43 protein-coding genes and 1 tRNA gene (1 of these 44 only partly in view) are annotated in these 57,671 nt (G+C 45.8%); 34 read left to right on the top strand and 10 right to left on the bottom strand.

Annotated features, from left to right (window positions below):
- From MKY14_RS15875 to MKY14_RS15860, 4 genes are all read left to right on the top strand, one after another.
- Positions 1-165: the final stretch of a carbohydrate ABC transporter permease gene (locus MKY14_RS15875; RefSeq protein ID WP_081382489.1), read on the top strand. It extends 711 nt beyond the left edge of the window; only the last 165 of its 876 coding nucleotides appear in the window; the start codon falls outside the window, past its left edge; the stop codon is at positions 163-165.
- Between the two features lie 3 nt (positions 166-168).
- Complete coding sequence (locus MKY14_RS15870) at positions 169-1,161, top strand: carbohydrate ABC transporter permease (RefSeq protein ID WP_051491074.1); 993 nt, start codon at positions 169-171, stop codon at positions 1,159-1,161.
- 199 nt (positions 1,162-1,360) lie between these two features.
- Positions 1,361-2,449, top strand: coding sequence for a low temperature requirement protein A (locus tag MKY14_RS15865; protein WP_340977058.1), 1,089 nt, complete (start codon positions 1,361-1,363; stop codon positions 2,447-2,449).
- A 131-nt stretch (positions 2,450-2,580) separates the two neighbouring features.
- Positions 2,581-3,357 (top strand): Cof-type HAD-IIB family hydrolase, encoded by a 777-nt coding sequence (locus tag MKY14_RS15860; protein WP_076310370.1) that lies wholly within the window; start codon positions 2,581-2,583, stop codon positions 3,355-3,357.
- Positions 3,358-3,505: 148 nt separating this feature from the next.
- On the opposite strand, the gene MKY14_RS15855 is transcribed toward MKY14_RS15860, so the two are convergent.
- Positions 3,506-4,453, bottom strand: a complete 948-nt coding sequence (locus MKY14_RS15855) for a serine hydrolase domain-containing protein (RefSeq protein WP_445669873.1) — start codon at positions 4,451-4,453, stop codon at positions 3,506-3,508.
- A 161-nt stretch (positions 4,454-4,614) separates the two neighbouring features.
- Between MKY14_RS15855 and MKY14_RS15850 the strand changes: the two genes are divergently transcribed.
- From MKY14_RS15850 to MKY14_RS15825, 6 genes are all read left to right on the top strand, one after another.
- Positions 4,615-6,987, top strand: coding sequence for a YcdB/YcdC domain-containing protein (locus MKY14_RS15850; protein WP_340976826.1), 2,373 nt, complete (start codon positions 4,615-4,617; stop codon positions 6,985-6,987).
- 732 nt (positions 6,988-7,719) lie between these two features.
- On the top strand, positions 7,720-9,372 hold the full coding sequence (locus MKY14_RS15845; protein WP_076194604.1) for an extracellular solute-binding protein: 1,653 nt from the start codon (positions 7,720-7,722) through the stop codon (positions 9,370-9,372).
- A 183-nt stretch (positions 9,373-9,555) separates the two neighbouring features.
- Complete coding sequence (locus MKY14_RS15840) at positions 9,556-10,461, top strand: ABC transporter permease (protein WP_036679607.1); 906 nt, start codon at positions 9,556-9,558, stop codon at positions 10,459-10,461.
- A gap of 19 nt (positions 10,462-10,480) precedes the next feature.
- Positions 10,481-11,368, top strand: coding sequence for a carbohydrate ABC transporter permease (locus MKY14_RS15835; protein ID WP_038573097.1), 888 nt, complete (start codon positions 10,481-10,483; stop codon positions 11,366-11,368).
- Between the two features lie 83 nt (positions 11,369-11,451).
- Positions 11,452-13,215, top strand: coding sequence for a sensor histidine kinase (locus MKY14_RS15830; RefSeq protein ID WP_076129182.1), 1,764 nt, complete (start codon positions 11,452-11,454; stop codon positions 13,213-13,215).
- Positions 13,193-14,854: a response regulator transcription factor gene (locus tag MKY14_RS15825; protein WP_340976825.1), complete on the top strand. Its 1,662-nt coding sequence runs from the start codon at positions 13,193-13,195 to the stop codon at positions 14,852-14,854. The genes MKY14_RS15830 and MKY14_RS15825 overlap by 23 nt, the downstream gene beginning before the upstream one ends.
- 77 nt (positions 14,855-14,931) lie before the next feature.
- Here MKY14_RS15825 and MKY14_RS15820 read toward each other — a convergent pair whose 3' ends face one another.
- The gene (locus MKY14_RS15820) at positions 14,932-15,759 is read right to left on the bottom strand and encodes a TerC family protein (protein ID WP_036679597.1); all 828 of its coding nucleotides are present in this window, start codon (positions 15,757-15,759) and stop codon (positions 14,932-14,934) included.
- A gap of 662 nt (positions 15,760-16,421) precedes the next feature.
- Here MKY14_RS15820 and nifB point away from each other — a divergent pair.
- From nifB to MKY14_RS15770, 10 genes are all read left to right on the top strand, one after another.
- A complete protein-coding gene (gene nifB / locus MKY14_RS15815) occupies positions 16,422-17,798 on the top strand; it encodes a nitrogenase cofactor biosynthesis protein NifB (RefSeq protein WP_340976823.1) in 1,377 nt (458 codons plus the stop codon).
- Positions 17,799-17,801: 3 nt separating this feature from the next.
- The gene (gene nifH, locus MKY14_RS15810; RefSeq protein WP_235219430.1) at positions 17,802-18,671 is read left to right on the top strand and encodes a nitrogenase iron protein; all 870 of its coding nucleotides are present in this window, start codon (positions 17,802-17,804) and stop codon (positions 18,669-18,671) included.
- A gap of 75 nt (positions 18,672-18,746) precedes the next feature.
- Positions 18,747-20,210, top strand: a complete 1,464-nt coding sequence (gene nifD / locus MKY14_RS15805; protein ID WP_076129186.1) for a nitrogenase molybdenum-iron protein alpha chain — start codon at positions 18,747-18,749, stop codon at positions 20,208-20,210.
- On the top strand, positions 20,207-21,748 hold the full coding sequence (gene nifK / locus MKY14_RS15800; RefSeq protein WP_076308822.1) for a nitrogenase molybdenum-iron protein subunit beta: 1,542 nt from the start codon (positions 20,207-20,209) through the stop codon (positions 21,746-21,748). Before nifD ends, nifK begins: the two co-directional genes overlap by 4 nt.
- Before the next feature lie 161 nt (positions 21,749-21,909).
- Positions 21,910-23,274 (top strand): nitrogenase iron-molybdenum cofactor biosynthesis protein NifE, encoded by a 1,365-nt coding sequence (nifE, locus tag MKY14_RS15795; RefSeq protein WP_340976821.1) that lies wholly within the window; start codon positions 21,910-21,912, stop codon positions 23,272-23,274.
- Positions 23,264-24,601 carry a nitrogenase iron-molybdenum cofactor biosynthesis protein NifN gene (nifN, locus tag MKY14_RS15790; protein WP_340976820.1) on the top strand — a complete coding sequence of 446 codons (1,338 nt, stop codon included), beginning with the start codon at positions 23,264-23,266 and terminating at the stop codon, positions 24,599-24,601. The genes nifE and nifN overlap by 11 nt, the downstream gene beginning before the upstream one ends.
- Positions 24,567-24,971, top strand: coding sequence for a NifB/NifX family molybdenum-iron cluster-binding protein (locus tag MKY14_RS15785; RefSeq protein WP_076186358.1), 405 nt, complete (start codon positions 24,567-24,569; stop codon positions 24,969-24,971). The genes nifN and MKY14_RS15785 overlap by 35 nt, the downstream gene beginning before the upstream one ends.
- Complete coding sequence (locus tag MKY14_RS15780; protein ID WP_340976819.1) at positions 24,955-25,521, top strand: DUF269 domain-containing protein; 567 nt, start codon at positions 24,955-24,957, stop codon at positions 25,519-25,521. The genes MKY14_RS15785 and MKY14_RS15780 overlap by 17 nt, the downstream gene beginning before the upstream one ends.
- Before the next feature lie 38 nt (positions 25,522-25,559).
- Positions 25,560-26,312: a HesA/MoeB/ThiF family protein gene (locus MKY14_RS15775; protein ID WP_340976818.1), complete on the top strand. Its 753-nt coding sequence runs from the start codon at positions 25,560-25,562 to the stop codon at positions 26,310-26,312.
- Complete coding sequence (locus MKY14_RS15770; RefSeq protein WP_340976816.1) at positions 26,309-27,439, top strand: homocitrate synthase/isopropylmalate synthase family protein; 1,131 nt, start codon at positions 26,309-26,311, stop codon at positions 27,437-27,439. The genes MKY14_RS15775 and MKY14_RS15770 overlap by 4 nt, the downstream gene beginning before the upstream one ends.
- A 92-nt stretch (positions 27,440-27,531) precedes the next feature.
- Here MKY14_RS15770 and MKY14_RS15765 read toward each other — a convergent pair whose 3' ends face one another.
- From MKY14_RS15765 to MKY14_RS15755, 3 genes are all read right to left on the bottom strand, one after another.
- Positions 27,532-28,422 (bottom strand): carbohydrate ABC transporter permease, encoded by an 891-nt coding sequence (locus tag MKY14_RS15765; RefSeq protein WP_036679567.1) that lies wholly within the window; start codon positions 28,420-28,422, stop codon positions 27,532-27,534.
- A 27-nt stretch (positions 28,423-28,449) separates the two neighbouring features.
- Positions 28,450-29,334 carry a carbohydrate ABC transporter permease gene (locus MKY14_RS15760; protein ID WP_036679565.1) on the bottom strand — a complete coding sequence of 295 codons (885 nt, stop codon included), beginning with the start codon at positions 29,332-29,334 and terminating at the stop codon, positions 28,450-28,452.
- Between the two features lie 207 nt (positions 29,335-29,541).
- A complete protein-coding gene (locus MKY14_RS15755; RefSeq protein ID WP_248549547.1) occupies positions 29,542-30,918 on the bottom strand; it encodes an ABC transporter substrate-binding protein in 1,377 nt (458 codons plus the stop codon).
- Positions 30,919-31,156: 238 nt separating this feature from the next.
- Here MKY14_RS15755 and MKY14_RS15750 point away from each other — a divergent pair, with 238 nt between their 5' ends.
- The 5 genes from MKY14_RS15750 to MKY14_RS15730 all read left to right on the top strand — a co-directional run bounded on the left by MKY14_RS15750 (position 31,157) and on the right by MKY14_RS15730 (position 38,332).
- On the top strand, positions 31,157-32,977 hold the full coding sequence (locus tag MKY14_RS15750; protein WP_076186346.1) for a sensor histidine kinase: 1,821 nt from the start codon (positions 31,157-31,159) through the stop codon (positions 32,975-32,977).
- Positions 32,978-34,633: a response regulator gene (locus MKY14_RS15745; protein WP_038573084.1), complete on the top strand. Its 1,656-nt coding sequence runs from the start codon at positions 32,978-32,980 to the stop codon at positions 34,631-34,633.
- A 71-nt stretch (positions 34,634-34,704) separates the two neighbouring features.
- Positions 34,705-36,396, top strand: coding sequence for a glycoside hydrolase family 13 protein (locus MKY14_RS15740; RefSeq protein WP_076129196.1), 1,692 nt, complete (start codon positions 34,705-34,707; stop codon positions 36,394-36,396).
- A gap of 152 nt (positions 36,397-36,548) precedes the next feature.
- Positions 36,549-37,283 carry a class I SAM-dependent methyltransferase gene (locus MKY14_RS15735; protein ID WP_076279956.1) on the top strand — a complete coding sequence of 245 codons (735 nt, stop codon included), beginning with the start codon at positions 36,549-36,551 and terminating at the stop codon, positions 37,281-37,283.
- Positions 37,284-37,321: 38 nt separating this feature from the next.
- The gene (locus MKY14_RS15730; RefSeq protein ID WP_340976814.1) at positions 37,322-38,332 is read left to right on the top strand and encodes an MBL fold metallo-hydrolase; all 1,011 of its coding nucleotides are present in this window, start codon (positions 37,322-37,324) and stop codon (positions 38,330-38,332) included.
- 1,784 nt (positions 38,333-40,116) lie between these two features.
- Here MKY14_RS15730 and MKY14_RS15725 read toward each other — a convergent pair.
- Positions 40,117-40,725: a phosphatidylglycerophosphatase A family protein gene (locus MKY14_RS15725; protein WP_076129198.1), complete on the bottom strand. Its 609-nt coding sequence runs from the start codon at positions 40,723-40,725 to the stop codon at positions 40,117-40,119.
- Positions 40,726-40,994: 269 nt separating this feature from the next.
- On the opposite strand from MKY14_RS15725, the gene MKY14_RS15720 reads away from it, so the two are divergent.
- The 3 genes from MKY14_RS15720 to MKY14_RS15710 all read left to right on the top strand — a co-directional run bounded on the left by MKY14_RS15720 (position 40,995) and on the right by MKY14_RS15710 (position 43,708).
- Positions 40,995-42,128, top strand: a complete 1,134-nt coding sequence (locus MKY14_RS15720; protein WP_175620010.1) for a GerMN domain-containing protein — start codon at positions 40,995-40,997, stop codon at positions 42,126-42,128.
- A 163-nt stretch (positions 42,129-42,291) separates the two neighbouring features.
- Positions 42,292-43,050, top strand: a complete 759-nt coding sequence (gene rph, locus MKY14_RS15715) for a ribonuclease PH (RefSeq protein WP_036686952.1) — start codon at positions 42,292-42,294, stop codon at positions 43,048-43,050.
- A 1-nt stretch (position 43,051) separates the two neighbouring features.
- Positions 43,052-43,708 (top strand): XTP/dITP diphosphatase, encoded by a 657-nt coding sequence (locus MKY14_RS15710; RefSeq protein ID WP_076129200.1) that lies wholly within the window; start codon positions 43,052-43,054, stop codon positions 43,706-43,708.
- Between the two features lie 393 nt (positions 43,709-44,101).
- Here MKY14_RS15710 and MKY14_RS15705 read toward each other — a convergent pair whose 3' ends face one another.
- Positions 44,102-46,546 (bottom strand): glycosyl hydrolase family 18 protein, encoded by a 2,445-nt coding sequence (locus MKY14_RS15705; protein WP_340976813.1) that lies wholly within the window; start codon positions 46,544-46,546, stop codon positions 44,102-44,104.
- 60 nt (positions 46,547-46,606) lie between these two features.
- Entirely contained in the window at positions 46,607-48,568 is a 1,962-nt protein-coding gene (locus tag MKY14_RS15700) for a glycosyl hydrolase family 18 protein (protein WP_340976812.1), read from the bottom strand.
- A 601-nt stretch (positions 48,569-49,169) separates the two neighbouring features.
- Here MKY14_RS15700 and MKY14_RS15695 point away from each other — a divergent pair.
- The 4 genes from MKY14_RS15695 (at position 49,170) to MKY14_RS15680 (ending at position 52,089) form a co-directional block, all read left to right on the top strand.
- Entirely contained in the window at positions 49,170-49,604 is a 435-nt protein-coding gene (locus tag MKY14_RS15695; RefSeq protein ID WP_076129202.1) for an NfeD family protein, read from the top strand.
- Positions 49,604-50,539: an SPFH domain-containing protein gene (locus tag MKY14_RS15690; RefSeq protein WP_076129203.1), complete on the top strand. Its 936-nt coding sequence runs from the start codon at positions 49,604-49,606 to the stop codon at positions 50,537-50,539. Before MKY14_RS15695 ends, MKY14_RS15690 begins: the two co-directional genes overlap by 1 nt.
- A gap of 102 nt (positions 50,540-50,641) precedes the next feature.
- Positions 50,642-51,097 carry a cupin domain-containing protein gene (locus MKY14_RS15685; RefSeq protein ID WP_036686965.1) on the top strand — a complete coding sequence of 152 codons (456 nt, stop codon included), beginning with the start codon at positions 50,642-50,644 and terminating at the stop codon, positions 51,095-51,097.
- Positions 51,098-51,252: 155 nt separating this feature from the next.
- A complete protein-coding gene (locus tag MKY14_RS15680; protein ID WP_076146344.1) occupies positions 51,253-52,089 on the top strand; it encodes an aldo/keto reductase in 837 nt (278 codons plus the stop codon).
- 99 nt (positions 52,090-52,188) lie between these two features.
- Here the strand turns inward: MKY14_RS15680 and asnB are convergent, their stop codons facing one another.
- Entirely contained in the window at positions 52,189-54,033 is a 1,845-nt protein-coding gene (gene asnB / locus MKY14_RS15675) for an asparagine synthase (glutamine-hydrolyzing) (RefSeq protein ID WP_076129204.1), read from the bottom strand.
- Between the two features lie 144 nt (positions 54,034-54,177).
- Here asnB and MKY14_RS15670 point away from each other — a divergent pair, with 144 nt between their 5' ends.
- Complete coding sequence (locus tag MKY14_RS15670; protein ID WP_076305144.1) at positions 54,178-54,534, top strand: hypothetical protein; 357 nt, start codon at positions 54,178-54,180, stop codon at positions 54,532-54,534.
- A gap of 209 nt (positions 54,535-54,743) precedes the next feature.
- Positions 54,744-54,817 (top strand) — tRNA-Arg (locus MKY14_RS15665).
- A gap of 1,854 nt (positions 54,818-56,671) precedes the next feature.
- Here the strand turns inward: MKY14_RS15665 and MKY14_RS15660 are convergent.
- On the bottom strand, positions 56,672-57,580 hold the full coding sequence (locus tag MKY14_RS15660) for a serine hydrolase domain-containing protein (RefSeq protein WP_076281899.1): 909 nt from the start codon (positions 57,578-57,580) through the stop codon (positions 56,672-56,674).
- Positions 57,581-57,671 lie beyond the last annotated feature (91 nt).

Genomic DNA, 57,671 nt, shown 5'->3' with positions numbered 1-57,671 from the left:
GATAATCAAATCATGAGTCATATTTTGAATGTCGTCTTTAAGAATAATGATTTTGGATATGGCTCAGCGATGGGCTGGATTTATTTTGTGTTTATTTTCTTGGTTCTGGGTTTGGTCTTCCTGTTATTCAGCAAGTCGCTCGGTGCCACCGAAGGGAGGAAGTAGAAGATGTTGAAGGAATCCGTAAAGCAGGTTCGGACAACGAACATGGAACATCTGACAACTCGTCTAAAAGCAAGCGGCAAGCTGGACAGGGTCGTGAAACGTTCGCTTCAGGTGCTGAATATCGCTTTTTATTACTTGGTTATTCTCAGCTTAACATTCGTATTCCTATATCCCTTGTTATACATGGTATCCAAATCCATGATGCAAGTAACAGACGTGGCCGATGCCACAGTGCAATGGCTTCCGAAAAAGATAAGTTTTGGCAACTATTTTCTGGCATGGGATTCGCTTAAATTCTGGGCCGGGTTCGCAAATAGTGCGATTATTTCCTTCGGGAGTGCGGTTCTGCAAATCTTAAGCTGTTCCTTAATCGGTTATGGTTTTGCCAGATACCGTTTTCCAGGCTACGCAGTGTGTTTCGTTCTGCTGCTGTTTACTTTTCTAGTTCCACCGCAGACGATTGTTGTGCCACTGTATTTGTTCTTTAGTGACTTGGGGTGGATTAATACACATTTGCCGTTTGTGGTTCCTTCTATGTTTGGGCACGGGTTGAAGGGGGCATTATTCGTACTGATCTTTATTCAGTTCTATCGCGGAATGCCTAAAGTGTTGGAGGAAGCAGCACGTATCGACGGTGCAGGCGCATTCAGAACGTACTGGAAAATCATGTTTCCTATCGCCAAGCCGGCAATGCTGATCGTATTCTTGTTCTCTGTGGTATGGCACTGGAATGACAGCTTTGAACCGAATACGTATTTAACAACACCGGATTTCTATAATCTGTCGCAGCGATTAGCGATGTTTTATGGTTCCAATAATCAGGCAGCGGAGACGATGTCGCAAATGACTTCGGGTTCTATTGGGATGGCCCCAACTGGACTGAATCAGGTTATGGCGGCGTGTATTCTAACCATTCTGCCAATTCTGATTCTGTATTTGTTCGTACAGCGTCATTTTGTAGAAAGTGTGGAACGCTCCGGTATTGCCGGGGAATAACTTTATTTACTAAAAACCAGCAAGCTCCCTGTGTGGAGGCTTGCTGGTTTTATTTTTAGGTAAAGGGTCTTCAAATTAGTATATCAATTCGGTTAAGATGGATAAGTATCCGATAAACTGTATTAGAAATACACATCCAAACCAAGGGAGTCAGACGATGAATAAACGCACATCGGGATTTGAGCACAGTACAGTATCCATTGCTGAGAAGAAAGTTACTTGGCTGGAGCTATTTTATGATCTGCTTTTTGTAGCAGCAGTTTCAAAAGCGAGCCATGTCCTATTGCATGTAGAGGCGGGTACAATTCCACTTGAATACTTATCCAAATTTATCTTAATATTTATTCCGATCTGGTGGGCTTGGGTAGGGCAATCGCTTTTTGTGAATCGGTTTGGGCAAGATATCTTTTCACATCGGATATTCTTGATTCTACAATTATTTTTTGTATTAATAATGACGGCGAGCTTATCGGTTAACTTTGATCAATATTATATGCCATTCTTAATAGGTTATGTTGGTTTAAGAGCTATGACAGCCATTCAATATCTTACGATAAATAAGAATGAAGCGGCTGATAGAAAGGGCACTGCCCGGTATTTGGGAAGCAGATTTTGGATTGGATTAGTGATCTCTTCTTTATCACTTTTCTTTGACTCTTGGATGCGTTATGTAGTTTTGTATGCGGGAATTACTGTAGACATTCTGCTTCCATTAGTAGGCCGGAAATACTTGGTGAAAAGTCCGATCAATACTCATCATTTATTGGAACGCTTTTCGTTGTTTACGCTTATTCTGCTTGGGGAATCAGTGGTCAGTATCCTTGCGGTTTTACAGTCTAGTCACTGGACGTGGCAATCTATTGTATTTGCATTATTAACTTTTCTATTAATTATAGCTATGTGGTGGCAATATTTTGATAATGTTGAAAAGAAAGTGGATAAGACTATAGAGACTGCCGGGCAAACCATAATTTACGGGCATTTATTTATTTATGTATCCTTGAGTATGATTGCAGCTTCGATCCAACTGCTATTTTTAGATCAATTAAATTATACATTTATGGTGTGTTTTATTTTTGGATCGGTCCTGCTCTACTTCTTCTCTACCTCACTGGTCTTCCATAAATATAGACGTATACAGCAACGGTTAGGGATATTCCATTTGACGTTATTATTAGGTTTACTTGGTGTTTTTTTCGCAGTAGATTTGTTGTTCCTTATACCTAATTACCTGATCATTGGTGAAATGATGTTATTTTTTGTGGTATATGCAAAATTAACGACGTAAGCTTGTTGTGCCGAAGCTGAATAAGAAAACAAGAAGGAAGCTGATCCGTGTGATCGGCTTCCTTCTTGTTTTAGATCCCATGAAATATAATCTATCTAGTTACGATCGAACGGGGAGGCTTATTTCATAATATGTATAAGATTGTATTTTTTGATGTGGACGGTACTCTAGTGAGTGAAATTGATAGAAGTATCCCACTTAGCACGATAGAAGCAATTGAGAAGTTGATAGAGAAAGGAATTAAAGTCGTAGTTGCAACAGGGAGACCACATAACTTATGTGAAGAGTTCAAGTCTATGGGCATTGATACCTTTATTTCTGCTAACGGTGCGCTTGTCAAATGTAAGGATAACGTTATCTATAAATCAACGCTTTCAACAGAAACCGTGCGGGAACTCTCGGCTTTTGCTGAGTTGAACGGACATGGCATGTCCTTTTTCACCGAACTTTTAACCATGAACGGAATGGGTTCCGAGGATGAGCGCGTTATGAAGGCATTAAAGGAGACTTTGAGTCTTACACAATATCCCGAAAAAATGAGCGCTCTGCCAGAGGAGGTTTACTGTATATGCTTGTATGCGGACGAAAATGAAGCGCAAAAATTCCAAGATAGATTTCCTGAATTATGGTTCGAACGTTTTCACGGATACGTTATGAATGTGCTTGAAGAAACAAAAGTTTCTAAATCAACGGCGATTAAACAGGTGCTGGATTATCTGAATATTTGCAAGTCAGAGGCTATCGCGTTTGGTGACGGTGGGAATGATATCGACATGTTGGAGTATGTGGGATTGGGCATTGCGATGGGAAACGGTGCGGAACAGTTAAAACAAAAAGCCGATTTTGTTACAAAAAAAGCAAGTGAAGGCGGGATAGCCTACGCATTAAAGAAATTTGGTGTCATTTAAGCTTGCAGCAAACGAGTTGAAGAAAAATTAATAGCGATCATTTGTACAAAACTAACAGCGACAGCCCAAGACTTTATCAGTCTATGGCTGCGGCTGCTTTATGGATTGTGGGGTATCCACACATAGAACTGCATGTGATTTCTGGTTCTTACTGCCCTAGAAGAGCCGGCACAATAAATCGGCCGAAAACATTTGCAGGAGAGCCTTTTTTGTACTTATCCGCGGTGATAACGGCAACCAGCTCGTAAGCAGGAACTACAATGATATGCTGCCCTTTAAAGCCGAGTGCAAAATAATAAGGGATCTCGTTCGGCTGTTGCTCTGAACCTGCATTGAATTGGGATACCCACCAATGCCAGCCGTAGAATCCTTTTTGCGGATGATTGGCTTCAACGTAAGGGCGAGTAGATTGCTGAATTGTATCTGGAAAAAGGATCTGCTGATCCTTCCAGCGTCCCTCTTGCAAATAAAGTAAGCCGAATTTCAGCATATCCTCCGGCTTCAGATGAAGTCCGAACCCACCGGTATGTATGCCTTGCGGATCGCTCTCCCAGTGATAGCTTTGAATGCCAAGTGGTTGAAACAGCTGGTCTTCGGCAAATTCTGCAACCGCCTGTCCAGCACAATCACGCAGGATTGCGGACAAGAGCTGAGAGGAGCCTGAGTTATAAGTCATCACGGTTCCTGGTGTATGAGCTAATGGCTGTGCAAGCACAAATTTTATCCAGTCTGCGGTTTTAGTCATGGCCGGAAAAGAATTCTGCCCACCAAACTCTGTCCAGTTAAAGCCTCCGGTCATCGTTAATAAGTGTTCGATAGTGATCTCACTTTTACGTGGGTCACGATCTTCTTTTAATGAAGGAAAAAATAAAGAAATAGGTGTGTCTGGAGGTGGAATCATTTGTTTATCTATGGCTATGCAAACTAAGGCGGAGAGTACGCTTTTGGTGCACGAGTTGATTTTGCCAAGCTCTTCAGCGATTTGTGGATCGCGGTAATGCTCCAGTATGGGTTCTCCATTTTGAACGATTAGACAACTGCGAATGTCTAGGTTAGTAATACCGTCAATAAGCGGCTGAAGGTTCCAGTCAGTAATGTCGGTGACCCCCTTTCTAGATGAATTATAGCTGCAACTGTTTACCATTATAGCTCACATCACAAAAATGTCGTAATTTCCTGTCGTTAAATAATTATGGAAAATACAAGAAAATATCTGTATAATAATATGAATCACGTGTTAGAGGAGGATGAATTCTTTTGAAAAGCAATAGTACTCTTTTTGTTCATCAAACAGCTAAAACGGTATTAATCACTTCCGTTGCACTCGCGTTACTCTTACCCCCTGGCTTAGCCGCAGCCGATTCTATATCTGTTAGCAGCAACACTTCCGTAACGCAGGTTAGTACGCAATCAGCGGCTCCAGCTACGACTACGAAATCTGAGGCTGATCCTGCAAAAGTGAAATTCACGCAGGAGCAAGCCATTGCAAAGTTAAAAGAACTATTCCCATCTCTAAAAGATGCAACTGTAAACAATGTTCAACTGGGATCTAACCAAAGCTACCCAGCTCCAGCAAATCAAATGATCTGGCATATTCAGTGGCAGGTTCAAGAAGGGAATATAGGATATGGTTTTAGCAGTGAGGTAGACGCCATTAATGGTGATATCATCAACACCTATCTCTCATTCTCCCAGGAGAAGAACGAATCCTATTATCCACCGAAAGTATCGCAGACTCAGGCATTGGAGATCGCCAAGACTTTTGTGGCTAAGGCAGCCTCATCGGTTAAGAGCAGTGAGCTGCAATTAAATGAGAATGTTGGTTATAGTTATTTTTCGGAATCATTATTCGGTCCTGTTCAATATGGATATAACTTCAGTATTCTGAAAAATGGTATTCCTTCTGGATCGGACAGCATTAACATAGTTGTGGATGGTAACGGAACTGTAACGCAATTCTCTAAGTCTTCTCAAGGGCTTGAGTACCCGTCTGCACAGCCCAAGATTACCTTGGAGCAAGCACAGAAGCAATTTGCGGAACAGTTTGATGTGGGCCTATTTTACATTCCTATTTATAAGAACGGAAAACCTAACAACTGGATCCTAGGCTGGCGTCCAATAGATCAGTCTCTATATCCTATCGATGCATTAACGGGCAAGCGGATAGATTATGAAGGAAAAGAATCCGTATCCACCTCAGTCGTGTATTCAGAAGTAGCGAAGAGCAAGGATGTTTTTCAGGCAAGAAGTTCTAGTACAGAGCTTTCTGCAAAAGAAGCAGCACAGCTTGTAGAGAAGGTTGCTTATATCCCGGCAGATCGTAAATTGATCTCGCAAACCTTGAGAAATGACTATCAGGATTCAGATCGAAAAATCTGGCAGCTATACTGGGGCAGTAATGGAAATGATCGTTACATTGGTGCTGGCTTTCCAGAACAATCCTCTGCTGAGATCGATGCAAAGACCGGTGAAGTATTGCAGTACCAGGTTCAAGCTTATGGTGCTATTCAGGATAAGAAGAAGGAAGAGCCGGCACCTGCTGGAGGTAAGAAGCTTAGTGAGGCTGAAGCGAAGGTGAAAGCGCTTAGTATAATTAATAGTCTATATCCTCAGGCGAGCCAGAAGCTAAAGCTGGTAGAATACGGGGATAATTCGAGTTTGACTTCAGACGGATCAGGATATGGATACCAGTTTATTAGATATCATCAAGGAATTCCTGTGAGTGACAGCACCATTACGGTAAGTTTGGATCTTTACGGCAGACTGACTTCTTACATGGGGAATCGGATAAGCGGTATCGATGGAATCACATTATCGCCTGATGCAACAATTTCCAAGAAAGAAGCGCTCGAAAGTTATAAGCCTAAATATCAGACTAAGCTGAAATATACTCAGGTTGGTGGATACAATACTTATAGTAACTATGTCGCACCGAAGGTGAAGCTGGTATATGATACAACCTTTGATGAATCTAACGGATTGAATCAGGTTTTGGATGCAGCCACTGGAAAATGGGTTGCGGTGTATGATTACCTCGGTCAGCAGGATGCTCAACTATCTGCAACGGATATCAAAGGTCATGCAGCAGAGCGGGAATTATCAGAATTGGTAAACCACCATGTGATTACACCGGATGCCGATGGCAAAGTGAACCCGGATCAAGAAATAACTGTCGGTGATTGGTTATCCTATCTTGCCAAAGCTTCTAGTCCGAATTTCACCAATTATTATAATAATAATGAACGAAAAACTGTGGCAGGCGTGAAGCCAGAGAATTCATATTATGATGCAGTTATTTTTGCAGCAGATCGTAAATGGATCAGTAAGGATGAAAGCCTGCAAGTAGAGAGTAAGTTAACCCGGGAACAGCTTGCTGTTCATCTGGCTAATTTCTTGAAATACAATAAACTCACAGCTTATCTTGATAAAGATGTGACTGTAAGTCAGTTTAGTGATAGCTCAGCTATAAACAATAAGGGGGCCGTGGCTCTTGTTGTGAAATTGGGACTCTTAAAGGATGACAACGGCAAGTTTAATCCGCAGCAGAATGTAACAAAAGCGCTGGCGGCTTCGGTGATCATGAAGCTAGTTGAGCTGCAAGGAAAGACTGATCAGATCATTGGTCAATAAGTGTTAAAAAGACAGCCAGGCAGCGATTCTCCGACGATTGGAGAATCGCTGCCTGGTTTTTTAGTTTGCAGCGCGACGGATTGACTAAAGCATCTCTATCTGGCAAATGCAGTTTCCAGTATTCTCTTAGCATTTTTTGTGCGCCGATTTTTGCTGGAATCCGCAAAATAACTGCATTCTATACAGCTATTTCTTATGCGAAAGGTGAATTGTATCTTTAATTGCATTCTCTGCAACTAAAAACTGGAGAATCCACCTATCGGCGAGAAAAGTAAGGATATAAGTGTACGAAATACACTTATATCCTTTGGCCGAGTGATTTGATGCATTATAAGTGTACTAAATACAATTAAACGCGTAATACCGCGTAATTCAATGCGTAATTCAACGCTTAATTTATCCTCAGTCCATTCCTCAGCGTAATCCTCAACGCAATCCTCAGTCCATTCCGCCTACACTATGCAACCGCCGGCTCACTATATAGGTAATCTTGATGGCTAAAATTCTTATGGGATAGCATAAGGATCAGCCTCTTTTTTGTGTAATTAATTACCAATACATAGACACTTACAAACTCACAGTATTATGATAATCAGAGTGACCCTAAAGCGGAGCTTTGTTAGGCGAACATGAATAGGTAAAGAAAAGATACCGAATGTAAACGGTTCACACTCGCTGTGTTAACGCTTTCTTCTTACAATTAGGATATAGAAAATAAGGGAGGTTCAATAGATGAAAAGAAAGATTAAAGGCTTGCCTTTAATGGCATCGGCCATTGTTTTATCATTAGTTTTCAGTGGTTGCTCCAGCAATAATAGTGGAAACAGTAGTAGTACCGCAGAGGGAAACACTAGTGCGCAAACGGAAATGGAAGGCGGCCCTTTAACCAAATATGATCCGCCGATCAAACTTCGCTCCACGATGAACGAAACAGGCAAAGAGACGTTGGCGCAGGGCGATACACATTCCAATAACATCTGGACCAGAGGATACGAGGAAGAGCTTGGGATTAAAGTGTCCTATGACTGGATTGTGGCTGATGCTAACTATAACGATAAAATGAATGTTACCTTGGCGAGCGGGGATTTACCTGATTTGTTAAAGGTGTCCACGGTGCAATTCGAGCAGCTTTATGAAGCTGGCATGTTGGAGGATTTGACCGGGGTATTTGATAAATATGCTTCGGATCTTGTCAAAGAATATTACGCTGAAGAGGACGGAGCAGGGCTTAAGCCGGTTACGAAAGATGGAAAACTGATGGCGATGGTAAGCTTCCCGGGTTCGCTGGATTCCTCTGATATGATATGGATTCGAAAAGACTGGATGGACAAGCTGAATTTGGCAGAGCCAACATCCATGCAGGATATTATTAAGATTGCAGAAGACTTTACATTTAAAGATCCAGACGGAAATGGCAAACAGGATACTTACGGCATTTCGTTGAACAAGGACTTGCCAATCAATGCGTTTCTACTCGGGTACCATGCTTACCTGGAAACTTGGATCAAAAACGCCGATGGCGAGGTTGTGAATGGTACGATTCAACCGGAGGTAAAGGCTGGACTTGCGGAGCTGCAAAGATTGTATAAAGAAGGAGTCATTGATCCAGAGTTTGGGGTAAAAGACTTTGCCAAAGCGATGGAGGATGTGAATGCTGGTAAATCCGGTATGTTATTTTTGCCGCAATGGGCCCCTTTCCAAGTAAAGGACATGATTAAAAAGGATCAAAATGTTAACTGGGTGCCTTATCCAGTACAATCTATTGATGACCAACCTGCCAAAACTCAAAACCATCTTACGATTGGAGGCGTATTCGCGGTCCGTAAGGGCTACGAGCATCCGGAGGCATTGATCAAGCTGCTTAACTTCCAAGCAGAGAAAATGTTTGGGGAGTCCGCTAAAACGGAACGGGCAAAATATTTGAACGGGGACACAGGTCTGGGCTTCCAAAACGCGGTTGTATCCAACCTCCCACCGAACAAAAATGTAAAGGCACAGGATGAAGTGGAAAAAGCCCTTGAATCGGGAGATACCTCAAACATGGGCCTTGAAGCTAAATTATTCTATGATGATATTCAAAGCTACCGCGGTGGAGATCTTGATAAATGGCATATGGAACGGATCTTTGGGCCGCTTAGCTCACAATCGGTTATCAAACACTACCGCGACAATGACTTGGTGTTGATGAATGAGTTCATTTATGCCCCAACTAAAACGATGAACAGCAAAGCGGCTACCTTGGATAAACTGCGTGCAGAGACCTTTGTCAAAATCATTTACGGAAGTCTTCCTATCGATGAATTCGACAAATTCGTAGCCAACTGGAAAAAGCTCGGTGGAGATCAAATAACGAAAGAAGTAAATGATATCGTAAAAGCAAACTAGTAAAAACGACGCAGAAGAGGACTGCCCCTAGTCATGATAATGACAAACGGGCAGTTCTTTTTTTGGCTGAACAGCTATTCGGTTCGATAACCAGGTCAACAAAAGATACTTAAAGTCAATACGCTACACTATTAAGGCAATTTGGGGCTGCTCTATAATTGAGATACAAGGAGGAGAAAGCATATGCACTTTAATACTAAGCAATTTCTACGTAATATTCCGCTCCATTTAATGATTTTACCTGCCTTAATAGTAATCATTATTTTTAGTTATATTCCGATGGCTGGCCTTGTAATTGCCTTCCAGAATTTTTCCCCGATTTCAGGGTTTAAGAATATGAACTGGACAGGGCTCGAAAACTTTCGTTATTTGTTTGAGCTTCCCGGTTTTGGTCAGGTCGTATGGAATACTGTATTTATCTCCGTCATGAAAATTATTGCTGGGCTGACCGTGCCAGTTATAGCGGCTTTATTGCTTAATGAGGTTCGTGTAAACGGCTTCAAACGTTCGATTCAGACGATTATTTATATGCCGCACTTTTTCTCATGGGTTATCTTGGGCGGGATTATCGTAGATGTACTGTCTCCGAGCAGCGGGATTGTCAACATGCTTTTAAAAGCACTAGGCATGCAGCCTATTCAATTTCTAGCGGACAATAGCTGGTTCCCATACGTACTAGTGATCACAGATCAATGGAAGGAGTTTGGATTCGGGACGATTATTTATTTGGCGGCTTTAACCAGCATTGACTCCTCTCTTTATGAAGCTGCTGTAATCGATGGTGCCGGAAGATGGAAGCAGACCTGGCATATTACGCTTCCGGGTATTCGCCCGATTATGATCCTGATGCTTACACTCAGCCTTGGCAACGTCCTGAATGGGGGATTTGACCAAGTGTTCAACCTCTACAACCCGCTAGTGTATGAATCAGGCGATATTTTGGACACGATGATTTACCGAATTGGTCTACAGGATGCTCAGTACTCTGTATCGACCGCACTAGGATTGATAAAATCGGTAGTTTCCTTCGTATTTATCGGGCTGGGTTATTATCTGGCGTATCGTTTTGCTAAATATCGGATTTTTTAGATAGAAAGGAGTGGACTAAATGCACCATACTTCAACTGCTTATCGTTGGTTTCTCCGCTGCAATTATGTATTTCTGACTTTGCTCGCGGTGCTTTGTCTTTTTCCAATCGTGAATATTCTGGCGATCTCTTTCAGCTCCAGCGCAGCTGTTAACGCGGGTAGCGTAACCTTCTGGCCTGTGGATTTCACTCTTTCTTCCTATAAATATATCCTTCAGAACAACCAGTTCATTCACTCCTTCGGAACTAGTCTGCTCCGGGTAGTGCTTGGGGTATCCGTTAACTTGTTGTTTACGATTCTAGTAGCTTATCCGCTGTCTAAAGAGGCAAAGTCCTTCCGCTCACGGACCGTGTATGCCTGGATTTTTGTGTTCACGATGCTCTTCAGCGGGGGTCTGATTCCTGGCTATTTAATTGTAAAAGAAATGGGGCTGCTGGATAGCATCTGGTCGCTTGTTATACCGGGCGCGGTGCCGATCTTTAATGTTCTGCTCATGCTCAATTTCTTCAGAGGTTTGCCAAAAGAATTGGAGGAAGCCGCATGGATGGATGGCGCGGGACACTTACGCACGTTATGGAGTGTGTATCTGCCGGTATCTATGCCAAGTATTGCGACCATTACGTTGTTCGCTTTGGTGGGTCACTGGAATGCATGGTTCGATGGTATGATTTATATGAGAAGCCCGGAACATTATCCGCTGGCCACCTATTTACAATCCATACTTCAGCAGGTATCGATCCAGACTGAAAATATTACTTTTGAACAAGCTGCGTTATTAAATCAAATCTCAGACCGTACAACGCAAGCCTCCCAGATCTTCTTGTCTATCATTCCGATCCTGGCGATTTATCCGTTCCTGCAAAGATATTTTGTGCATGGACTAGTCGTGGGTAGTGTAAAGGGTTAAACTGGACTGGACCTAAAAATAAGAAGGAGCCTGAACATGGCTCCTTCTTTATTATTATTCGATAGAAGAGGGAGAAAATTCCAATGAAATCATTCTCCATCGGGTGGAACCCCGATTCCATTGTGATCAAGCTGATCGGAGCTTTCCTATTGGTCATGCTTCCACTCTGCGCGCTGAGTATATCTATTACCTACTATAGCTCCAACCAAATGCAAGCTGAAGTGGAGAGGGCGAACGAATCAAAGGTTCATTTTTACTACAGCCATCTTGAATTTGAGCTGCAACGGATAACGGGCTTAGTCACGGAGTACTCTCAGGATGAAACTCTGGCTACTTTCAGTACCCGTATTCCAATTATGAGCCGGTACGAAGTGGATTCTAATCTGAACAATATATACACCAAGCTAAAACAAATCAAAGAAACCAGTCCTTATATTAGTGATGTTGTGTATTATGTACCGGAAATTAATAAGCGGGTTAGCGCTGCGGTGGGGGTTAGGGATGTCACCAACGAGGAATGGCAAAGTCTGCTGGCCACTATGGGCAATCTGAAGGGTGCTTTATCTAAATACGAAGATGACTTATATTTACTGCGTAGTAATCCTTATAACCTGGATCGCAATCTTTCACCTAATTTTTTGCTGGGAGTGAAGCTTTCCTCACCTGAGCTTGAGTTGCGTTTGAAAGAATTTGCGGTATCAGGGGGGAGCGATATTACGTTAGCCTTCGGCAATAACGATTATGTGATATCAACTTCTGACCAGAAGCCCAGGTTGTTCCCCATAGAGAAACCACTAAATAGTGAAGAGACTGTAAGTGTGCAGCGGTATCGTTTTGATAATTCTTTTTACTATTCGCTCTACGATCACAGCAATAACTTTAGGCTGACCGCAAATATTCCCAATACGGTGCTCATGAAGCCGATTCAAGTCTACTCATTGCTGCTGTGGCTGTTGTTCGTTGTCTCGATAGTGATCATTATCTTGTTCTCTTTATGGACGTACAGGATGATTCATCGCCCGATGTCTATTCTTATCAGGGGGTTTAAGAAAGCGGAGCAGGGGCAGACGGGGATCTTTATTACTCACTCCCGCAGGGATGAGTTTGGGTATCTATATTCTCGTTTCAATGAGATGCTGAAGCATTTAAATACACTGATCGATGAGAACTACGTGCAGCGTATCCGGACAGGGGAAGCGGAGCTTAAACATCTACAATCGCAGATCACGCCTCATTTTCTCTACAACAGTCTATTTAGCATAAAACAGATGGCTGAGGTGGAAAATGTAGAGCTGATCAAGGAGTTCTCTGATTATTTAGGGCAATATTTTCGGTACATGACCCGGGATTCCGCCCAGGAGGTTACTTTGCAGCAAGAGCAGGAGCATGCTTTGGTCTATCTGGCTATACAGCGGATTCGTTTTGGCGCGAGAATTAGAGCTGAAGTGGATGAGATTGCAGCGGATTGCCGGGACATCAAAGTCCCACGGGTTCTCCTGCAGCCCATCATTGAAAATGTATTCGAGCATGGGCTTAAGCAAAAAAGCAGCAATGGCCTATTAAAAATGAGTTATGAAAAAGTTGAGCATACGCTGACTATTATAATAGAAGATAACGGTGACTCACTTAGTGAGGACAAGTTAAATCTCTTGCAGCGCCAGTTCTCCGAGCAGAATGCCATTCAGGGGGAGATCACGGGTTTATTAAATGTAAATCAGAGATTGAGGATCAAATTTGGTTCCCCTTATGGCTTGCAGGCAGAGAGAAGCAGTTTGGGCGGACTTTGTGTAAGAGTCAATTTACCGCTTAAAGGGGACGTGCAGGATGCAACGAATGATGATAGTTGATGATGAGCCTAATATTTTGGATGGGCTGTACGAATTTTTTGTAAAGGCAGATTTTAAAGATTTGGAGATCATAAAGGTTCATTCAGCGGATCATGCCATAGACTGGCTTAATACCGTAAAAATAGATATTGTGCTTAGTGACATCTGTATGCCAGGTATGGATGGGATGGCGTTAATTCAGGAAATTGTCGACCGCTGGCCACGTTGTAAAGTAATTCTGCTGACAGGACATAATGAATTCGATTTTGCCCATCAGGCGATCCGAAATCCATGTGTAGTTGACTATTTATTGAAGACAGAGGGGATGGATAAAATTCGTGCCGCTGTGGAGCTGACTTTGGAGAAAATATCTTCAGAAGAGGATTATTTCTATAAAAGCCAGTGGCTTCGCGACAAGCTCCCGCGCGCGCTGCCCCAGTTACAGCAGCAATTATTACACGATATTCTAAGACGCACCGAACGGATAGACCGGCAGAGCTTGCAGGTTGAATTCGACGCCATTCAGCTCCCGTTCAACGCGGATGGACCCGTCCTGCCTATTATTCTGCGAATGGAGGCTTGGCGAAATTATGAAACGGCTTCAGACCGGAGCTTAATTCGTTATGCGGTCGCCAATATTGCGGAGGAGCTGCTCAGCGACAAGGTTGAAGTTAAGGCTGTGGATCTGGATCCGGGGACGATAGCTTGTTTTGTTCAGGCTAAAAGTGAAAGTGTATCCTCAATCAAGGAAGAAGAGCTCTGGTTAAAAACGCTCCGCTTCGTCCACGGAACAATGGAATCCGTTCAGCAAGCCTGTGGCAAATGTCTGCAACTATCTGTGTCTATCATCGCCAGTGATCAGGAAGTGCATTGGCATGAGCTGAACTATACCTTGAACCGTTTACGATTAGCCATTTTTGATAGCCCCGGACTTGGGATGGAAAAGCTGCTGAGGATAAATACCAAGGAAGTGAGCCCAAGTCCAGGTTCTATGCATAATCGAAATGCAACAGCGGAACTACTGCTCGACTATTTAAAACAACGGCTGCTTGAAGGTGATCTCGATTGGGGCACATCTTTTCGCAAATGGGTGGAGCTCTCGGGGGAAGGTGGGCCGGAGGATCCTTTTTTGAGATTAAGATTAATGTCTGGGATCAGCAACACCCTGCTGCAGACTTTACAAGAATTAGGTTTAACGGAAAAAGCACATAGCGGTATGAATTTATCACGCATGTTATATTTTAATATCAATACACACTGGTCGGATGTCATCTCTTTTTATCACACGTTTTTTGAATGGATTATCTCGAACAGAAGCGCTACCTATAAACATGATGAATCGAATATCCTGTCCATGATCCACCAATATATTAAATCCCATCTGGCCGATGATTTGTCCTTAACCCGGATTGCGCAGGAAGTCTCACTTAATCCGTCCTATCTGTCACGCTGGTATAAAAGAACGACAGGGAAGGGGATTTCTGATTATATTCTGGAGAAAAAAGTGGAGCTGAGTAAGGAGCTGCTGCTTGGAACTGCTCTAAAAATGCACGAGATCTCCGGCCAGCTCGGGTTTAGTGATCAGCACTATTTTTTTCGATTCTTCAAAAAAACCGTTGGCTGTACGCCGCAGGAATATCGAGAGCAAAAACGAGGATAAATAGCATACCCCGAAAGACGGACACCTGTTCAGAAGGTGCATCTTTCGGGGTATGGTTTGTGGCTGTATTTTAACGATTATTTACCGAGTTGTTTGTCTACTTCTCGAACCGGATTCTCGCCAACATTCTCTTCAACCTTGTGGCTACTCATAAACCAGCCGATTACAGCGATGAGTACGAGCACAACGTAGAAGGTGGCTTTCCACCAGGTACTATGAGCGAAATCTTCGGACAGAACACCAAGTGAAGGGTGCGCCAATGTAATGACTGACAGCTTAACACCCACCCAACCTACGATAAAGAAGGCTGCAATTTCAAGTCCTGGACGGGAATGCAACAGCTTAACGAAGAAGGAAGCTGCGAAACGCATAATGACCAGACCGATAAATCCACCGGCAAAGATGACGAGGAATTGTCCACCATCAAGGCCTCCGATTTTTGGAAGACCACTTGCAGGAAGCGCAACCGCGAGTGCAACTGCGGCTAGGATGGAATCGACCGCGAAGGCGATGTCAGCAACTTCTACCTTCAGAACAGTAAACCAAAAGCTGGATTTCTTTTTATTGACCGCACCGTCAGTGCCGCTTTCAGCAGCTTCATCTGTGACGGGCTTTTTAAACAACAGTTTTCGGAAAATATGATTACCCGCGATAAATAATAAATAAATCGCGCCGATGGCTTGTACTTGCCAGATATCGACCAGATAGGAGATGACAAATAGCGAACCGAATCGGAACACGAAGGCTCCTGCTAATCCGTAAAACAGCGCTTTTTTTCTTTCCTCATCAGGAAGGTGCTTAACCATAATTGCCAATACCAATGCGTTATCTGCGGCGAGTAGTCCCTCTAGTGCTACCAGAACAAGCAATACCCAACCGTACTCTAATAATAATCCCCAATCCATTACTGTTGTCCTCCCTTTTTGAATGCAAATATCTACCAAAAGATATCTACCCTACCATTTTAACCAAATTTATATAAAAAAGACCTTTACCAAACAGATTAGCCTTTGGAATAAAGGTCTAACCTGATTGGTAAAGGTCTCGCTAACAATGTGAATTGCCAATAAAGCCGGAGAATATCCTCATATTCTCGTATTGACGACTTTATTTAACAGCTACTCCCCTTTACGGGATATATTAAATTTTTAAGATTATTCAATGTGTTCTTGCCTAAAGAGATCATATACGAGATGAAAGTCATTGTCAATAAAAGTTGCAGAAATAAATGGATTCTATCTTTTAAGAATCCTTAAAATGGCCAGAAACATGACATGATGACGGAGAATCAACAGAGATTGAATAAAATGGAAACGGAAACATGATAGATATAGGTTATATAAACTAACATTTAATATGACGAAACTGCAAACATAAGGAAAAACAGGACTTAAAAAGGGAAAACTCGATTGACGATGTAGGTTGATGAAAATATGATGAAACTAATCAAAGCGATCAAGCGAGAAATATGTTAACTAAAATCACATCAGTTGTTCTATCAGAGTGAGTTTTACTGCGAAGAAGTACTAGTAGTTCATGCTGCATAAAATTTTTAGGAGGTGGGGAAATGCCGCAGGCGTCATCGAGGTTATCCATTGAAGCAGAGGAGGAGCTCAGCCGCCATCCCTGCTACAGTGAGGAAGCTCATCGTTTTTTTGCTAGGATGCACATCCCGGTTGCTCCCGCCTGTAACATCCAATGTAATTACTGCAACCGAAAATTCGATTGTGTGAATGAAAGCAGGCCTGGTGTAGTTAGTGAAGTGCTAACTCCAGAGCAAGCTGAACGCAAAGTGAAAGGTGTAGCCGCACAGCTGATGCAACTGTCGGTAGTTGGGATTGCAGGTCCGGGTGATCCGCTGGCGAATCCAGAACGAACCTTTGACACGTTCGAACGAGTCAAGCGGCAGGTCCCTGATGTTACCCTTTGCCTGAGTACTAATGGATTGACCCTTTACAGGCATGTAGACGCCATACTAGCGCTAGGTATCCGTCATGTCACGATCACCATCAATGCCATTGATCCCAATGTGGGCCGTGAAATTTATCCATGGGTTGTTGACGAAGGGATCCGGTACGAAGGACAAGAAGCGGCGGAGCTGCTGATCAGCCGCCAGCTTCAAGGTTTGGAGCTGCTGGCGCAGCAAGGTGTTCTTGTTAAAGTTAATTCCGTTATGATTCCAGGGGTCAATGATCATCATCTCCCTGAAGTATCGCGAACAGTTAAAGCGCTCGGGGCAACTCTGCATAATGTGACGCCTTTAATTATCGCACCGGGAAGTCAGTATGAACGGGATGGGCGCAAGGCGCCGCGTCCTAAAGAACTGCACAACCTGCAGGAAGTGCTTGGGCGCGAAGGGATGAAGGTCATGCGCCATTGTCGGCAATGCCGTGCTGATGCCATTGGGCTGCTAGGTCAGGATCGTAATCAGGATTTTATATTAGAAAAGATGGATGAAAATCCAGTTATTAATGAGCGAGCTAGAGCGCTCTTTCAACGTGAACTCGATGCCAAAATCCGTCAGCGTGTCAAAGCCAAAGAGCTAAGGCAGAACTCTTTCCAGCAAGGGCAGCACACCACCAAAGTCGCTGTTGCTACACGTGGTGGGGATAAGGTCAATCAACATTTTGGCCACGCGACAGAGTTCATGGTTTATGAAACGGATGGTATAAGCGTGAAACTGCTAGGTATCAGAAAGATTCAGGCCTATTGCCACGGTAAAGCGGATTGTAATGGGGATAAGAATGCCACGTTACAAGAAATTATTTCTATATTACAGGACTGTCAAATATTGCTCTGTTCTGGTATTGGCGATGTCCCTCGCGCCAGCTTAAATAAAGCCGGAGTATTGCCTCTGGTGCGTAAAGGTGAAATACAGGATGCGATTCTAGAAAGTGTGAAATTCAGCTCTTATTTTAAAAATATATCGATTTCGAAGGGATGATGAATGATGAGACAAATAGCTTTTTACGGTAAGGGCGGTATCGGTAAATCCACAACTTCGCAGAACACTTTGGCGCAGCTCGCCACTAAATTTGGTCAAAAAACAATGATCGTAGGCTGTGATCCTAAAGCGGACTCCACACGGCTGATTTTGAACACTAAAGCTCAGAATTCAGTGCTCCAATTGGCAGCAGAAAGAGGAACGGTTGAGGATTTGGAGCTTGAGGATGTAGTTCAGTTGGGATATGGCGACATTCTTAATGTGGAGTGTGGTGGACCTGAACCGGGTGTGGGTTGTGCCGGCCGCGGGATTATTACAGCTATTAATTTTTTGGAGCAGCAAGGGGCTTATGAAGGATTGGATTTTGTATCCTATGACGTACTTGGTGACGTGGTATGTGGTGGATTTGCAATGCCGATCCGTGAGAATAAAGCACAGGAAATTTATATCGTATGCTCCGGGGAAATGATGGCTATGTATGCGGCCAATAACATTGCGCGCGGAATTCTAAAGTATGCCAACAGCGGTGGCGTAAGATTGGGCGGTCTGATCTGCAACAGTCGTAATACGGACCGTGAGGATGAGCTCATTATGGAGCTGGCACGCCGTTTGAATACACAAATGATCCATTTTGTCCCGCGGAATAATGTGGTTCAGCATGCAGAGCTGCGAAGAATGACCGTGGCCCAATATAATCCTCATCATCAGCAAGCGAGAGAATATGAGATTTTGGCAGAAAAGATCCTGAATAACAATATGATGACAATCCCGACCCCGATTTCTATGGAAGAGCTGGAGGATTTACTCATGGAATTTGGTGTGATTGAGGATGAAGAGACGGCGCTGAAAAAGCTGAAGGCATCTGGCCAATAATTAGGTTCGTCCGGTGAACAGGAGTGGAGAGACGGCTGTTCACCGGATCACTCTAAGGGATGAGGAGGGTTCAGAATGGGGCTTAATATCGAAGATAACCAAAAGATGCTCGAAGAGATTCTTGAGGCTTACCCGGAAAAGGCACGGAAGGATCGTCAGAAGCATTTTGAAATCAATAATGAAGAGTTAATAAACTGTGGCAAATGCGCCATCAAATCGAATATGAAGTCCCGTCCGGGGGTTATGACCCAAAGAGGATGTGCTTATGCCGGTTCGAAGGGCGTGGTCTGGGGCCCGATCAAGGATATGGTGCATATCAGCCATGGTCCTGTAGGTTGTGGGCAATATAGCTGGGGAACAAGACGGAATTATGCCAACGGAACACTGGGCATTGATAATTTTACGGCTATGCAGGTGACGAGTGATTTTCAGGAGACAGATATTGTATTTGGCGGTGACAAGAAGCTTGAAGTCATTTGCCGTGAAATTAAAGAAATGTTCCCACTGGCTAAAGGAATTTCGATCCAATCAGAGTGTCCTGTGGGGCTAATCGGAGACGATATTGAAGCGGTGTCCAAAAAAATGTCTATCGAGCTAGGTATCCCAATCATTCCCGTTCGTTGTGAAGGGTTCCGTGGGGTTAGCCAATCCTTGGGTCATCATATTGCTAACGATGCGATCCGTGATTTTCTGATGGGGAAGAAGGAGCTTGCGGAATGTGGTCCTTACGATATTAATATTATCGGAGATTATAACATCGGTGGGGACGCTTGGGCTTCACGCATTTTACTGGAGGAAATGGGTCTGCGTGTTATTGCGCAGTGGTCTGGGGATGGAACCATCAATGAATTGGCGATCGCGCATAAGGCGAAGCTCAATCTGATTCACTGTCATCGCTCCATGAACTATATGGTAACGACGATGGAGAAAGCATATGGGATTCCTTGGCTGGAATACAACTTTTTCGGGCCGACCAAAACAGCTGAAAGCCTTCGAGCCATCGCCGCAAGATTTGATGAATATATTCAGGAAAACTGCGAGAAAGTCATCGCTAAGTACACGCCACAAATGGAGGCGATTATCTCTAAATTTAAACCCCGGCTGGAAGGTAAAAAGGTCATGCTGCTGGTAGGCGGATTACGTGCCCGCCATACACTGGGGGCTTATGAGGATCTGGGGATGGAGGTGGTGGGCACAGGTTATGAGTTCGCTCACAAGGATGATTACGAGAAGACATTTCCTGAACTTCCGGAAGGCACTATTATCTACGATGATCCAACCGCTTACGAGCTGGAAGAGCTTGCGCAAAGACTTGATATTGATCTGATGGGCTCGGGTGTGAAGGAGAAATATGTGTATCACAAGATGGGTATTCCTTTCCGGCAAATGCACTCTTGGGATTATAGTGGTCCTTACCATGGCTATGATGGGTTTAAGATTTTTGCTAAGGACATGGACATGACCATTAACAGCCCAGTGTGGAGCTTGATCAATTCAGGGAAAACAGGATCACTCCCTAAAAAGGAGGCGGGCGTATGAGGGACAAACTGGAGATCCCAGATTACAACACATTATTTCAAACTGAACCCTATGTGAAGCAACGTGAAGGGAAAAAAGCATTCGAGGCACCCTGCAGTGAGCAAGAGACAGCAGAAGCATTAGCCTACTCGAAGTCGTCTGAATATAAGGATAAGAATTTTGCCCGCACCTCACTGGTAGTTAATCCTCATAAAGCATGCCAGCCCCTAGGAGCCTTGATGGCTGCGCTGGGATTCGAAAAAACTCTGCCGTTTATACATGGCTCTCAAGGCTGCACTGCGTATTTTCGTAGTCATTTAAGCCGTCATTTCAAGGAGCCGACCCCCGCAGTTTCTTCCTCTATGACAGAAGATGGTGCGGTGTTTGGAGGGATGAACAATCTTATTGATGGTCTTGAAAATAGTGTGGCGCTCTATAAGCCAGAGATGATAGCTGTATCCACTACATGTATGGCTGAGGTTATAGGGGATGATCTGCAGGCTTTTATATCCAATGCCCGCCAGAAGGATGCAATTTCGAACGAAATTCCAGTGCCCTACGCCAACACGCCAAGTTTTTCCGGATCACATATTACAGGTTACGATTCCATGTTAAAGTCCATCCTCAGTACCTTGTTCATCCGCTCTGGGATTGAAGCTACCCCTGGCAGTGGAGAGGGAACTGGAGAGAAGCTGAATGTCATTTTAGGGTTTGAGCCTTATACGGGGAATTTTGCGGAAATTCGAAAAATCCTTGCCGCGTTTGATACAGGCTACACCTTCCTTGGTGACCACAGCGGAAATTTTGATTCCCCGGCTACAGGTGAATATTCCTATTATTATGGGGGAACGAAGCTGGCGGATGTGCCGAAGGCAGCTAATGCGTTGGGAACTCTTTCACTTCAGAAATATTCTGTCAAAAAAACATTGGAATACATCAGCGGCACATGGAAACAACAGACCGTTGCGATGTCGACTCCGCTGGGCATTCATGCCACAGATCGGCTAATAGAGTCTATCAGTGAATTAACGGGATTGCCCATTCCGCCTGAGCTTGTGGAAGAACGTGGCCGGGTAGTGGATGCTTTGCTCGATAGCCACCCTTATCTGCATGGCAAACGAGTGGCTTTAGTTGGCGATCCGGATTTGCTGATCGGCCTGATTGAATTCTGTCTGGAAGTGGGTATAGAGCCTATTCATATTGTGTGCTCCAATGGGGAAAACGGATTTAAAGAAGAAGCGAAAGCTCTACTTGCTGCCAGCCCCTACGGGGCAGAAACGACGGTTCATATCGGAAATGATTTGTGGCATATGCGCTCTCTGCTGATTGATGATCCTGTGGATCTTGCCATTGGAAGCTCTCATCTTAAATTTGCTGCCAAAGATGCCGACGTTCCTTTGATCCGTGTAGGCTTCCCTGTCTTTGACCGCCATCATCTGCATCGTTATCCGATTATCGGTTATCAAGGTGCCTTGAACTTGTTAACTACTATAGTAAATACAATCCTGCAGGGGTTGGATGAGGATTCATCTGGCTTCAACCACGATCTTGTTCGTTAGTAGGAGAACGTTAAGCCGAATCGTATACTTCCGATTCATTCCCTCGTCCTCATACGGAGCCGAGCGTTGGGGAGCGGCCGGAAGTGCAATATTTATCGTAGTGACACTGAATAATTGAGCATTTTAAGCGTAAGGAGTATTCAGTTACGGGAGGTGGTACGATGGAGTCCATCAGAAACGATGTATCCGACGCGCAAGCTTGCGGGAGCTTAACTCCGAAATCGAAACCATGTCCACGCCCCAAGCCGGGCGAAGCGGCTGGGGGCTGCTCCTTTGACGGAGCCCAAATCACGCTGCTGCCGATCATGGATGCTGCGCATCTTGTCCATGGGCCGGCTGCTTGTGCCGGGAATAGCTGGGAAAGTAGAGGGGCTTTGTCAAGCGGGCCTTCGCTTTCACAATACGGATTCACTACAGATCTCAACGATAACGATATTATTTTTGGCGGAGAAAAGAAACTGAAAGATAGCATTGACTATATTGCCGGGCGCTTTATGCCTCCGGCAATATTTGTATATGCGACCTGTGTGACAGCATTGATTGGCGAGGATTTGGATGCGGTATGCAAGGAAGCGGCAGGCAGATTGGGGCTTCCTGTGATCCCCGTGAACAGCCCCGGATTCGTAGGCAGTAAGAATCTTGGAAATCGGCTGGCTGGTGAAGCGCTGCTACAATATGTAATTGGCACAGGTGAACCAGAGATTGAGATTCCTTTAGGTGTGAATTTGATTGGGGAGTACAATATCGCCGGTGAAATGTGGGATATCGAGAAATTAATGAAGAGTGTTGGAATTACGCTAATGTCCAGAATTACAGGGGATGCAAGATATAAGGAAATTACATGGGCACATCATGCAAAAGTGAATATGGTTGTGTGCAGCCGTGCATTGTTAGGTCTGGCAAAAGAAATGGAGGCAAGATACCACATTCCTTATTTCGAAGGCTCCTTCTATGGGGCCAAGGAGACAACTTATTCCTTACGTCAAATGGCTTATTTGCTGAATGACCGTGAGATGGAGCGGCGTGTGGATCGGTTGACGGAACGAGAGGAAAGCAGACTGATTCAGGAGCTGCGGCCCTACCGCAAGCTGCTTAAAGGAAAGAAAGCAGTTCTCTATACGGGTGGAGTAAAAAGCTGGTCGATTATTTCCGCACTGAAGGAGTTAGGCGTTCAGGTGGTAGGTGTAGGCACGAACAAAAGCACGGAAGATGATGTACGGCGTATAGCGGATCGTGTTGGTGATGACACCGAATATATCCCGGAGGGCGGGGCAAGCCGAATTATCAAAACCGTCCGGGATCGTAAGGCAGATATTATGATTGCTGGCGGACGGAATATGTATGTGGCAATGAAAGAGCAAATTCCGTTTATCGATATTAATCAAGAAAGACACAAGGCCTATGCTGGTTACGAAGGTTTACTAAGGCTGGCTAAGGAGCTGACGTATTCTCTTGCTAATCCAATCTGGAAGCTGGCTGCCAGTGCCGCTCCCTGGGATAAGGAGGAACCTTCCTATGACCGTTAACAAAAGGAGTAAACCTACTTCAGTTAATGCAATCAAAATCGGTCAATCCCTTGGTTCCGTACTGGCATTTCAGGGTTGCTACAAGGCATTGCCTATTGTGCATGGCGCGCAAGGTTGTTCCGCATTTCCGAAGGCGCTGCTTACCCGGCATTTTCGCGAGCCTATAGCCGTACAGACCTCTGCTTTGCAGGAGATGGATGTAATCTTTGATGCGAATCGTAATTTAGAGGAAGCTCTAAATACCATACTCAGTAAACACCGACCAGACATTATAGGCATTATTGGGACTGAGCTGACGGATGTGGCTGGAGTGGATTATCAATCCATGCTCAAGACCTATAAAAGGGAGCGGAACATGCGGGGTGGGCTTGCTTTTTCCGTCACCTTACCTGACTTTCGTGGTTCATTGGAATCGGGGTTCAGTTCTACCGTGGAGGCGATGCTTGATGAGATGATTCAGCAGGTAGGCCATCGGGGTTCAAGGAGTGTGAATTCACGTCAGATTACCCTCTTGCCGGGATCGTTTCTGACGCCGGGTGATGTGATGGAGCTGAAAGAAATGATATCCTCCTTCGGTTTTGAGGTAATCGCTGTACCTGATATATCGACCTCTTTGTCTGGGCATCTGCTGACAGGATTTTCACCGCTAACAAGAGGTGGGGTGCCTCTAGATTCGATGCTGCAAAGCTTGCATTCGGGTCTAACCCTTGCCATCGGCGGAAGTATGGAGCGTCCAGCTAGAAGACTGCATAATGCGCTGGGAACTCCCTACAAAGTATTCGAGAGTGCTATGGGGCTTAAAGCAACGGATGATATTTTGCAATTTCTGCATCAAATTAGCGGGGAGCCGGTACAGCTTCGTTATTGCTGGCAACGAGAGAATTTATTGGATAGCATGCTGGATGCTCATTTTCAATTTGCGGGAATGTCTGCACTTGTTGCGCTGGAGCCGGATCATTTGTACACCGTATCTTCTTGGCTCGAAGAGCTGGGGGTGGAGCAAAAGGCCCTGGTCACTTCCTATGAAACTCCTTTGGTGGTTGAGATGGAACGAGAGGTATGGGTCGGTGATCTGGATGATGTTGAGTTTTTGGGTAAAGGTGCAGATTTATGGATCGGTAACTCACATGGGTTAAATGGAGCGGCGCGGTTAGATGCAGCATTTATGGCGGCTGGATTTCCCGTTTGGAATGAGCTTGGTGCTTATATGGCCACTTCTGTAGGGTATCGGGGAGCGATGGAATGGACGAATAAAGCGGCGAATCTGTTAATGCGAAGGGAGGAGGAACATCGTGAAAGTAGCATTCGCTACAGAGGATGGAATTAGAGTGAATGCCCATTTTGGGCAGAGTCCGATGTTCGCAATTTATAAAGTTACCAAAAGTGGCGGGGAGCTTATAGGTCTTCGTAAACTGCCAACGATTCTCAATCAGGATGAAGCAGGCAAAATAGAGAGTCGTCTGGAGGTGGTAGAGGATTGCACGCTAATATTCATCATGCAGATTGGAGCCTCAGCAGCGGCAAGAGTCACACGTCGTAAAATTATGCCGGTAAAGGTTCCACCAGGCAGTCCTATTGATGAGCAAGTGAAGCGGATTGTTGAAATGCTACAGGGCAAACCACCAATGTGGCTAGCCAAGGTATTACATGCTGAAAATGAAGCGGAAGGGGCGAGTGTAGATGGATCCCATAGCTAATGAGAGTGCTGCATTAATGGGCCGGGTTGCTCCGGAAGCATCAGCATTAAAACACCGTAGTCGAACCACGGAGAAAGAGCTGGATAAAGATATAGCAGAGATGTTCATACGGCGGTTGTGTCAATTGCTTGATACAGAAGACTTTTTTGGAAGACATGCTTCTCTTTCACCACAGAAGAAGATCGAACGATTGTTTCTCGCTTCCCCTGAAGATAAGAACAAATCTGATTTTAACTGCGCGGTTTCTCCAAAAGTCCGTTTGCAGGTTCCTCTCTTGTTTCAGGCGGTGGCGGGCGTGATCGAGGAGAAGAGTGGGGTTCTGGTTCAGAGTTCATCTGAAATAAACGGGGAAGGATTTGGGCGTGCTCTTTTATATAGTGATCGGATTATTCTTGTGTTAAAAAGCTTGAGAGCAGGTTTTCCGTTTCCTTTTACCTCTGAGGAGAAAGTAATTCGCTACGGCGTTGCTTATGTAGAAGAAGGGTTAGCCTTTATGGATAAATTTAATGAAATGACAGCTCTTTATGGAACGGATGGTCTGGAGGGTTAGATTCCAATGATGCAGCTCAGCCACAGGGAGGGAGCAACATGGAGCAGCTTATAGGCGGCACCGAACTGGAACGATACGCTCGCCAATTGAAGCTGCTTGGAGAGGGCGGGCAGAAAGCGCTAAAAGAAGCTACAGTGATGATTGCTGGAATTGGAGGGCTTGGAGGCACTGCCGCACTTTATTTAGCTGCTGCCGGAATCGGCAAGCTGATCTTGGCGCATGAAGGAAACATTGTGCCTCCAGATTTAAATCGACAGATATTGATGGACAGTGATCATTTGGGTATGGAAAGGATGAGCACAGCCATTCAGCAGCTAAAACGTCTGAATCCAAATGTTGAAATGGAAGGATTTAATTCGAAGATAGAATATAATATAGCAAAACCTTGGGTAGAACAAGCCGATATAGTGATTGATGCACGGTATGATTTTCCGGAAAGATATGCGTTGAACCGCCTATGTGTAGAAACCGGCACGCCAATGGTAGAGGCGGCGATGTATGGATTTGAGATTTCACTAACAACGGTTATACCTGGTGAAACCCCTTGCTTAGAGTGTCTTTATCCGGATGTGAATCCAGAATGGGAACCGTTTGGCTTTCCAGTATTGGGAGCAACCTCCGGAATTGCGGGTTGTCTGGCTGCGTTGGAAGCCGTAAAATGGGTTACAAGGGTAGGGACGACTTATGCGGGCGTAATGCATCGCTTCAATTCACTCGACTTCGCCTGTTACAGCGTCCATATTACCCGTAATCCGAATTGCACTTGCTGCGGAGAGGAAGGTAAACCGTGAAAAGTCTCAGGCTATGTGACACGACACTTAGGGATGGTGAACAGGCGGCTGGAGTTTCATTCACGAGGGAAGAAAAGCTGGAAATCGCAAGGTTGCTGTCGGAATGCGGAGTGGAGCAAGCAGAGGTAGGAATTCCTGCCATGGGCAAGCAAGAGCAAGAAGATATTGCGGCCATCGCTGATTTAGGTCTACCTATGAAGATGATGACTTGGAATCGGGCTTTGGAAAGTGATATCGACAAAGCTTGGGCGACGGGTGTGAACTGGAGTCATGTATCGATCCCTGTCTCGGAAATTCAATTACAAGGTAAGCTAGGTTTAACACCTGCCAAAGGTCTGACAAGATTACTGCATGCGACGGAATATGGTCAACGGCTAGGAATGACTGTGTCGGTGGGGATGGAGGACTCTTCAAGGGCAAGTATGGAGTACCTGGTTAAACTGGTAAATACATTATATAAAGAAGGCATTCGTTGGTTCCGTTATGCAGATACGGTATCTGCTCATCATCCGGGTCAAATGGCAGAGCGGGTAAGCACATTACTTAGTGCTGTTCCTGTAGATGTAGAGCTTGAGGTACACTGCCACAATGATTTTGGTCTTGCGGCTGCAAACACACTTAGCGGTATTGCCGCGGGTGCGGTCTGGGCAAGCACTACGGTAGCAGGGATTGGTGAACGTACCGGGAATGCAGCAATGGAAGAAGTAGTGATGGCTTGGCGTTATCTTTATGGCGGAGAGAGCAGCGCACGCCCGGAGTGTTTGAAGGGGCTGGCGGATAGGGTGATCACAGCCTCGGGCCGAAGTGTCGGCGATGCCAAACCAATCGTCGGATCACTCGCCTTCACACATGAATCTGGGATACATGTTGACGGTTTGTTGAAAGAAACAGCCACCTACCAGACCTTTGATCCCACAGAGGTGGGGAGAGCACATCATTTTGTGTTAGGTAAACATTCCGGAAGTGGTGGAATCATGCATGTTCTGAACGCACATGGTTTAGAGGTTAGTGCTGGAACCGCGGGACGTTTGCTTGAACGGGTGAGAGACTATGCCGAAGTTAATAAAGTGAATGTGCCAGAGCTCCTCTTGGTTGAATGGCTGAGGGAGGATTGGCAACGACCGTAAGAGATATTAGTAAGAATGAATAAAGGCTGACAAGACGGGTACGAAACCTGTCTTGTCAGCCTTTTAATGTTGTTAGGATTAAGTTTATTGTGTTAGCCCTTAACCGCTCCAGCGGTAATTCCCTTGGTCATCTGTTCTGTGAAGAGCAGGTAGATCAGGATGGTTGGGATAGCGATGATCGTCATAACCGCGAACTGTGCACCATAGTTGGATGAATACTCACCAGTGAATTTCATAATGGAGAAGGGAATCGTCTTAAGATCTTCCGAGGTGAGGAAGGTATTCGCCATAATGAATTCATTCCAAGTGCTGATGAAGTTGAGCACACAGATGGTTGCCAGCGCCGGTTTGGTGATGGGCAGGATGATACGGAAGATTAACCCGTAAATGCCACTGCCATCAATAACGGCGGACTCTTCAATGGCCCGTGGGATGGTCTCCAGGAACCCGGTCATAATCAGGACACTCATGGGGATGACAATGGCTGAGTAAGGCAAAATCAATGTGTACATATTGTTCAGCATCCCAAGCTTGTTAAACAGAATGAAGTTTGGCAGCAATGTGGCGTGAATCGGGATGATCATGCCTAACATGATTAGAGACAGGACAATGCCACTTAGCTTCCATTTCATCCGGGTAAACGCATATCCCATCATCAGGGACACCAGCGCAGAGAGCATAACAGTTATCACTGTAATGATAAGACTGTTGGCGAAATAACGTGGCACACGCCCGTAGGTAAAAGCGTTTCGATAGTTCTCCCACTGGGGTGGAGAGGGCCATTTCAGAAATGAGCTTCCAAAGAACTCACCGCTCTTGAGCAGGGAATAGTCGATCAACCAAATAAGCGGAAATAACTGAATCAACGCGATGATACATAGGAACACCATCATTAGGATTTTGCCCGTTGTAGGCTTTCTGCGTTCTTGTTTGTGAAGGTTTAGCTTAGGGGGTGAAGCGGCAGGCGATAAGGAATTATTCATAGGATTTCCTCCGGTTACAGGGTTTCTTTAAAATTCTCCGATATCTTTCTTTAAAATCTTGTTGAGGATAACGGTTAGGATCAGGCAGAACACAATAAACAGAATCGAAATGGCATTACCATAGCCGTATAGCGATGATGAGAAGGCGGTTTTGTACAGATAGTTCCCTAGGAACTGTGTGCTATTTGCAGGGCCACCGTTGGTCATTAAGAATACGGTTTCCATTTGCTTAAGACAGGTGGTGACGGCAATGATGATGGCAACCCGCATCATCGGCGAAAGCAGCGGAATGATGATACGCGTGTAGAGGGTAAAGTTGTTGGCGCCATCGATTCTTGCGGCTTCGCTTAAATCTTCCGGAATGCCTTGCAGACCTGAATAATACAGCAGCAGTGCATACCCAAAGCCTTGCCACATAACAACAATGATGATGCACCAGATGGCCGTCTTTGGATCACCGAGCCAATCATGCGTAAGTGCATCCAATCCAACTCCGCTTAGCAGCTTGTTAAGCAGTCCGTAGTTCGGATGGAAAATTCCGGTCCACAGCTTGGCTGTAACGACGACGGAAATTACAGCGGGGATAAAAAAGATCGTCCGGAATATTTTTTCGTATTTGCCGGAATTGGTTAGGAATATCCCCATGAGAATGGCAAAGGGATGTTGTAAAAATACAGTGGCGGCGGTCAGGAGCAGGGCGTTGACCAGCGATCTCCAGAACACTTTGTCATGAAATAGAATTTCGCGGTAGTTATCAAAGCCGATGAAATTGTATTTGCCGATCCCGCCCCAATCCGTAGAACCGTAATAAGCGCTCATGAAGATAGGGATGCAGATCATAAAAGCAAATAGGAACAGTCCAGGTGCGATGAGTAAGAAAATCGCTTTTTTGTCGCTTAACACTCTGTGCATGGAAATCTCCGTCCTTTTAAAGAGTAATCTATCTATTACCATCGTAACGGGAAGCCAGGCACCGGAACATGCCGTAAATTTCAGATCGGTGTATACATTTTTTCGAAAACAAAACCCCGGCCTCTGGGGGAAGCCGGGGTTTGCGCACTGCCATCTATAAGGTTACTTCAGGAGCGCTAAGGTTCATGTTTTTTGTAGTTCTCTGGTTTATTTACCAGCGAATTTATCGGATGCAGCATCCAGTGCTTTGGCGAATTCTTCAGGGGTAATCGCATCAGAAAGCAGGCTTTGATGCGCCTCCATTACCTTTTGCTTGAACTCATCGTCACCCACATCCTGCAGTGGAGTACCGCTGGAAGAGGTCATGGAGCTGAACACTTCAATCAATTCTTTTTGCAGCTGGGTTTCGTTACCCGTTAGGAATTGATCGAATTGCTGCGCAGGTGTACCCGCGCCAGCTTGCCATAGCATTTTAGACCAATGCTCTGGAGCGAAGAAATATTTCAAGAAATCAACAGCGGCTTCAGCATGTTTGGAGTTTTTGCTGACTGCATATCCACCACCATACCAAGCGGCATCATCGGTTGCTTTACCTTTAGCTGAAGCTGGGAATGCAAAAGCACCTACGTTATTGCGGAATTCTTCAGAGAAGTTCTCGTCTGTTGCCAGACCCGACTCCCAAGCGCCCATAAAGAACATGGCAGCTTGCCCTTGTCCGAACAAGTTGCGTGCAGCACCGTAATCGGCAGTCAGCCAGCCATCGGCAAAACCTTTAGCATCGGCGAATTGCTGCATTTCAGTTGCAGCTGCAACCAGACTAGGATCTGTAAAGGATATTTTACGTGCCACAGCTTCATCCATTGTATTGAAATCGCCAGTCTGACGTTGGGCTACAAATTCATACCAGATAGGCAGTGTCCAAGCGTCCATACCATTCATAGCGATCGGGTTAATTTTCTTGGCACGAAGTGTTTTGACGGCGGCAAGCAAATCATCTGTTGTTTTTGGCACCTCGATGCCGTTGTCAGCAAATATTTTTTTGTTATAGTACATCACCATGTAGTCGGCACCACGCGGCAAGCCGTAAAGCTTACCGTCTTTACTGAAGCCGTCCATGGATCCGGACACAAACTGATTACCTTCGAAGTCAGCACTGTTCAGTTCAAGCAGCAGATCGTTATCCAGCAGCGGACTCAGGAAGGAGGGCTGACCCCAGGCTTGAATGATATCGGGAAGCTGATTGCTGGAGGCATACACTTTGATTTTTGATTTGTAAGGCTCATCTTGAAGCGCTTCCACTTCAATCTTGACGTTAGGGTTCTCTTTCATGTAAGCATCGATAATGTCTTGCTCTACCTTACCTGAACCATTGGCCCGATCCGCGAGCGCGGTGAAGAACTTCAGTGTGATTTTTTCGACGGGTGTGTTTTCCCCTGCACTAGCTGTTGCTTCGGCAGTAGCTTCGGCCTTGTCATTTGTAGGTGCATTGGTAGCTTTCGCATTGTTATTTCCGCCACCGCAGCCTGCCAGCAGAGCTGGTAGCATTAGACTCATAAGTGCTAGCTTTATTCCTTTACCTTTCATCAAAAACCCACCTTTTTTATGAGATATATTTCCACGAGAACGGCTGTCATCAAACGAGGACGACAATGTCGTTTCATCTTGCATCCCCATCTTAAGAGTTTATGACCGATAGAAACATGGTCCATATTTAAGAACTATGTAGGCATTTTTCAGTGATTGTAAAAAGCTGGTTCAGGGTTTAATGATTTCAGTTATACTTGGTTTACACATTTATTGATTATACATGAAGGTGGTTCTCATGAATCGAAACATCCGCTTATTAAGCCGTTATCGCCATCTTCCGCTCCAGTTTAAGCTGTTATTATGGTTTGTGCCGCTGCTTCTCGTGACTATATTTGCTATGGGGTGGAACTCCTATCAGATCTCTTCGCAGCAGGTGGTGGAGAAAATGAAACAGTCACAGGATCACCTGACCCGGAAAACAGCAGAGCAGATTGATGAGATGGTGAGGGGAATGATTTCTTTTTCCAATACACTCTTTCTGGATGAAAGTGTGCAGCGGCTCTTAGTGTCGTCAGAAGCACAAAAAGAACGTAATTCCGTATTTAAAACGGTCACCAACCTGATGGTCGCTGGCAATTCGATTCAATCCCTGATTCTATACTCTTTGGAAGACCAGAATAACGGGGCGGAGCCTTTTGCTGCGAACCAAGCCGGATTGACGACTGGCATGAAGTTCTCTAACTTTGTCCAAACCTCGTACTACAAGGAAGCCGTTGAAGCCGCAGGCAGTCCAACCTTTGGATTGTCCAGACCCACGGATGGCATATTTGTTGGTGATCATTATCATAAGATTGTACTTTCCAGAATTATCAAGAATGTATATACTTTAAAACCGGCAGGGCTAGCGGTGATCGGGGTCGATGCTGGTAAGATTGGAAGCCAATATCTAGACAACTCTGAAGATGATGTAGATATGTTTGTGGTAGATCGAGACGGGCTCATCATTACGGCTTCTAACCGGAGCTGGATCGGCAAAAGAGATCTTGATCTTCCGTATTTTGCGGACAGCGATCCTAAGTTGAACCTAGAGCAGAGACTGGAGTCTACAGCGGATCACAAACAGTGGATTGTCTCGCATCTGCAGTCAGAAACGACGGGTTGGTATGTAGTGGTGGTGCATTCCAAACGGCAGCTTGTCAAAGAGCTGGGGCAGATTTCACAGGTCACGGTGACGATCGCTTTTCTGTGCTTAGCAGTTAGCTTAATGGTTACCTGGCTCGCCGCCGCCTCAATAACGAAACCGCTGAAAAAGCTTTCCCGCTCCATGCGCAGATTCCAGACAGGGGATTTCACGCAGCGCGTATTTTTTGAAGGAAATGATGAGATTGGTCTCTTGGGCCATGGTTATAATCTAATGGTTCAGCGGATCAAATCGCTCATCAATGATGTATATGCCTCCAAACTGAAGCAGCAGGAAGCAGAATTGAAAACGCTTCAGGCACAGATCAGGCCGCACTTTTTATATAACACGCTGAATACGATTTGTTGGGAAGCTGAGAAGAAGGGCGACAAAGAAATAGCGGATATGGTCTATTCGCTTTCTCAAGTATTCCGGCTGAGCTTAAATGATGGGCGGGATACGTTTACATTGGAACAGGAAGTAGAGCTTGTAAAGAATTATTTGTTCCTGCAAAAAAATCGGTTTAGAGAACGTTTTGAGTTCGAAATTACCTTGGATGAGAGTATCAAGGATTTTACAGTTCCTAAGCTGCTGCTCCAGCCACTGGCGGAAAATGCAGTGATTCATGGGATCGAGCCACTGGCTGGAAGCGGACTAATCTCGATTCGCGCCTTCCGCAAAGATAGGACTATTGTGCTCGAAGTTCAAGATAACGGGGTGGGAATCACGCCGGAAAGACTTCAGGAGCTACATCAGCGTTTAGCGAGAGGAAGCTCTATCTCGGAGGAAGAGGAGAATGCTGGACGTTCGGGGTTTGCACTCTCGAATGTACAGGAACGTTTAGCTTTGTTTTTTGCCGGAGCCTCATTGCAAGTAGAGAGTGTAGAAGGAGCAGGCACACGTATTATCATTCATATCACTGTGGAGGGTCCCTAAATGATGAAGCTGAAGCTGCTGATTGCTGAAGACGAAGACACCATCCGTGAGGGTATCGTCAATATGATTGACTGGAATTCGCATCAGATTGAGGTAATGGGCGAAGCGGGGAACGGAAGTGAAGCGCTGGCTCTGATGGAGTCTGAACAGCCGGATTTATTGTTAACGGATATCCGCATGCCGCAGATGAATGGTCTGGAGCTAATCGAAGCTGGACGGCGTCGCGGTTACGACTTTCGCTCGATTATTTTATCTGGCTATAATGAGTTCTCTTATGCGAAACAAGCGATTGCGCTGGGGGTTGTCGATTATGTGCTGAAGCCGTGCCGGCCGGAGGAAATTCTGAAGACGGTACTCAAGGCTAAGGAGCTAATTGAAAGGCAGCGTTGTCAGGAGAATGAGCAGCTAAAAAGAGATCGTTCCTGGCATAAAAATGCACCGCTTGTCAAAAGCCAAGTGCTGTCCCAATGGATTCATCATCCTCCGGTTCCGCTGGAGCGGCGGCAGGAGCTGATCGGTGAGTTAGCTATGGCTATTAGTCACGAAGGTCCGCAGATTGGGCTGGTCAGCTTTGATTTTGATCCTCCCTCTGCCGGTGGGTCAGGACAGGATTTTGTACTTTTACGTTACGCGGCCCTAAATATTATTAGTGAGACCTTGTCTCCTATCTATAAAGGAAAAATCGAGACCTTCCATGATGGCAATCTCCTGCTCTGGATCGGCAGTGGTTTAGCTGGAACGGATTCCCGCAAGTCTTACCGAACCCCCATCTATTTAAAAGAGCAGATTGGGATGCTGCAAAGCAATCTGGAGAAATACCTCAAGCTGTCAATCAGTATTGCTGTAGGCTCCTGTCGTGCGGATATTTCGGAAGCTCATCTGTCTTATAAAGAAGCGCTTCAGGCCATGGAATCCCGCTTTCTGAATGGGAAAGGCGGCGTTTATTTTTATACAGAAGGCTCAGGAGTTATTGGGGGTGGCGCACAGGAGATCGGGATTTTAGATGATCCTGAATTAAATGTGCTGGAGGATGAGATGCTTGTGGCAGTCGGTGCAGGAAGTAATGAGCTTGCCCTCGATCTGCTGGAGCAATGGCTGGAACGTTTTCGCGGAAACCCCGGATGCCTCAAGCAGGAGGTGAATATTCGGGCAACCGCTTTTGTCGTTCGTCTTAAGAGGCTTGCGCAGGAAAAACAAGTAGCTGGATTTGAATGGAAGCAGCATTTGGTCAATTGGATGGAGCAGGCACCACAGATCGAGACGCTGGAAGAATTATCTACGATCCTGAATAAGATCATGCAGAATGTGGTGGAGGCTTTTTCTAAACATCGCCCTCTGCATCGAACAGTAGTTACAGCGCTTGAGATCATCCGTAACAAATATAATACCAATCTATCTCTGGAGTATGTTGCGAAGGAAGCTTATGTATCTAATACTTATTTAAGTTCACTGTTCCGCCAGGAGCTGGGTGTGAATTTTCTCGATTACTTGCATCAATACCGGGTAGAAGAGGCAAAAAAGCTGCTCCGCCAAAACTTAAAAATGTACGCCGTTGCAAAGTTAGTGGGCTATGGGGAAGAACGCCACTTCAGTGCTACTTTTAAGAAATGGACCGGACTTACGCCCTCACAATATCAAAAGGGACTAGGGAAGTAGGAGTAAATTGTTATCTACTAGGCTTTGTGTGGTTAAACTCTACATATAGCTAAATAGGAGGTAACCGAGAAATGAACCCGAAATGGTGGAAAGAGAGTGTCGTGTACCAAATTTATCCGATTAGCTTCATGGATAGTAACGGAGATGGGATTGGAGACTTGCAAGGAATCATATCCAGACTGGATTATCTGCAGGATTTAGGTGTAGACGTGATTTGGGTCTGCCCAATTTATAAATCACCAAACCATGATAACGGTTATGATATCAGTGATTACTGTGACATTATGAAGGAATTTGGCACGATGGATGATTTTGACCATTTGCTGAGGGAGATGCACGCACGTGGGATGAAGCTGATGATGGATTTGGTTCTGAACCATACGTCACATGAGCACCCATGGTTTGTTGAATCCAGATCGTCGAAGGACAATCCGAAACGGGACTACTATATTTGGCGAAAAGGAAAAAATGGAGGTCCCCCGAATAACTGGGAGTCTTATTTCAGTGGCTCGGTGTGGGAGCATGATCCGCGGACGGATGAATATTACCTTCACCTTTACTCCAAATATCAGCCTGATCTGAACTGGGAGAATCCGGTGGTCATTGATAAGCTGCATGAGATGGTGGAATGGTGGCTGAAGAAGGGTGTGGACGGATTCCGCTTTGATGCCATTGCACATATCGTGAAGACGAAAGGTTACCCGGATGCGGATAATCCAGGTGGAACACCTACCGTAAGAGCTTATGGAATGTTCTCCAATCTGGCAGATGTGCATACCCTGCTACAGAATTTATATGATAAAGTGCTTTATTTCTACGATATTATGACGGTAGGAGAGACTTCAGGACTTGGACCGGAGCAGGCGCTTGATTATGTAGGTGATGGTCGCCGGGAGCTGAATATGACTTTTCAGTTTGAGCATATGTTTCTGGATGCCGCTTCGGCAGGTAGTGGAAAATGGGATGTCGTCCCATGGAGTCTACTGGAGCTGAAAAAGATTATGAGTAATTGGCAGACGGTTCTGCATGACAAAGGCTGGAATGCGAATTATCTCTGCAACCATGACCAGCCGCGCGCAGTGTCCCGGTTTGGGAACGACCTTTTTTACCGGATTCCTTCGGCTAAAATGCTGGCGACCTTCATTCACATGCTTGAAGGCACACCTTATATTTATCAAGGCGAAGAAATTGGTATGACGAATGTCTGTTTCGAATCCATTGATGAGTACCGGGATGTAGAGACGCTTAATTATTATGAAGAAAAGCGAAAAAACGGCGTTCCAGAAGAGCAGATTATGTCTGCCATTCATCATAAAAGCCGGGATAATGCCCGCACCCCGATGCAGTGGGACGATGGTCACGCAGGTGGTTTTACGACGGGGACTCCTTGGATTGAAGTAAATTCCAACTATATGGAGATCAACGCTGGCAATGCGATTAAAGATCCCGATTCCATTTACAACTACTATAAACAGCTGATTGCCCTGAGAAAAAAACACAAAGTCATCGTTTATGGAGCCTACGGGCTGCTGCTCGCAGAGCATACAGAGATATATGCGTATACTCGGACATTAGAAGATCAGCGGCTGCTGGTTATTCTGAATTTTTATGATGGAGAGCCTGTATTCGAATGGCCAGCGGAGTTCCAACCAGACAATATTGAGCTGTTAATTTCTAATTATTCCGTGGAAAAAGATGAGCAGATCCAACCGCTTAAACTTCGTCCTTATGAAGCACGAGTATATTTGCAGCAGCTTGTGTAAGGGAAGCTACAGGAATGAGTTGTCATGAAGGGGCTGAGCGCTCCACTGTGACAACTCTTCTTTGAGTTTGTGAGTAAAAGACTGTACAATGGCGATACATTAACATACATAGAGTGGAGTTACAGGAAGACGCCTGTGGGAGGAGAGACAACATGACTGAATGGTATGAAAAGAGCTTCGGAGAGGATTATCTGGTCGTATACAAACATCGAGACTTTGGTGGAGCTCGTAAAGAAGTTGAACGAATGATCTCGTGGCTGGGACTACCGCCAGGCTCCAAAGTGCTGGATTTATGTTGTGGGATGGGACGTCATTCACTGGCGCTTGCGGAAGCAGGGTACGAGGTAACTGGAGTAGATTTATCAGAGGTATTGCTGCGTGAGGCAAGATCTCAAAAAGGAGCGGAGCAGGTAACTTGGCTGCGTTCTGACATGCGGGACCTACCGTTAATAGGAGGTTTCGATGCTGTGGTTAATCTGTTCACTTCCTTTGGTTATTTTGAAGAGGATGAGGAGCAGGTAAAGGTTTTGCGTGAAATCTATCGGATGTTGAAGCCGGGTGGCAAGTTTGTTATTGATTATCTGAACCCTGCGTATGTGATTCGTCATCTGGTGCCGCATTCTACCCGCGAGGATGGAAAGAATCTGATTGATGAGTCGCGGCGGATCGAGGATGGGTATGTGAAGAAGGACATCATTTTAACCTCTAAAAATGATTCTACATCTCGTCAATATCATGAACGTGTGAAGCTGTATTCCTTGGAGAAATTCAGCGGAATGATCGAGGAAGCGGGTTTACAGCTCGAAGCTGTGCATGGCAGCTATGAAGATGAGGTTTATAATGCAGAAAGCTCCACGCGGATGATTTTTAGTGGAATTCGATCGTAATGGTATCAGGAAAAAGATTCAAAGGCGGTGATCGCACCATGTCTAAGGCGGATATCACTTCATGGGACGAGAACATTCTTCAGGTCTCGGTACCCATGGACTCGCCGCTTCGTCAAGTGAACAGCTATATTCTTCCCGATGAGGATGGCAGAATTACTATTATCGATCCGGGTCCGCGTAGCCCGGAGACAGAAAAATGCTGGCAGGCGATCCTGCAGGAGCTGGGATTGTCGTGGAAGGACGTGCGGGATATCGTCGTAACGCATCATCATCCCGATCATTATGGATTGGCGGGATGGTTGCAGTCGCAGACCGGATGTAAAGTATGGATGACTGAACGTGCTCATGCCGAAGCGATGTTGATGTGGGGCGGTAACACGGATATCAATGAAGTTTTGCCGTTATATTTCATCAGACACGGAATGTCGGAGGAATGGTCGAGTGGAATTAAAGCGCATTTGGAGAGCTTTGACGCTCAAGTAGAGCCACAGCCGGTTGTAACTTATCTGAATGAGGTACAGCCTTTCGGGATGGGTGGCCGTGAATGGCAATTGATTGTAACTGGCGGACATGCACCGGGACATGTGAGTTTCTATCATGCGGGCAGCGGGCAAATGATCTGCGGCGATGCTGTGCTGCCGCAGATTTCGCCCAATGTCAGCCTGCTTCCAGGCAGCGATCCACAGCCGCTGCAGACGTTTCTTCAGGGGCTGCGGGAGCTGGGGAGCTACCCGGTCAGCATGGCGTTCCCGGGTCATCGGGAACCGTTCACGGGCTTCGCGCATCGGGTCAGCAGCCTGCTCGCTCATCATGAGGAGCGGCTGGATACCACGGCAGCCTTGCTCGCAAACGGCCCGCTGAGCGGCTTCGCCGTCTGCGAAATTCTTTTTCGCAGCCGGGTAACCACCGTTCACCAGATGCGCTTTGCGATGAGTGAGACACTGGCGCATCTAGCGGAGTTGATGCGCCGGGAGCGGGCAGTGATGATAGAGGCGGACGGTGCTATATTGTTTGCAGCATCTGAAAGTGCTGGAGACCATGTTAGTTAGAGTTTCTAGCGCGATCGATGAGTGATGAAATGAATGATGAAATGAATGATGAATGATGAATGATGAATGATGAATGATGAATGATGAAATGAATTGAGATATGAAGGTTATGATCGAGTAGAGGTACAGAGCAGTCTTGTGTTATTGGGACTGCTCTTTTTTGGGTTTTGGTTTTAGTGACTAAGTAGAGAGTATATTTCGGTGCTATTTATATGAATATTGAGCTCCTTAGTCCGACCACATACCAAACTAACCTTTGATTACATACTCATGCGTCACGCTGATCATTTAGACTTCGATTTGATTACTTTACTCATGCGTCATGCTGATCATTTAGATTAACATTTGATTACTTTACTCATACGTCATGCTGATCATTTAGATTAACATTTGATTACTTTACTCATACGTCATGCTGATCATTAGGACACAGATTTGATTACTTAACGCATGCGTCTTGCTGATCATTCGGACTAACATTTGATTACTTTGCTTATGCGTTATGCAGGTCATTCGGACTAATATTTGATTACTTTACTCATGCGTCACACAGATCATTCGGACTCAGATGCAGCTATTCGTGGATTTTGAGACTTTTGAGGTGAGTATCGGACCGGAGAGGCGTTATTGCTAGTGCAGAGGGTTGTTATTGGTCATTTTTGAGTGAATAGCGACTATGGAGTCCGAAAGTGTCCAAATCAATGGGGATATGTGAGTATAGTGTCACCTGAGTCCGATCGCATTACCAAACTAACATTTGATTACTTTTCTCATGCGTCATGCTGATCATTCGGGCTCAGATTTGATTACTTACTCATGTGTCACACAGATCATTCAGACTCAGATTTGATTACTTAACTCATGCGTCACACAGATCATTCGGACTCAGATTTGATTACTTAACTCATGCGTCACACAGATCATTCGGACTCAGACGCCGCTATTCGTGGATTTTGAGACTTTTGAGGTTAGTATCGGACCGGAGAGGCGTTATTGCTAGAGTGATGGGTTGTTATTGGTCATTTTTGAGTGAATAGCGACTCTGGAGTCCGAAAGTGACTAAATCAAGGGTGATTTATGGAAATAGGGTCACCTGAGTCCGATCGCATTACCAAACTAACATTTGATTACTTTACTCATGCGTCATGCTGATCATTCGGGCTCAGATTTGATTACTTACTCATGCGTTACACAGATCATTCGGACTCAGACGCCGCTATTCGTGGGTTTTGGGACTTTTGAGGTGAGTATCGGACCGGAGAGGCGTTATTGCTAGTGCAGAGGGTAGTTATTGGTCATTTTTGAGTGAATAGCGACTCTGGAGTCCGAAAGTCACTAAATCAAGGGTGTTTTATGGAAATAGGGTCACCTGAGTCCGATCGCATTACCAACTACCATTTGATTACTTTACTCATGCATCATGCTGATCATTTGGACTCAGATGCAGCTATTCGTGGGTAAAAACACATCTTGCCGAGTAGCTAAGTGTTGGTATTGACTAATTGGGGAATTTCTCCCTGTTTTTTGAGGTTTGTTGGAGTGTAGAGCGAATATTGGGGAATTTCTCCCTAATAATCTACGAATGTAGCTATAAATTAAGGTTTTCGTAGAGTTATTAGGGGAGAATTCCCTAATAACTTAGGTTTTGAACGATTTTCGGTATTTTTAGGGAGTTTTTCCCTAAAACGGTCCCAACCCAACCTTAAAAAAAGCGATTGTCTCATAACCCGCAAGGGTTACGAAACAATCGCTTTTTAATTCTCAGAGTGTACCCAAAACACCGGTTACTCCGGTTGTTTTTCATGTTCTGCAAGTTTCCTTGCAGCTTCTTCGCGATCCTCAGGTGAATGCGGAAGTTCGAGGTCTATCTCACGCTCAGCTTGCTTACGGTGTGCGATTCGGCTACTAGCTGCAGCGGCTACCGCGCCGACGATATCGTCGAGGAAGGTGTGGATCTGCCCGGTGTTTTTGTCGTTCAACCGTTCAAGAACGCCTGGCTTAAGCTTGTCCACATAACCATAGTTGGTGAAGCCAATGCTGCCATATACATTTACGATGGAGAAAGCCAGAATCTCATCCACTCCGTATAATCCCTCATCATTTTCGATCATATCCTGAAGCGGCGGAAACAACTTCCCCTCCTCCGCGAGCATGTCCAATTGAATGCCCGTAAGTACCGCATTTTGCACTTCTCGTTTGCTGAGTACCATCTCAACGTTATGGACACATTCTTCCATCGTTAAGTTTGGATAATATTTTTTTTGCAGAAACATAACGAGCTCTGCGATTTCCTGCAGGTTCACTCCACGCTTATTCAACCACATTTTGGTCGCATCTGCGACTGCCTTGCTGTTCAGACTGTAAGGTATTTTTGCGATTGGTTCATCAGCCATGATTAGTCACCTCGTAAGTTAAGTCTTTGCATTACAACGTTCGTTAGCATGATGTTAAGCGCTGGTGTTATCTCAGATTGTACGTTTAGAAAAAGTATTTGTCCAGAAAACGGAGTCTATATGAATTAAAATCTAGATCCAACCTAACCTGAAAATAAAGCGCACAGGCTTTTCCAACAATTTAGGATAAGCAGTTGTTATTTTTTGGACAAAGGTCTCGTATACATAGCAGTACAAATGCTATCTAACCTTGAAAGGGGTAATAAATGATGAAAACAATGCAACAAATCCGCGGGATTTCCGCAGTCTGCCTACTCGCAGTTCCACTGGCACTGTCCGGTTGCGGCTTGTTCGGTTCGGAATCAGCATCGATTGATGCTCCGCCACCTGAGGTTGAAGCGCAGATGTTACAGACAGAGGGAAATAATACTTTGGATTCAGGTGTATTTGGTCCAGTGGCTCAGGATGATGCACAAGCAGTTGTGAAGGACAGCACCAAAACCGCTAAAGCAACGGATAAAGCAACGGCTTCCGGTGACCGGACGACCGTATATTTGGAAGATGGAAATGGCTTACTCGCTCCAGTGTCGCTAAATCTGCCAAAAAGCAAAGATTCCAGCACGCTCAAGAACTCTTTAATGGCATTAGTGAATAAGGGAGAATATGCGTCCTCATTGCCAGAAGGCTTCCAAGGCATTCTACCAGCTGGAACTGAGGTGCAAAGCATTACGGTAGACAAGTCGAATTTGGCAGTTGTTGAGTTCACTTCGGAATTTAACAACTATGATGCTGCGGATGAACGCAAAATCCTTGAAGCGATCACTTGGACACTTACCGGTCAAGATGACATTAAAGGTGTACAGTTCTGGGTAGATGGTAAAAAGCTTACGGAAATGCCGCTTCAAGGTACTCCGCTGGATCGCCCGCTGTCCCGTACAATGGGCATTAACCTGCCTAAACAAGGTCCATCTTTGATGAACTCTAGTGCGGTTACTGTTTATTTTTCCACAACATCTCCTGACGGTATCCAATATTATGTTCCGGTTACGCGCTTTGTACCCGCAGGGCAAGAGCAGCTGACTGCTGCTATCAATGAGCTGATTGCGGGACCTGAATCCGGAGACGGTCTGGAAATGGTTATGACACAGGGCACATCACTTGATTCGGTTGAAGCCGGACAAAACGGTGTTGTTACTGTATCCTTGACTGACGATATGTTCGCAGATGGGAAGGAAGTTCCTGCCGAATTACTGGAATCGGTTGTTCTGACTGTTGCGCAAAATACGGAAGATGCTCTGGTTCAAATTCGTTTGAACGGCAAACAATCGATTACTGACACTGACAATGTGGATTATAGCAAACCTGTTTCTGCACCTGAATTTTTGAACGAGCTCCCGTTATAGAATGACCTTCTAAGGTTTAAAAGATGCTTTTGTGCCTCCTCTTTGGTAGAATAAAAGTTGCTCAAAAAGACGTAACGTCCCGAACGGTGAACTGCCGCAATGAACAACAGGGAAACGGGACTCACACTAAACTATTAGCTATACGATGTAGGAGGCAGAAAAGATGAGATCAAACGGGCGAACTGACGACCAATTACGGCCGCTGACAATAACGACCCAAACGAATAAATATGCTGAGGGCTCCGTGATCATTGAGATGGGAGACACCAAAGTTATTTGTACGGCTACTGTAGAGGAAAAAGTGCCTCCGTTTCTTAAAGGACAAGGAAAAGGCTGGGTAACTGCCGAATATTCGATGCTTCCTCGGGCCACCCAGTCCCGTAATCAACGTGAAGCTGCACGCGGTAAACTTACCGGACGTACAATGGAGATCCAGCGGCTGATCGGCCGTGCGCTTCGCTCCGTGGTGAATTTACAAGCGTTAGGTGAACGCAGTATTACGCTGGATTGTGATGTGATTCAGGCGGATGGGGGAACTCGGACGGCTTCGATAACAGGCGCTTTTGTTGCCATGGCATTTGCTATTAATAAAATTGCACTACAGCACAAGCTGGCTGTTTTTCCTATAACAGACTTTTTGGGAGCAATTAGTGTAGGTGTTGTAGGGGATAAAACATTGCTCGATCTGAATTATGAAGAGGATTCCAAAGCCAAAGTGGATATGAATGTAGTCATGACCGGCGGCGGTGCTTTTGTTGAGGTACAAGGGACTGGCGAAGAAAGACCATTCTCGCGTCAAGAGCTGGACCTATTATTAGGTCTAGGTGAGAAGGGAATTTATGAACTGATTGCGGCGCAAAAAGAAGCGCTCGGAGCGATTGCTCTGAAAATCCCTTCCGGCCAACCGGGCCAAGAGGTGTAACATGAATTCCACGGGCAATATTCTCATTGTCGCAACGAAGAATAAGGGGAAGGTGCGCGAGTTCGAGCACGCTTTTGCCCCGCTGGGCCTGACAGTTAAGAGTATGTATGACTATCCGCATCTGCCCGATGTGGTGGAAGACGGGGCTACTTTTGCAGAAAACGCATTTAAAAAATCCAAAGCCGTAGGTGATGCACTTGGAATTCCGGTACTCGCTGATGATTCGGGTCTTTGTGTAGATGCTTTGGATGGCAGACCGGGTGTGTACTCTGCACGTTTTGCCGGTGAAGACGCTACGGATGGGGAAAATAACCTAAAGCTGCTAAGCGAGCTAGAGAGATTGAAACAGGGGGAAGACACAGATCAGCCTTTGCTGAGCACGGCTAGGTTCGTCTGTACTTTATCGCTGTACGATCCAGTTTCCAAGCAGGAGCTAACCGCAGAAGGTGCGGTCGAAGGTTGGATTACTTCAGAACCATCAGGTGCTGGCGGTTTCGGTTACGACCCGCTATTTTATCTGTCTGAACATGAAAAAACTATGGCCGAGCTTACGCTGGAAGAGAAGCAGCAGATTAGCCATCGAGGAACTGCACTGCGACTGCTGACGGCAAAGCTGGAGAAAAAACTGGCAGCCGAAGGCGGCCTATCGCAGGAATAGATTTTTATATAAAAGTGGGGGTGTCCAAAAGCCGCAAAATGGCTGCTGGGCACCCCCGTTTTTTATTCCTTCCCCTTAAACAAAGCATCAAACTTCGTTCGATTCTAGCACATTCAACCGTATGAAGCGGCTACCCGGACACAGCTGACCTTAAACGCAGCTTTATCCGATATTTGAGATTCGAACGGACCCCAAAGTCGCTATGGGCACGAAAAACACCCCGAAAGAAGCATTTTATAGGGAATAGCAGCACTGGAGTCCGATACACAGCTCCAAAGGCTTGAAATTTGTAAATAACGTCAACTGGGTCCGTAACGTAAGCCCCAAAGGATGAGAATGCCTCTGCACTAATAATGGGATGTTCTCCTTGTTGGAATCAAGGAAAGTACCGGATTATATCAGCTTCCAAAGAGCAGGGGTGGAAGCTGGCTCCCACCCCTGAAGTGAAGTGTGAGGCTGCAAGCAGGAATACGTTTTTCCACTGTAGGCGACGACATCACCTACTTTATAAGCAACTCCTGTTACCCAGCTAGACCCTCCCGAAGTAGGAGTAGCAGTCGGTAATGGAGTTTGCGTCGGTGTTACGGTTGCGGTGGGCGTCGGTGCCACCGTAGGCGCTGGAGTAACGGTTGCAGTAGGCGTCGGTGCCACCGTAGGTGTCGAAGTCGGTGTTACTGTTGGAGCTACAGTTGCCGTTGGTGTTGACGTTGCTGTTCCACACACGCTGATGTATTTCCAGACACCGTCCGGTCCGCTAAGATCGGGACGGTCTCCCTGTGTCCACCACTTGGCTTCATAGAGTGAGCCGCTGTAGGAAACGCGTTGTCCGCCAGTATATGCGGTTGCCGCATTCCAGGTCGCTGCCGAACATTGTCCCGGCGTAGGAGTAGGTGTTGGCGCTACAGTTGGCGTTGGCGTCACGGTTGCCGTCGGAGTCGGTGTTGTTGTAGGTGTTGCCGTTGGTGTTGCTGTTGGTGTAGTCGTCGGAGTCGGTGTCGGTGATGCAGACGGTGTTGGTGTTGGCGTAGGTGTAATGCCTCCGTACAGTTTATCGTATTCCTGTTGGGACGAGTTTCCGTTCAGGGTGATTCGCTGTGGACCGCCTGAAAAGTTCAGCTTCATCATACCCGGAATTTCAAGTGAAGCTCCATTCGCAATAGTTTGAGTAGCTGTACCTGTAATACGGTAGCGGTTGAAATCCCAGGCCGTGGAGATTTGCTCAACGCTACCGGCTCCCCATGCCGAGGTTAGGGTTGTAGTTGTTGGCAGGTCGAACTCCAGCTTCCAGCCACCGGAAATATCTGTGCCGGTATTGTTCGTTATTTTTAATGAATAGGTATAGTTCGGATGATCATAGGCGCCGCTGAAGCTGAGGTTGAAGTTTTTAGGTTCAGGCAACTGCGGCTTAGGAGCTCCGCCCGGCGGCGAGGCTGTCTTCAGCTGATCATAGGCAAAATCGGTCAGAGAATTGCCATACGTATAAGTGCCATCGCTCTGCTCAGAGTAATCGCCCGTTAGTTCCCAGAACATCATACCTCCCAAGCCTTTTTGCTTGATGTAATCCAGCTTGTAGCCAAGAGATTCCTTATCTTCATACGTAAGAAAAACCTTCTTGTCTGCGTTGAACAAGTACGGTGTTTTGGTAACAGGATCGAAGTAACGTTTATTCGCTGGATCTTTGAGCAGATTTAGCACATGCCAGATCGGATTTGCACCAGCAGGCTGCTCTGGTGCGGGATCATTCCAGATCCCGTATTGGCCATCTGCTCCCCCACCGGTTGTCGGAGCTGTGCCGTAAAGGCCGGTATTGTTGATGCCTCCATTCACATTTTTCCAGCCTCGTGAATAATAAGGAACTCCGATCACGATTTTTTCCGGAGGAAGCGTTCCAAGATAGTATCGGACCGCCCAGTCGGTATTCAGAACCGGAGTACCCAGCGCAGCAGTTTCAGTATCGCGGGAATCCGGGTACAGTGCAGAATGCGGCCCAACATATCCATTCCAAGCCCCATGGAAATCATAGGTCATAAGGTTCGCCCAGTCTAAATACTGATTGGCTTCCCCAAGCTTCATGCCCCCAAGAATCCAGGAAGAGGCGGTGGCCGCAATAGTCAGGTCATATTTCTGATTGTCTTGTGCACCTGCCAGATCGAGCTTTTCGCGGAGTTTTTTCATAAGAAGAACGTAGTTGTTGTAATTAACTGTACGCAGCGGTTCTGCCACGGCAAAATCGTTAGGATTACCGGACTGCCCAGTGCCAGAAGGGTACTCCCAATCGATGTCTACTCCGTTGAACTGATAGGTACGCAGAAAATCCACAACACTATTGGCAAAAGCTTCTCGCCCGGCTTCTGAATTCGCCATGTTGAAGAACCCTCCGGAACCCGACCAGCCGCCAACAGAAATCAGGGTGCGGACATCAGGATAGAGCTGTTTGTACTTAACCAGTTGGTTAAAATGCCCCTTAAAAGGCAGGGTGGTCAGCTGACCGGGATAGTCTTTTTCGATTGCAGCTGTACGGTCCATGAGATCAATCTTGTTCGTTTGAGGATTTACCTTGGCGAAGGCGTAGTTAATATGGGTAATTTTATCCCACGGAATCTTGTCTACGGTGTAAAATCCTTTGTTCTCCTGATCGCCCCACTCTGGGAAGTAAGCAACGATTTTGCGAGGATGATCAGCTGCTGGAGCGGGAGCGGAAGGTGTTGTTTCCGCGGCATGGGCCACTGGTAAGGATGCACCTGTCCCGGTGTAAAGTGGAACCAGAACGATTAGGCTCATTAGCGCAGCAAGGTAACTTATGGATATTTTGCGCTTAGCACGTGCTTTTGCAATCATATTTAATATACCTCCAAAGGGGGATAATGTTATTTCAGGAACGATGCTTCCTGCAAGTCTTTAATTGAGCTTCCATAGCGCAGGTGTGGTGGCTGGCTCCCAGCCCTGAAGTGAAGTGTGGGGCTGCAAGCAGGTATATGTTTTTCCGTTATAAGCGACGACATCACCTGTTTTGTACGCAACGCCTGTTCCCCAGCTAGACCCTTCCGAAGTAGGCGTAGCGGTAGGTAAAGGAGTTTGTGTAGGTGCAACGGTTGCAGTTGGCGTTGGCGCTAAAGTAGGCGTAGGTGCAACGGTTGCGGTAGGCGTTGGTGCTACCGTAGGTGTTAAAGTTGGGGCCACAGTTGCAGTTGGTGTTGGTGTCGCTGTTCCGCATACGCTGATGAATTTCCAGACCCCATCAGTTCCGCTAAGATCAGGACGATCCCCTTGCGTCCACCACTTGGCTTCATAGACTGAGCCATTGTAGGAGACACGCTGTCCGCCAGTGTATACGGTTGTTGCACCCCAGGTCGCTGCCGAACATTGTCCCGGTGTAGGCGTTGGGGTTGGCGTCACGGTTGCAGTTGGCGTTGGTGTTGGTGTTGCAGTTGGAGTTGCAGTAGGTGTCACGGTTGCAGTTGGTGTAGGTGTTGGTGATGTGGATGGTGTCGGTGTCGGCTGCACCACTCCGCCACCAAGATCGGCGTTTAGTTTATTGGTTAGTGTTTTGTTCCGGTCACCACTTGTTTCCCAGAACATAGCACCTGCAAGACCTTTGGACTTCAGGTAGCTGATCTTGTGGCCAAAGGATTCTACGTCGTCATAACTGATAAAGGTTTGATTTGTTGGATTATAGAGATAAGGCACTTTGGATGTATCATTCCAATAGCGGGTATAACCGTTTTTGTTGATATAATTGGCTTCGAGATCATAGAAATCATAGCTGCCTTTTTCCCATGTACCCGTTGGTGAGATGCCAGCGGACACCTGATATTGGCCGTTTCCTGAAGCAGGAGCTCCGCCCCAACCACGACCGTAAAAAGCCATGCCAAGTACAAGCTTGTTCGCAGGTACACCATTCGCAAGATAGGAGGTTACCGCTTTATCGATGTTAAAATTTTGCGGTTCGGTTAAGCCCGAAGCGGAAGCTGCGGGATCATAGTACAACGGAGCATTATGTCCGGTGGTGGTGTTCCAGCTCCCATTAAAGTCATAGGTCATAATATTGATCCAGTCGACAACGGAAGCAATGCCGGCCAGATTATTATTGTTGATGTACGTTGGGCCTGCCCCGGAAGCAATGGTCAGCAGATAGGTTTTTCCATCCGCCGCGCCGGCTGTATTCAGCTTTTCGCGAACTTTTTGCAGCAGCAGTACATAGTTTTCTTTATCTTCAGGACGGTAGCTATTGCCTGCGAGTCCACCACTTACTGGATATTCCCAGTCGAGATCCACGCCGTCCATCTTGTATTTTCGAATAAAATCAACCGCGGAATTGGCAAAAACCTCACGGGTCGCAGCTGTCGCAGCTACATCCGAGAAACGGTTCGACCAGGTCCAGCCCCCAACGGAGATTAGGGTCTTCAGGTTCGGGTTCTTTTCCTTCAGCTTCCATAGCTGCTTCAGGTTACCTTTGATGGGATCATCCCATTTGTCATCCCCGAAGCTTTTTCCAGTGTCAATCCACGGGTCACCAAGAACAATCGTACCGTTCGGAACGCTGATGGCTTGGCCTTGCTCATTCTGGCAAGACCAGGTCACCGGATTAGGGCCGGTGGGGTCGGGATTGCCATGGATTCCATTCCAACAAATATCCGCAAAAGCGTAGTTAATGACATTCATTTTGGTAGGATCGATATCAGTTACATTGTAAGAACGCCCGTAAGCGGCCCATGAAGCGTAATAACCAACCAGTTTGTAATCCTGTGCGGCGTTGGCTATTTTGGGACTGCCGCCCAGGGTGGAAAAGAGTGTCAGAACAAGCGCGGCGATCATCGCAATTGCAAAGGTTTTGCGTGAAGCTTTTTTCGTGAAGATCATTGAATTTCTACCTCCTAGATTCAAAGTGTAGTTCGAAATTCTTTTCGGCAAGATGTCCTGACCTTCACCTCCCGTCGGTTGTAGTGCACCATCACCCTTGGCGTTTCTATCATTCTATTGAAGATCAATTCGTAGATTCAGCAGCAAAAAGCAGCGGTCCAAATCAAGCCTTACCCAATCAGTAAGCGCTTTCTTTTATGCTTTTTGTGTGCTGCTGTTTCATGGATTTTTAAAGATGTAACATGCTGTGTATGGTTTGAATGAATAGAGGAGGATGTTTGGAAGTTGGATAATTAGGATGAATTAGATATAAATGGGTGATGGTAACTCTTATTCTCAAGCATAGCTTGCAATTGCGCTAGGGATAAAATCAGGTGATATAGGGGGACAATTTTCTAATTTATAGTGACTCTTCAAAAAGTGAACCCTTTTGGATTTGTATACTCGCCTTTTATCAAGAAACTCATGAAGAAACACATAACCACCGATGTAATGAATATAAATCATATACATGCCTGAAATATTTTTTTATGGAACTATGCAACGCATCGATGTTTCTTTTCGTTATAGTAGTATCATACGGAAGGTGGTGGGCTCACCGATGGTTGTGTGGGTGTTTTGGCTGATCGCAGCCGGTGTCCTGTTTGTTGTTGAGATGATGACGCTTACTTTTTATTTATTGTGGCTTAGTATTGGTGCTTTGGCCGCAGGTTTGGTGTCGCTGATTGTTCCCGAAGCCATTTTGTTTCAGGTGGTCCTTGGATCACTGGTCGCACTTGGTCTGACTATATTCTCGAAACCACTGGTTTCTAGATTTCGCCATTCACGTGGGTTCAAGGATACAGGTACAGAAATCATCGGTAGGCAAGGAGTAGTTGTTGAGCCGATAGAGCAGGGACGTTACGGGCAAGTGAAGGTAGGCGGAGATACGTGGAGCGCGAGCTCTGATCAGAATCTGGGCAAGGATGAGGTTGTAAGAGTAGTGAAAAGAGGCACGACGATTATCGAAGTAGAACGATGGGGGGAAATGAACTAATGCAATGGGCAATTATCGCAATTATTATTGTAGTGGTCGTAGTTTTTGTGGCATTAACAGTCAAAATCGTACCACAGCAACGGGTAGGCGTAGTGGAAAGGCTCGGTAAATTTAATCGTCTGCTGACACCGGGGTTGAACATTCTGATTCCTGTAATTGATCAGGTGCGCACGTACCATGATTTACGGATTCAACAAGCGAATGTACCTCCGCAAACGGTAATTACAAAGGATAACGTGCAGGTGCAGATTGATACGATTATTTTCTACCAGGTGGTTGGACCAGAGGAAGCTACTTATGGTATTTCTGATTATGTGTATGGGGTAAGAAACATTTCGACGGCAACAATGCGGCAAATCATCGGTAAGCTGGAATTGGATGAGACCTTGTCTGGACGGGAAAAGATTTCGACGGATATCCGTCTTGCTCTCGATGAAGCTACTGAGAAGTGGGGCGTGCGGATCGAGCGTGTGGAAGTTATCGATATCAAACCGCCGTTGGATATTCAGGAAGCGATGGATAAGCAGATGAAAGCAGAGCGGAGCAAACGTGCCATTGTTTTGGAGGCGGAAGCTGCCAAGCAGGATATGATCCTACGCGCTGAAGGGGATAAACAGAGCAAGATTCTAAAAGCAGAAGGCGATAAAGAAGCGCGTATCCGTCAAGCAGAGGGTTCACGCCAGGCGCAAGAGCTGGAAGCACACGGTGAGGCTAAAGCGATTCAAGCCGTGGCAGAAGCAGAAAAATCACGCATTGAGCTGATTCGTTCGGCAGGTCTGGATGAGCATGTTCTGGCTTATCGTTCCTTCGAGGCTCTGGCTGAGATTGCCAAAGGTCCTGCTAATAAAGTGTTCTTGCCAACAAGCGCTGTTGAAACGCTGGGAAGTCTTGGAGCGATTGCGGAAGTCTTCAAAGCGAGCAAGGATAGTAAATAGATTTTACAATTCGAGCTTATTCCGTTAAAGTAAAAAGCAAAAACAACCTTATGCATACGAAGCTATTGTTGTTCATGCTAACTTTGAAGGAGAGAAGCTACTGTGACGCAAAAAGAAATTTCACCGCTAGTTGAACTGCTTGGATTACAGCCTCACGTTGAGGGTGGTTGGTACAAAAGACTTTGGAATTCGGAATTTGAAATTTCGCAGGAAGTGTTAGGCGATAGCTATTCTGGATCACGTCATTCGGCATCTTCAATTTATTTTTTACTTCACGAAGGCGAACAATCTGATTGGCATACTGTATTGTCCGATGAAGTTTGGTTGTGGCATTCCGGTAGTCCAATCGTGCTTAGTCTCGGAGGTAATGGAGATAAGCCTGAGGATGTGCAGGAAGTTATCCTGGGTCTCGATATTGCTGCAGGCCAGCAGCCACAAGTGGTTGTTCCAGCGGGAGTATGGCAGGCCGCGCGCTCGTTAGGCAAAGAGCCGACGCTGGTATCCTGTATTGTTTCTCCTGAATTCCATTTTGATGATTTCAAACTAATTGAGAAATAAAGAAGAGCGGGGGCGCTTACGCCTCCGTTTTTTTATAAGGATTTGGGGAATGATGAAGCCATCTGCTATACTTTTTATGGTAGCGTTTGCTTCTTAAGTGGATAAATAGGTTAAGTATGTTTAACGAAATAACAATAAGCTTGGAGGGTTAAGCGATGAGTGAATTGAATGCACCGTTCTCGGGTGGTCCTACTTTAAATGACGGGGTGACCATGCCGTGGCTGGGTCTTGGCGTGTATAAGACTAAAGATGGCGAAGAGGTTATTCATGCGGTCAAAACCGCAGTGGAATTAGGATATCGCAGTATTGATACAGCAGCCGGATACAATAACGAAGAAGGCGTAGGACAAGCTATTCGTGATTGTGGAGTGGCCCGGGATGAGTTGTTTATTACAACTAAAGTACGGAATCCTGATCAAGGTTATGAATCTACGCTAAAAGCGTTCGAGGATAGCCGGCGCAAGCTGGGTCTGGACTATCTAGATCTGTATCTCATACACTGGCCGGTGGCAGGGAAATATCGTGAGACATGGAAGGCCTTAATTCATCTGCAAAAAGAAGGCCTCATCAAATCTATCGGCGTGAGCAATTTTCAGGTTCATCATCTGAAAGATATCATCGAGGATACCGGAGTGGTGCCTGTGGTGAATCAGGTGGAATTCCATCCGCTGTTGACTCAGCGCGAGCTGCTGAAATATGCCAATGAACAGGGCATTCAGCTTGAAGCATGGAGTCCATTAATGCAGGGGAATCTTGATCTACCGCTCTTAAACGAGTTGGCTGAGAAGTATGGCAAGACCCCTGCTCAAATTGTACTTCGCTGGGATTTGCAGCAAGGTGTCATTACGATTCCTAAATCCGTACATGCGGATCGAATCAAGGAGAATGCGGGATTCTTTGACTTTACGCTTAGTGATGAGGATGTCAAAGCTATCGAGGGCTTGAACAAAGACCATCGATTTGGCCCGGACCCGGACAACTTTAACTTTTAAAGATCGTAGAGTAATTATTGCAAATACAAGCCAAACAGCAAGCCACCGGATACGGGGACTTGCTGTTTGGCTTGTCGATTACCTCAGTTATCTACGTGTTTATTGGATGGAGACGTTATATTTACGCAGCCAGAGATCCACTTGGGCGAGGTAAGCAAACAGCTGAGGACCGGACATGAGCTGGCCGAACCAAGGCAGATTGGTTGAGGATTCCGGGGAAGCGGCGATCTCACGGATTTTGGCAGCATCAATTAGCGGAAGTAGGGGTGAAGTGGAGTCATCCAGAATGTTTAATACCTGAGTTCGTACCGCATTTAAATAGGCAGGATTATGAGTTTTGGGGTAAGGGCTTTTTTTGCGGTAGAGCACATCGTCTGGAAGAATGCCTTCAAGAGATTTACGTAAAATCCCTTTTTCACGGCCCCCCAGATTCTTGATTTCCCACGGAATATTAAATACATATTGAACGAGTCGGTGATCACAATATGGAACACGTACCTCTAGCCCTGCGCCCATGCTCATTCGGTCTTTACGGTCTAGCAGAGTAGGCATGAAGCGGGTGATATTCAGATAGGACATGACGCGCATTTGTGCTTGTTTTCCCGTCTCTCCATCCAACTTCGGAACTTCAGCCACCGCATCGCTATATCTGTCACCCAAATATTCCAGTGGACGGATCCACTCGTTAATTTCTGGGGAAAGTAGACTTGCACGCATTTTCGGAGCAACTGACCAAGGAAAAGTGCCTGAGGAGAGCATTTCCTCACGGTGGAACCAAGGGTATCCGCCAAAAATCTCATCCGCAGCTTCACCGGAAATAGCTACTGTCGCGTTCTTTTTAATCTCCCGGCAAAATAAGTACAAAGAAGAGTCTACATCGGTCATCCCTGGTAAATCCCTAGTGTACAAAGCATTATCCAGCGCTTCTACAAGCTCTGGGGTATCGAACGAGATGTAGTGGTGGTTTGTATTCAATTCATCGACCATTCGTTTAATCCACGGCCCATCTGCTCCCGGCTGGAAAGTATGACTTTTGAAATGTTTGTCGTTATCTACATAGTCTACGGAATAAGTATCCACTTGTCCCTGACCATTCCGGTTGTAGTAATCCACTGCAAGTGCCGTCAGCGCACTGGAATCCAGCCCTCCCGACAAAAGAGAGCAAACAGGGACGTCTGAGACCAGTTGGCGTTCGAGTGTATCTTGGAGCAGTTCACGCACCTTAGCGGCTGTCTCTGCTTCATTGTCAGTATGCTTTGCGCTCTCCAGCTTCCAATAGGCATAACTGCGCAGACCTTCACGGCTATAGATCATAGCATGACCTGGACGAAGCTCTTGCATATCCTTATAAACACCATGACCCGGTGTACGCGCTGGACCGATGATGAAGATTTCTGCGAGACCTTCAGGACCCACGATTGGTTGTACCTTGGGATGCTGCAGCAACGCCTTAGGCTCTGAGCCAAAAACTAGGACATCATCAACCTTGCTGTAGAACAGGGGTTTCACACCTAAACGGTCACGTGCAAAAAAGACTTGGTCCCGCAGACCGTCCCATACTGCAAAAGCAAAGATTCCATTGAGCTTCTCTGCGCAATCCGGCCCCCATTCGATATAGGAATGCAGCAGCACTTCTGTATCGCACTGGGTGCGGAATTGATGCCCTCGCTGCTTAAGTTCCTGTTTGAGTTCGAGGGCGTTATATAATTCGCCGTTGTAAACAATCGCGTATACCTGTTCCTCATGGCGGGTGATCATGGGCTGGGCACCGTTCTCCGGATCGATAACGCTAAGTCTGCGGTGACCGAAAGCACAGGGGCCTGAGATCCAGGTTCCGGCTGCATCGGGGCCGCGGTTTGCTAAAGTTTCAGTCATTTTGACCAGCAGCTGCGAGTGCTGAGTGAGATCTCCGCGCCACTGGATAAATCCGGTTATTCCGCACATGATGGTTCATCCTCTCTTTTGTGCGATTGTTGTCCTTACTTTTTTGCCAAGTAATACAGATATATGCCGAAGGAAGGCATAAAATGTATGTCCTTATCCGAACACTAGGGGAGAGGGGAATTTGCCAGGAGGGAAGGATGACAGGTGTATTATATTAAAGACGCCAAAATTCGCAGAATGATGGAGTACGATGGTGCGCCTTGTGCAGAAGTGGGTGTTTTGCCGGGTGCTGTTAGTGATCCTGCGCTTTTGGTGTATATCGTTGAGGATCGGCGTGAAGAAGGATATGAGATTGTCCGTATTCTGACTAATGATGCTGATACCTCCACCGATTGGTTTGATAACAATATGCATGACGCTTTTCAAGATGTGACCTCGAGTGCATTTACAGGCAGTAACTTCATGTCGCCAGAAGATGAGCATTCCAAGTTTCAACGAGAAGTACTCACTTTTGGGGATTTAAAAAAGCAGCTGGAGAAGCGTTTTCGAAAGCTGGAGTAAATATCGAAGGTTTGTAAAACGCACACTGGAATGGCTGAAAAAGACGGCAGAAATGCCGTTTTTTTCATTTCCTGTGGTTACGCTGATGTGTGAAAAAGCTGCACCGGAAACACTTTTATTATTTTTCTAAGTTGTTTTGACTTGAAAAATCCGCTGAATAAGGTATAATAAATATCGTTGCGTCAATACATAGTATTTATTTCTTATATGTCCCGGTAGCTCAGCTGGATAGAGCATGCGCCTTCTAAGCGCACGGTCAGGGGTTCGAATCCCTTCCGGGACGTCAATTAACAGCCTTCCTTCGGGAAGGCTGTTTTTGCGTGCGCGAGTTTTAGTTCGGGGTCACACACGGGGTGCTTTGTCTTCCTTCTTGATCTAAACGTCGAAATTCGATTCACCGTTGAACATCAAACTTCCAGCATCTAGCCCACATTTGTACATACGCAGCAACTATCGGACCCAGATGACCTTAAATGCTGAAAAGTGCCACATTTGCGATGTCATCGGACTCCATCGTCGCTATTGGTGCCAAACGTGCCCCAAAAGAGCCGCTTTCTCAAGAATAGCTGCTGTGGAGTCCGAAACGTTTCTCAAAAGGCGATAAATGAGTAAATAACGTCACCTGAGTCCGCGAGCCTCCTCGGTCTGAGTAATGCTGGTTACTTGGTGTGTTGAGCTGCTAACCATCATTGAACATCAAACTTCCAGCATCTAGCCCACATTTGTACATACGCAGCAACTATCGGACCCAGATGTCCTTAAATGCTGAAAAGTGCCACATTTGCGATGTCATCGGACTCCATCGTCACTATTGATGCCAAACGTGCCCCAAATGAGCTACTTTCTCAGCAATAGCTGCACTGGAGTCCGAAACGTTGTTCAAAAGGCGATAAAAGAGTAAATAACGTCATGTGAGTCCGCGAGCTTCCTCAGTCTCAGGAAATACTGGTTACTTGGTGTGATGAGTTACTTATTTTGTACATACGCAGCAGCTATCGGACCCAGATGACCTTAAATGCTGAAAAGTGCCACATTTGCGATGTTATCGGACTCCATCGTCACTATTGATGCCAAACGTGCCCCAAAAGAGCTACTTTCTCAGGAATAGCTGCACTTGAGTCCGAAACGTTGCTCGTAAGGCATAAATGAGAAAATAACGTTATCTGAGTCCGCAAGCTTCCTCAGTCTCAGAAAGTAATGGTTACTTGGTGTGATGAGTTACTTATTTTGTATATACGCAGCAGCTATCGGACCCAGATGACCTTAAATGCTGAAAAGTGCGGGATTTGCGATGTTATCGGACTCCATCGTCGCTATTGGTGCCAAACGTGCCCCAAATAAGCCACTTTCTCAGCAATAGCTGCAGTGGAGTCCGAAACGTTGCTCAAAAGGCGATAAAAGAGTAAATAACGTCATCTGAGTCCGCGAGCCTCCTCGGTCTGAGAAAGAAAGTGCTGATTACTTGGTGTGATGAGCTACTTATATTGTACATACGCAGCAGCTATCGGACACAGAGGACCTTAAATGCTGAAAAGTGCGGGATTTGCGATGTCATCGGACTCCATCGTCGCTATTGGTGCCAAACGTGCCCCAAATGAGCCACTTTCTCAGGAATAGCTGCGCTGGAGTCCGAAACGTTTCTCAAAAGGAGATAAATGAGTAAATAATGTCATCTGAGTCCGCAAGCCTCCTCAGTCTAAGTATTGCTGGTTACTTGGTGTGATGAGCTACTTGTAGGCGTTGGGGACATACGGTTTGAGCATTTATTGGTGTGAACGCTTGGGCGTGTTTAGTTACTTATCATCTGTTTAGTTACTTATATTGTACATACGCAGCAGCTATCGGACCCAGAGGACCTTAAAAGCTGAAAAGTGCCACATTTGCGATGTCATCGGACTCCATCGTCGCTATTGGTACCAAATGTGCCCCAGATGAGCTACTTTCTCAGCAATAGCTGCACTGGAGTCCGAAACGTTGCTCAAAAGGCGATAAAAGAGTAAATAACGTCACCTGAGTCCGCAAGCCTTCTCAGCCTGAGACAGCGCTGGTTACTTGGCGGTGTTAAGTACTAATCGCCGAAGAATGTAAATTACCCATTATGCGCACGCTAACCTCAAGCCATAAAAAAAGACCGCTCCTAAAGAAGCGGCCAGATTTCCTCCCAGACGGTATCCAGGATTCCCTGCATGTTATCTTCCATGCTGTTAATTGCAATGACTGCTTGAGCGTCCGGCACCACAAGACAGAATTGTCCATGAGCGCCATCGGCACGGTAAGCGTCGTGGGAGCAGAGCCAGAATTGGCAGCCGTATCCTTCTCCCCAGTCGCCATTTCCATCATTGTCGATCTGTTTTTGTGTAACAAAATTGATCCATGCTGCGGGAATTAGTTGCTGGCCCTGCCACTTTCCTTGCTGTAAAAGCAGCTGTCCAAACCGGCTTAACTCTTCCGTGCTAATCTGAAGTCCGGCACAGCCAAGGGTTACCCCTTGAGGTGTTGTTTCCCAATCGACATTGTTTATGCCCAGAGGTGCAAACAAACGAGGTAACAGATAATCCTTTACGGTTTGCCCGACGCGGGCTTGCACCATTGCAGAGATCATAATGGTATCTCCGCTGCTGTATGTAAATTTCTCGCCGGGAGCTCTGTCTAAAGTCAGAGACAAATAATGCTGTACCCAATTCTTATCCTTCAAGGCTAATCTCTCCTCAGCCCAAAATGGAGGGGAGTCGTGCCCTGTACTCATTCGCAGCAAATCGAACAAAGTTATATCTCCGGGCTGCATGGAAGGAGGTGTTTGTTTAAGAGGAGAGGCATACTCCGGAAAAACATCTCTAAGCGTTGTTTCCAGTGTCAGCTTCCCTTCATCAATGGCAAGACCTACTGCCATACAAGTAAAAGACTTGCTGACGGAATGCTGCAAGCGCCGAATATCCTCCGTGAGATCCAGTTTTCCCACAAGGTTTCCGTTTTGAAGCACACGAACATTGAAAATATTCAGGTTTCGTTCACGAGCCTTAGCTGCGAATGGAGCCATGTTCAACATAAAAAGAGTCCTTCTTTCTCTTGATATTCTTAGCTAGGATAGCGAAGTGACAAAAAGAAAAACTAGAAAAATGAGTGGAAACGTTTTCTGT

Source organism: Paenibacillus sp. FSL R5-0887 (genome assembly GCF_038002305.1).
Lineage (GTDB): Bacteria > Bacillota > Bacilli > Paenibacillales > Paenibacillaceae > Paenibacillus_AQ > Paenibacillus_AQ odorifer.
The sequence above is the reverse complement of the archived record's forward strand: the minus strand, read 5'-3'. Positions and strand labels throughout refer to the sequence as shown.

Coding starts and splice junctions, on each gene's coding strand:
- MKY14_RS15870 (WP_051491074.1), top strand. CDS start 169: ATGTTGAAGGAATCCGTAAAGCAGGTTCGGACAACGAACATGGAACAT.
- MKY14_RS15860 (WP_076310370.1), top strand. CDS start 2,581: ATGTATAAGATTGTATTTTTTGATGTGGACGGTACTCTAGTGAGTGAA.
- MKY14_RS15845 (WP_076194604.1), top strand. CDS start 7,720: ATGAAAAGAAAGATTAAAGGCTTGCCTTTAATGGCATCGGCCATTGTT.
- MKY14_RS15840 (WP_036679607.1), top strand. CDS start 9,556: ATGCACTTTAATACTAAGCAATTTCTACGTAATATTCCGCTCCATTTA.
- MKY14_RS15835 (WP_038573097.1), top strand. CDS start 10,481: ATGCACCATACTTCAACTGCTTATCGTTGGTTTCTCCGCTGCAATTAT.
- MKY14_RS15830 (WP_076129182.1), top strand. CDS start 11,452: ATGAAATCATTCTCCATCGGGTGGAACCCCGATTCCATTGTGATCAAG.
- MKY14_RS15825 (WP_340976825.1), top strand. CDS start 13,193: ATGCAACGAATGATGATAGTTGATGATGAGCCTAATATTTTGGATGGG.
- MKY14_RS15820 (WP_036679597.1), bottom strand. CDS start 15,759: ATGGATTGGGGATTATTATTAGAGTACGGTTGGGTATTGCTTGTTCTG.
- nifB (WP_340976823.1), top strand. CDS start 16,422: ATGCCGCAGGCGTCATCGAGGTTATCCATTGAAGCAGAGGAGGAGCTC.
- nifH (WP_235219430.1), top strand. CDS start 17,802: ATGATGAGACAAATAGCTTTTTACGGTAAGGGCGGTATCGGTAAATCC.
- nifD (WP_076129186.1), top strand. CDS start 18,747: ATGGGGCTTAATATCGAAGATAACCAAAAGATGCTCGAAGAGATTCTT.
- nifK (WP_076308822.1), top strand. CDS start 20,207: ATGAGGGACAAACTGGAGATCCCAGATTACAACACATTATTTCAAACT.
- nifE (WP_340976821.1), top strand. CDS start 21,910: ATGGAGTCCATCAGAAACGATGTATCCGACGCGCAAGCTTGCGGGAGC.
- nifN (WP_340976820.1), top strand. CDS start 23,264: ATGACCGTTAACAAAAGGAGTAAACCTACTTCAGTTAATGCAATCAAA.
- MKY14_RS15780 (WP_340976819.1), top strand. CDS start 24,955: ATGGATCCCATAGCTAATGAGAGTGCTGCATTAATGGGCCGGGTTGCT.
- MKY14_RS15775 (WP_340976818.1), top strand. CDS start 25,560: ATGGAGCAGCTTATAGGCGGCACCGAACTGGAACGATACGCTCGCCAA.
- MKY14_RS15765 (WP_036679567.1), bottom strand. CDS start 28,422: ATGAATAATTCCTTATCGCCTGCCGCTTCACCCCCTAAGCTAAACCTT.
- MKY14_RS15760 (WP_036679565.1), bottom strand. CDS start 29,334: ATGCACAGAGTGTTAAGCGACAAAAAAGCGATTTTCTTACTCATCGCA.
- MKY14_RS15755 (WP_248549547.1), bottom strand. CDS start 30,918: ATGAAAGGTAAAGGAATAAAGCTAGCACTTATGAGTCTAATGCTACCA.
- MKY14_RS15750 (WP_076186346.1), top strand. CDS start 31,157: ATGAATCGAAACATCCGCTTATTAAGCCGTTATCGCCATCTTCCGCTC.
- MKY14_RS15745 (WP_038573084.1), top strand. CDS start 32,978: ATGATGAAGCTGAAGCTGCTGATTGCTGAAGACGAAGACACCATCCGT.
- MKY14_RS15740 (WP_076129196.1), top strand. CDS start 34,705: ATGAACCCGAAATGGTGGAAAGAGAGTGTCGTGTACCAAATTTATCCG.
- MKY14_RS15735 (WP_076279956.1), top strand. CDS start 36,549: ATGACTGAATGGTATGAAAAGAGCTTCGGAGAGGATTATCTGGTCGTA.
- MKY14_RS15730 (WP_340976814.1), top strand. CDS start 37,322: ATGTCTAAGGCGGATATCACTTCATGGGACGAGAACATTCTTCAGGTC.
- MKY14_RS15725 (WP_076129198.1), bottom strand. CDS start 40,725: ATGGCTGATGAACCAATCGCAAAAATACCTTACAGTCTGAACAGCAAG.
- MKY14_RS15720 (WP_175620010.1), top strand. CDS start 40,995: ATGAAAACAATGCAACAAATCCGCGGGATTTCCGCAGTCTGCCTACTC.
- rph (WP_036686952.1), top strand. CDS start 42,292: ATGAGATCAAACGGGCGAACTGACGACCAATTACGGCCGCTGACAATA.
- MKY14_RS15710 (WP_076129200.1), top strand. CDS start 43,052: ATGAATTCCACGGGCAATATTCTCATTGTCGCAACGAAGAATAAGGGG.
- MKY14_RS15705 (WP_340976813.1), bottom strand. CDS start 46,546: ATGATTGCAAAAGCACGTGCTAAGCGCAAAATATCCATAAGTTACCTT.
- MKY14_RS15700 (WP_340976812.1), bottom strand. CDS start 48,568: ATGATCTTCACGAAAAAAGCTTCACGCAAAACCTTTGCAATTGCGATG.
- MKY14_RS15695 (WP_076129202.1), top strand. CDS start 49,170: ATGGTTGTGTGGGTGTTTTGGCTGATCGCAGCCGGTGTCCTGTTTGTT.
- MKY14_RS15690 (WP_076129203.1), top strand. CDS start 49,604: ATGCAATGGGCAATTATCGCAATTATTATTGTAGTGGTCGTAGTTTTT.
- MKY14_RS15680 (WP_076146344.1), top strand. CDS start 51,253: ATGAGTGAATTGAATGCACCGTTCTCGGGTGGTCCTACTTTAAATGAC.
- asnB (WP_076129204.1), bottom strand. CDS start 54,033: ATGTGCGGAATAACCGGATTTATCCAGTGGCGCGGAGATCTCACTCAG.
- MKY14_RS15660 (WP_076281899.1), bottom strand. CDS start 57,580: ATGTTGAACATGGCTCCATTCGCAGCTAAGGCTCGTGAACGAAACCTG.